At 65.3% G+C, this 57,128-nt stretch carries 52 protein-coding genes and 1 riboswitch (1 of these 53 cut by a window edge); of the genes, 22 read left to right on the forward strand and 30 right to left on the reverse strand.

Annotated elements, in window-relative coordinates; translation table 11 throughout:
- Positions 1-52: 52 nt before the first annotated feature.
- Positions 53-1,507, reverse strand: a complete 1,455-nt coding sequence (locus AC1C2Q_RS07435) for an aminotransferase-like domain-containing protein (protein WP_495449574.1) — start codon at positions 1,505-1,507, stop codon at positions 53-55.
- A 19-nt stretch (positions 1,508-1,526) separates the two neighbouring features.
- Between AC1C2Q_RS07435 and AC1C2Q_RS07440 the strand changes: the two genes are divergently transcribed.
- A complete protein-coding gene (locus AC1C2Q_RS07440; protein ID WP_495430441.1) occupies positions 1,527-1,913 on the forward strand; it encodes a hypothetical protein in 387 nt (128 codons plus the stop codon).
- On the opposite strand, the gene rlmN is transcribed toward AC1C2Q_RS07440, so the two are convergent.
- From rlmN to AC1C2Q_RS07460, 4 genes are all read right to left on the reverse strand, one after another.
- The gene (gene rlmN / locus AC1C2Q_RS07445) at positions 1,865-3,106 is read right to left on the reverse strand and encodes a dual-specificity RNA methyltransferase RlmN (RefSeq protein ID WP_495449575.1); all 1,242 of its coding nucleotides are present in this window, start codon (positions 3,104-3,106) and stop codon (positions 1,865-1,867) included. The two genes, AC1C2Q_RS07440 and rlmN, sit on opposite strands and share 49 nt — an antisense overlap.
- Before the next feature lie 64 nt (positions 3,107-3,170).
- Positions 3,171-5,498 (reverse strand): glycosyl hydrolase family 95 catalytic domain-containing protein, encoded by a 2,328-nt coding sequence (locus AC1C2Q_RS07450; RefSeq protein ID WP_495449576.1) that lies wholly within the window; start codon positions 5,496-5,498, stop codon positions 3,171-3,173.
- A complete protein-coding gene (locus tag AC1C2Q_RS07455) occupies positions 5,495-6,391 on the reverse strand; it encodes a nucleoside hydrolase (protein WP_495449577.1) in 897 nt (298 codons plus the stop codon). The genes AC1C2Q_RS07450 and AC1C2Q_RS07455 overlap by 4 nt, the downstream gene beginning before the upstream one ends.
- A gap of 4 nt (positions 6,392-6,395) precedes the next feature.
- A complete protein-coding gene (locus AC1C2Q_RS07460; protein ID WP_495430445.1) occupies positions 6,396-7,397 on the reverse strand; it encodes a LacI family DNA-binding transcriptional regulator in 1,002 nt (333 codons plus the stop codon).
- Positions 7,398-7,672: 275 nt separating this feature from the next.
- Between AC1C2Q_RS07460 and AC1C2Q_RS07465 the strand changes: the two genes are divergently transcribed.
- The 3 genes from AC1C2Q_RS07465 (at position 7,673) to AC1C2Q_RS07475 (ending at position 10,884) form a co-directional block, all read left to right on the forward strand.
- Positions 7,673-8,950 carry an ABC transporter substrate-binding protein gene (locus AC1C2Q_RS07465; RefSeq protein ID WP_495449578.1) on the forward strand — a complete coding sequence of 426 codons (1,278 nt, stop codon included), beginning with the start codon at positions 7,673-7,675 and terminating at the stop codon, positions 8,948-8,950.
- Positions 8,951-9,013: 63 nt separating this feature from the next.
- Positions 9,014-9,976 (forward strand): carbohydrate ABC transporter permease, encoded by a 963-nt coding sequence (locus AC1C2Q_RS07470; RefSeq protein ID WP_495430447.1) that lies wholly within the window; start codon positions 9,014-9,016, stop codon positions 9,974-9,976.
- Entirely contained in the window at positions 9,976-10,884 is a 909-nt protein-coding gene (locus AC1C2Q_RS07475) for a carbohydrate ABC transporter permease (RefSeq protein ID WP_495430448.1), read from the forward strand. Before AC1C2Q_RS07470 ends, AC1C2Q_RS07475 begins: the two co-directional genes overlap by 1 nt.
- Before the next feature lie 31 nt (positions 10,885-10,915).
- On the opposite strand, the gene AC1C2Q_RS07480 is transcribed toward AC1C2Q_RS07475, so the two are convergent.
- A complete protein-coding gene (locus AC1C2Q_RS07480) occupies positions 10,916-13,102 on the reverse strand; it encodes an alpha-galactosidase (RefSeq protein ID WP_495449579.1) in 2,187 nt (728 codons plus the stop codon).
- Between the two features lie 50 nt (positions 13,103-13,152).
- Positions 13,153-14,184, reverse strand: coding sequence for a LacI family DNA-binding transcriptional regulator (locus AC1C2Q_RS07485; protein ID WP_495430450.1), 1,032 nt, complete (start codon positions 14,182-14,184; stop codon positions 13,153-13,155).
- 98 nt (positions 14,185-14,282) lie between these two features.
- Here AC1C2Q_RS07485 and AC1C2Q_RS07490 point away from each other — a divergent pair, with 98 nt between their 5' ends.
- The 4 genes from AC1C2Q_RS07490 to AC1C2Q_RS07505 are packed head-to-tail and all read left to right on the forward strand — an operon-like array spanning position 14,283 to position 18,746.
- Positions 14,283-15,467: a Gfo/Idh/MocA family protein gene (locus AC1C2Q_RS07490; RefSeq protein ID WP_495430451.1), complete on the forward strand. Its 1,185-nt coding sequence runs from the start codon at positions 14,283-14,285 to the stop codon at positions 15,465-15,467.
- Positions 15,464-16,171: a ThuA domain-containing protein gene (locus tag AC1C2Q_RS07495; protein ID WP_495430452.1), complete on the forward strand. Its 708-nt coding sequence runs from the start codon at positions 15,464-15,466 to the stop codon at positions 16,169-16,171. The genes AC1C2Q_RS07490 and AC1C2Q_RS07495 overlap by 4 nt, the downstream gene beginning before the upstream one ends.
- Positions 16,144-17,232, forward strand: coding sequence for a Gfo/Idh/MocA family protein (locus tag AC1C2Q_RS07500; RefSeq protein ID WP_495449580.1), 1,089 nt, complete (start codon positions 16,144-16,146; stop codon positions 17,230-17,232). The genes AC1C2Q_RS07495 and AC1C2Q_RS07500 overlap by 28 nt, the downstream gene beginning before the upstream one ends.
- The gene (locus AC1C2Q_RS07505; protein WP_495449581.1) at positions 17,229-18,746 is read left to right on the forward strand and encodes an alpha-N-arabinofuranosidase; all 1,518 of its coding nucleotides are present in this window, start codon (positions 17,229-17,231) and stop codon (positions 18,744-18,746) included. The genes AC1C2Q_RS07500 and AC1C2Q_RS07505 overlap by 4 nt, the downstream gene beginning before the upstream one ends.
- A gap of 45 nt (positions 18,747-18,791) precedes the next feature.
- On the opposite strand, the gene AC1C2Q_RS07510 is transcribed toward AC1C2Q_RS07505, so the two are convergent.
- From AC1C2Q_RS07510 to AC1C2Q_RS07520, 3 genes are read right to left on the reverse strand one after another with little or no spacing between them, the layout of a single operon-like run.
- Positions 18,792-20,618: a beta-L-arabinofuranosidase domain-containing protein gene (locus AC1C2Q_RS07510; RefSeq protein ID WP_495449582.1), complete on the reverse strand. Its 1,827-nt coding sequence runs from the start codon at positions 20,616-20,618 to the stop codon at positions 18,792-18,794.
- Positions 20,615-21,733 (reverse strand): Gfo/Idh/MocA family protein, encoded by a 1,119-nt coding sequence (locus AC1C2Q_RS07515; RefSeq protein ID WP_495449583.1) that lies wholly within the window; start codon positions 21,731-21,733, stop codon positions 20,615-20,617. Before AC1C2Q_RS07515 ends, AC1C2Q_RS07510 begins: the two co-directional genes overlap by 4 nt.
- Positions 21,730-22,494 carry a ThuA domain-containing protein gene (locus AC1C2Q_RS07520; RefSeq protein ID WP_495449584.1) on the reverse strand — a complete coding sequence of 255 codons (765 nt, stop codon included), beginning with the start codon at positions 22,492-22,494 and terminating at the stop codon, positions 21,730-21,732. Before AC1C2Q_RS07520 ends, AC1C2Q_RS07515 begins: the two co-directional genes overlap by 4 nt.
- Before the next feature lie 272 nt (positions 22,495-22,766).
- Between AC1C2Q_RS07520 and AC1C2Q_RS07525 the strand changes: the two genes are divergently transcribed.
- Positions 22,767-23,405, forward strand: a complete 639-nt coding sequence (locus AC1C2Q_RS07525) for a bifunctional 4-hydroxy-2-oxoglutarate aldolase/2-dehydro-3-deoxy-phosphogluconate aldolase (protein WP_495449585.1) — start codon at positions 22,767-22,769, stop codon at positions 23,403-23,405.
- A gap of 10 nt (positions 23,406-23,415) precedes the next feature.
- On the forward strand, positions 23,416-24,165 hold the full coding sequence (locus AC1C2Q_RS07530) for a sulfite exporter TauE/SafE family protein (RefSeq protein ID WP_495449586.1): 750 nt from the start codon (positions 23,416-23,418) through the stop codon (positions 24,163-24,165).
- Positions 24,166-24,186: 21 nt separating this feature from the next.
- Here AC1C2Q_RS07530 and AC1C2Q_RS07535 read toward each other — a convergent pair whose 3' ends face one another.
- Both AC1C2Q_RS07535 and AC1C2Q_RS07540 read right to left on the reverse strand, forming a co-directional pair.
- Positions 24,187-25,020, reverse strand: coding sequence for an SDR family oxidoreductase (locus tag AC1C2Q_RS07535; protein ID WP_495430468.1), 834 nt, complete (start codon positions 25,018-25,020; stop codon positions 24,187-24,189).
- Positions 25,021-25,108: 88 nt separating this feature from the next.
- Positions 25,109-25,870, reverse strand: coding sequence for an SDR family NAD(P)-dependent oxidoreductase (locus AC1C2Q_RS07540; RefSeq protein ID WP_495449587.1), 762 nt, complete (start codon positions 25,868-25,870; stop codon positions 25,109-25,111).
- A gap of 96 nt (positions 25,871-25,966) precedes the next feature.
- On the opposite strand from AC1C2Q_RS07540, the gene AC1C2Q_RS07545 reads away from it, so the two are divergent.
- From AC1C2Q_RS07545 to cls, 3 genes are all read left to right on the forward strand, one after another.
- Positions 25,967-26,326 carry a DUF488 domain-containing protein gene (locus tag AC1C2Q_RS07545; RefSeq protein ID WP_495430470.1) on the forward strand — a complete coding sequence of 120 codons (360 nt, stop codon included), beginning with the start codon at positions 25,967-25,969 and terminating at the stop codon, positions 26,324-26,326.
- 29 nt (positions 26,327-26,355) lie between these two features.
- Complete coding sequence (locus AC1C2Q_RS07550; RefSeq protein WP_495449588.1) at positions 26,356-27,081, forward strand: phosphotransferase; 726 nt, start codon at positions 26,356-26,358, stop codon at positions 27,079-27,081.
- A 64-nt stretch (positions 27,082-27,145) separates the two neighbouring features.
- Positions 27,146-28,642 (forward strand): cardiolipin synthase, encoded by a 1,497-nt coding sequence (cls, locus tag AC1C2Q_RS07555; RefSeq protein ID WP_495449589.1) that lies wholly within the window; start codon positions 27,146-27,148, stop codon positions 28,640-28,642.
- Positions 28,643-28,667: 25 nt separating this feature from the next.
- Here cls and AC1C2Q_RS07560 read toward each other — a convergent pair whose 3' ends face one another.
- Entirely contained in the window at positions 28,668-29,615 is a 948-nt protein-coding gene (locus AC1C2Q_RS07560; protein ID WP_495449590.1) for a cation efflux transmembrane domain-containing protein, read from the reverse strand.
- Between the two features lie 161 nt (positions 29,616-29,776).
- On the opposite strand from AC1C2Q_RS07560, the gene AC1C2Q_RS07565 reads away from it, so the two are divergent.
- The 3 genes from AC1C2Q_RS07565 to AC1C2Q_RS07575 are packed head-to-tail and all read left to right on the forward strand — an operon-like array spanning position 29,777 to position 33,058.
- A complete protein-coding gene (locus AC1C2Q_RS07565) occupies positions 29,777-31,549 on the forward strand; it encodes a threonine/serine exporter family protein (protein WP_495449591.1) in 1,773 nt (590 codons plus the stop codon).
- Between the two features lie 23 nt (positions 31,550-31,572).
- Positions 31,573-32,646, forward strand: coding sequence for a DUF998 domain-containing protein (locus AC1C2Q_RS07570; RefSeq protein WP_495449592.1), 1,074 nt, complete (start codon positions 31,573-31,575; stop codon positions 32,644-32,646).
- Between the two features lie 13 nt (positions 32,647-32,659).
- Positions 32,660-33,058 (forward strand): MmcQ/YjbR family DNA-binding protein, encoded by a 399-nt coding sequence (locus AC1C2Q_RS07575; protein ID WP_495449593.1) that lies wholly within the window; start codon positions 32,660-32,662, stop codon positions 33,056-33,058.
- A gap of 166 nt (positions 33,059-33,224) precedes the next feature.
- Here AC1C2Q_RS07575 and AC1C2Q_RS07580 read toward each other — a convergent pair whose 3' ends face one another.
- From AC1C2Q_RS07580 to AC1C2Q_RS07590, 3 genes are all read right to left on the reverse strand, one after another.
- Positions 33,225-34,016: an energy-coupling factor transporter transmembrane component T family protein gene (locus tag AC1C2Q_RS07580; RefSeq protein ID WP_495449594.1), complete on the reverse strand. Its 792-nt coding sequence runs from the start codon at positions 34,014-34,016 to the stop codon at positions 33,225-33,227.
- Positions 34,013-35,470, reverse strand: a complete 1,458-nt coding sequence (locus tag AC1C2Q_RS07585; RefSeq protein WP_495449595.1) for an ABC transporter ATP-binding protein — start codon at positions 35,468-35,470, stop codon at positions 34,013-34,015. Before AC1C2Q_RS07585 ends, AC1C2Q_RS07580 begins: the two co-directional genes overlap by 4 nt.
- 1 nt (position 35,471) lies before the next feature.
- On the reverse strand, positions 35,472-36,110 hold the full coding sequence (locus AC1C2Q_RS07590) for an ECF transporter S component (protein WP_495449596.1): 639 nt from the start codon (positions 36,108-36,110) through the stop codon (positions 35,472-35,474).
- Positions 36,101-36,212, reverse strand: a riboswitch (TPP riboswitch). (Overlaps the previous gene by 10 nt.)
- Before the next feature lie 71 nt (positions 36,213-36,283).
- On the opposite strand from AC1C2Q_RS07590, the gene AC1C2Q_RS07595 reads away from it, so the two are divergent.
- On the forward strand, positions 36,284-37,924 hold the full coding sequence (locus AC1C2Q_RS07595) for a D-alanyl-D-alanine carboxypeptidase family protein (RefSeq protein WP_495449597.1): 1,641 nt from the start codon (positions 36,284-36,286) through the stop codon (positions 37,922-37,924).
- A 67-nt stretch (positions 37,925-37,991) separates the two neighbouring features.
- Here AC1C2Q_RS07595 and AC1C2Q_RS07600 read toward each other — a convergent pair whose 3' ends face one another.
- From AC1C2Q_RS07600 to AC1C2Q_RS07610, 3 genes are all read right to left on the reverse strand, one after another.
- Positions 37,992-40,070, reverse strand: a complete 2,079-nt coding sequence (locus AC1C2Q_RS07600) for an ABC transporter ATP-binding protein (RefSeq protein WP_495449598.1) — start codon at positions 40,068-40,070, stop codon at positions 37,992-37,994.
- Positions 40,067-41,794, reverse strand: a complete 1,728-nt coding sequence (locus AC1C2Q_RS07605; protein WP_495449599.1) for an ABC transporter ATP-binding protein — start codon at positions 41,792-41,794, stop codon at positions 40,067-40,069. The genes AC1C2Q_RS07600 and AC1C2Q_RS07605 overlap by 4 nt, the downstream gene beginning before the upstream one ends.
- Positions 41,795-41,952: 158 nt before the next feature.
- Positions 41,953-43,014, reverse strand: coding sequence for an enoyl-CoA hydratase/isomerase family protein (locus AC1C2Q_RS07610; RefSeq protein ID WP_495430483.1), 1,062 nt, complete (start codon positions 43,012-43,014; stop codon positions 41,953-41,955).
- Positions 43,015-43,105: 91 nt separating this feature from the next.
- Here AC1C2Q_RS07610 and AC1C2Q_RS07615 point away from each other — a divergent pair, with 91 nt between their 5' ends.
- Positions 43,106-44,527 (forward strand): ABC transporter ATP-binding protein, encoded by a 1,422-nt coding sequence (locus AC1C2Q_RS07615; protein WP_495449600.1) that lies wholly within the window; start codon positions 43,106-43,108, stop codon positions 44,525-44,527.
- 2 nt (positions 44,528-44,529) lie between these two features.
- Here AC1C2Q_RS07615 and AC1C2Q_RS07620 read toward each other — a convergent pair whose 3' ends face one another.
- The 11 genes from AC1C2Q_RS07620 to hemE form a co-directional block, all read right to left on the reverse strand.
- The gene (locus tag AC1C2Q_RS07620; protein ID WP_495430485.1) at positions 44,530-44,979 is read right to left on the reverse strand and encodes a hypothetical protein; all 450 of its coding nucleotides are present in this window, start codon (positions 44,977-44,979) and stop codon (positions 44,530-44,532) included.
- Between the two features lie 173 nt (positions 44,980-45,152).
- The gene (locus AC1C2Q_RS07625; protein WP_495449601.1) at positions 45,153-46,475 is read right to left on the reverse strand and encodes a glutamate-1-semialdehyde 2,1-aminomutase; all 1,323 of its coding nucleotides are present in this window, start codon (positions 46,473-46,475) and stop codon (positions 45,153-45,155) included.
- Between the two features lie 46 nt (positions 46,476-46,521).
- Complete coding sequence (gene hemB, locus AC1C2Q_RS07630) at positions 46,522-47,499, reverse strand: porphobilinogen synthase (RefSeq protein WP_495449602.1); 978 nt, start codon at positions 47,497-47,499, stop codon at positions 46,522-46,524.
- Positions 47,496-48,296 carry a uroporphyrinogen-III synthase gene (locus AC1C2Q_RS07635; protein ID WP_495430488.1) on the reverse strand — a complete coding sequence of 267 codons (801 nt, stop codon included), beginning with the start codon at positions 48,294-48,296 and terminating at the stop codon, positions 47,496-47,498. The genes hemB and AC1C2Q_RS07635 overlap by 4 nt, the downstream gene beginning before the upstream one ends.
- Positions 48,296-49,303 (reverse strand): hydroxymethylbilane synthase, encoded by a 1,008-nt coding sequence (gene hemC, locus AC1C2Q_RS07640; RefSeq protein WP_495449603.1) that lies wholly within the window; start codon positions 49,301-49,303, stop codon positions 48,296-48,298. Before hemC ends, AC1C2Q_RS07635 begins: the two co-directional genes overlap by 1 nt.
- Positions 49,304-49,309: 6 nt before the next feature.
- Positions 49,310-49,987: a hydrogen peroxide-dependent heme synthase gene (gene hemQ / locus AC1C2Q_RS07645; RefSeq protein ID WP_495430490.1), complete on the reverse strand. Its 678-nt coding sequence runs from the start codon at positions 49,985-49,987 to the stop codon at positions 49,310-49,312.
- A 77-nt stretch (positions 49,988-50,064) separates the two neighbouring features.
- Positions 50,065-50,340, reverse strand: coding sequence for a hypothetical protein (locus AC1C2Q_RS07650; RefSeq protein ID WP_495449604.1), 276 nt, complete (start codon positions 50,338-50,340; stop codon positions 50,065-50,067).
- Positions 50,327-50,734, reverse strand: a complete 408-nt coding sequence (locus tag AC1C2Q_RS07655; RefSeq protein ID WP_495430492.1) for a phage holin family protein — start codon at positions 50,732-50,734, stop codon at positions 50,327-50,329. The genes AC1C2Q_RS07650 and AC1C2Q_RS07655 overlap by 14 nt, the downstream gene beginning before the upstream one ends.
- 1 nt (position 50,735) lies before the next feature.
- Positions 50,736-51,149 (reverse strand): hypothetical protein, encoded by a 414-nt coding sequence (locus AC1C2Q_RS07660; protein ID WP_495449605.1) that lies wholly within the window; start codon positions 51,147-51,149, stop codon positions 50,736-50,738.
- 124 nt (positions 51,150-51,273) lie between these two features.
- Complete coding sequence (gene hemG, locus AC1C2Q_RS07665; protein WP_495449606.1) at positions 51,274-52,770, reverse strand: protoporphyrinogen oxidase; 1,497 nt, start codon at positions 52,768-52,770, stop codon at positions 51,274-51,276.
- The gene (hemE, locus tag AC1C2Q_RS07670) at positions 52,767-53,807 is read right to left on the reverse strand and encodes a uroporphyrinogen decarboxylase (RefSeq protein WP_495449607.1); all 1,041 of its coding nucleotides are present in this window, start codon (positions 53,805-53,807) and stop codon (positions 52,767-52,769) included. Before hemE ends, hemG begins: the two co-directional genes overlap by 4 nt.
- A gap of 74 nt (positions 53,808-53,881) precedes the next feature.
- Here hemE and AC1C2Q_RS07675 point away from each other — a divergent pair, with 74 nt between their 5' ends.
- From AC1C2Q_RS07675 to AC1C2Q_RS07690, 4 genes are all read left to right on the forward strand, one after another.
- Positions 53,882-55,177, forward strand: a complete 1,296-nt coding sequence (locus AC1C2Q_RS07675) for a glutamyl-tRNA reductase (protein ID WP_495449608.1) — start codon at positions 53,882-53,884, stop codon at positions 55,175-55,177.
- A gap of 215 nt (positions 55,178-55,392) precedes the next feature.
- On the forward strand, positions 55,393-55,965 hold the full coding sequence (locus AC1C2Q_RS07680; protein ID WP_495430499.1) for an HhH-GPD-type base excision DNA repair protein: 573 nt from the start codon (positions 55,393-55,395) through the stop codon (positions 55,963-55,965).
- Between the two features lie 106 nt (positions 55,966-56,071).
- The gene (locus AC1C2Q_RS07685) at positions 56,072-56,539 is read left to right on the forward strand and encodes an SRPBCC family protein (protein ID WP_495449609.1); all 468 of its coding nucleotides are present in this window, start codon (positions 56,072-56,074) and stop codon (positions 56,537-56,539) included.
- A protein-coding gene (locus tag AC1C2Q_RS07690; RefSeq protein WP_495449610.1) for a phytoene desaturase family protein crosses the window boundary here: on the forward strand, positions 56,536-57,128 show its 5' portion. It continues 889 nt past the right edge of the window; 593 of the gene's 1,482 nt are visible here — the first part of the coding sequence; it begins with the start codon at positions 56,536-56,538; the stop codon falls past the right edge of the window. Before AC1C2Q_RS07685 ends, AC1C2Q_RS07690 begins: the two co-directional genes overlap by 4 nt.

A 57,128-nucleotide genomic window follows, 5' to 3' on the forward strand; every position in this document is an offset into this window, starting at 1 on the left:
CCCCCCCCCCCCCCCCCCCCCCCCCCCCCCCCCCCCCCCCCCCCCGCGACCGTCACAACAGCTCTCGAAATTCCCGCCACGCTTCGCCGAGACGGCGGATGCCCTCTGCCAGCTCCTCCTCCGGCGCGGTGAACGGGATGCGGATGTGGTCGTCGGGCGAAGTGCCAGCCGCGAACTCCGCACTGCCTGCGACCGCGACTCCGTGTACGGCCGCGGTGCGGATGAACGCCTCGGCCGATCCGCCGGGGAGTTCCACCCACAGCGACAGGCCCCCGCGCGGCGGGGTGTAACGCCACTCCGGCAATTCCTCGGCCAGCTGTGTCTGCAAACGCTGCAGTGCCAGCGCGTGCGCGGCACTCACTTGTCGGCGCAGCAGCGGAGCCTGCTCGAGCAGGTCCAGCGCGAGCAGTTGCGCGGGAACACTGGTGGATTGGTCGGCGAGCTGGCGCGTGGCGCGCAGCCGGCGTATCAGCACCGGATCCGCACGCATCCACCCGACGCGCAGCCCGCCCCACGCCCACTTCGACAGCGACTCCACGACGATGATCGGCGCGTCTGGACGCAGCGCCGCGATCGATGGCGGCACGATCCCGTCGAAGGACACCGAGGCGAGAACGCGATCCTCGAGAACGAGCACGCCGTACTCAGCGGCAAGCTCGGCCACCCGCTGTCGTGTGGTCGCCGGCATCCGCGTTCCCGTCGGGTTGTGATGGTGCGGGTTCAACGCGACAAGCACCGGTCGCATCCGAACGATCGCCGCCTCGAGGGCGACGACGTCAATGCCGTCTGGGCCCAGAGGGATCCCATAGACGTGGCCACCCTGTCGGCGAACGGTGTCGGACATGCCGGGCCAGGTGATTTCTTCGGCGAGCACGACATCACCCGCAGCGATGATCTCACTCACGAGCAGATGGATCGCCTGCTGTGCTCCGTGGGTGACGAGGATCTGCTCGGGCGTCGTCGGCGTGCCCTCGACGGTGAGCAGGTCAGCAATTCGCTGCCGGAGGACGGGGAGACCGGCTGGGTCTGCCTCAGTGAGGGTCGCCAAATCGAGCGACGGGGCGTGGGCGCGAATGATGTCGACTCCGGCATCCGGAATCTGCGGTACGCCGCGCAGCAGATCGATAGCAGACGGCAGTGCGGAGAACAGCGCCTCACCTCGGCCGGAGCGCGCCGTGCTCGGCAGCGACCCCGCGCTCCCGGCGATGCTCGTGCCGCTGCCCTGACGCCGGTCGACGACGCCGCGCTCGGCGAGTTCCGCATACGCCGCGACGACCGTACCGCGAGACACCGATGTCACGCCCGCGAGGGTCCGTTCGGCCGGCAGCCGGTCACCGGGCCTGAGTTCGCCGCTTTCGACGAGGACCGCGATCGCGCGGGCGAGCCGACCGGCGAGCGTCCCGTCGCCGTGCGACCAGCGCCCCAGTCGGGCGGCGAGCCGCTCGGAGTCCGCTGTGGCCGATCGATGGTCCACCAGCCGGAGATTGGCACTGTGATCGATGCTCATATCAAAGCATTCTGGTCCAATGAACGAGCCATCGAACCCTCAAATCGCGTTTCCTGCGCCAATCTCCCTTGATTGGACCATTGAACGTCTTCTGGAATGGTTCGCCGAGGACGATTCTCGTTTGAGTGATGGGTCTATCCGCGTTCCCCTGCGGGCGCTGGAGGAGGCCCTGACGGGAAGCCGTTGGACGCGCGATCTCGATGCGTCGCTGTCCGGAACTCGCATCACCCGCGAGCCGGCCATCATCAGTTTGGTGCGATCGATGGCGCTACACGCTCGCGCCCACCCCGCGCAGCGCGCGAGAACCCTCGCAGCGGTGGTGTCCCTCGCCGCATCATCCGCGGATGCGCCGAGCGCTCACATGGCTGCGGCCGCGGCCTCATCCTCGGTCGTGGCGACGAGCTGACCGCACGCCCCGTCGATCTCCTTGCCGCGGGTGTCGCGGAGAGTGGTCGGGATGCCGGCGTCGTTGAGCCTGCGTACGAACTCGTGCTGCACCGCGCGGGTAGATGAGGTCCACACCGAACCAGGAGTCGGGTTCAGCGGGATCGGGTTCACGTGCACCCAGCCGCGGCCACGCTCATTGAGCTTCGTGGCGAGCAGGTCGGCGCGCCATGCGTGGTCGTTCATGTCTTTGATGAGCGCGTACTCGATCGACACGCGACGGCCGGTCTTCTCGTAGTACTCGCGCGCAGCATCCAGTGCTTCGTCGACCTTCCACTTCGAGTTCACCGGAATGAGCTCGTCGCGCAGGTGGTCATCCGGAGCATGCAACGACAGTGCGAACGTCACCGGGATGCCCTCGTTCGAGAGCTTGCGGATGGCGGGAACCAGCCCGACGGTCGAAATGGTGATGCCGCGGGCGCTCATGCCCAGGCCGTTCGGCTGCGGCTCGACCATGGTGCGCACCGCATCCATCACTCGCTTGTAGTTCGCGAGTGGCTCTCCCATACCCATGAAGACGATGTTGGAGACACGCTCCATGCTGTGATCATCAGACTTCTTGCCGCCCAGACCACCTTCGGCGATCAGACGGTTCGCGCGGACGATCTGCTCGATGATCTCCGCAGACGACATGTTGCGGGTCAGTCCCGCCTGGCCAGTGGCACAGAACGGGCAGTTCATGCCGCACCCGGCCTGGCTCGACACGCACAGCGTGATCCGGCCCGGGTAGCGCATCAGCACCGACTCGACGAGGGCGCCGTCATGCAGGCGCCAGAGGAACTTGATGGTGTCGCCCTTGTCTGTCTCCAGACGCCGCACCTCGGTGAGCAGCGGGGGCAGCATGCCGGTGACCAGCTGCTGCCTGGTATCGGCCGGAAGGTCAGTCATCGCAGCCGGATCGGAGGTGTAGTGCGTGAAGTAATGGGTGGACAGCTGCTTGGCGCGGAAGCCGGGAAGCCCCAGCTCCTTGACCTTCTCGACGCGCTCGTCGGGCGTGAGGTCAGCGAGGTGCACGGGCGGCTTGCCACGCTTCGGGCTCGCGAACTGCAGCAGTGGACGCCCGCTCTCGTCCTTCTTCTGGGTCCAGCCCTCTGTCCGCGGACGCACCTGCGGTTTGGCGGGACCCGTCGAGCGGATGGCGGAGGACTCAGTCATGTGTCCAGGGTACGCGGTGGCAGGTGGGAAGGGGCTGGGGTGGCACGGCGAGCACGCGGCGCCGTCAAGCCACAGACGTCCATCGCAGGCGAAGCGTGGTGGATTGCCCCGGATACAGCACCACGTCACGACCCTCCTGACCGTCGATACCGAAGGCGCGGCCGGATCGCAGCTCGAGCCGGCCTTCGGGGTTGAGCCACCTGGCCTCCGGAAGCCGTCGCAGATCGATCAGGCATCCATCCAGATCCCACTCCAACCGGTCCACGACCACACCGCCCCGCGCTCGCAATCCTGTGATGACGCCGCTTTCCCACTCCTCCGGGATCGCGGGGAGCACTGTGAGCGTGTCGGCAGTCGACGAGAACAGCATCGCGGCAACGACCGCCGGAAGGCCACCGCTTGCATCGAGGTTGAAGATCTTTCCGGCGTCGTGCGTCGTGGTGAGGCTGGGACGCCAGTGGTCAATGGCCAGCCATTCTGCGCACCTCAGTGCTGACGCGGCATCGCCGAGCGCCGCGGCCGCGATGCCGAGCTGCACCAGTCCGAAAGCCATCTCCATTCGTCCGGGTGGAGGCGTGGGATCAGCAGCACGCCAGGCGATCTTGCTGTGAATTGTTGCCAGTGCGGCCGCACGGAGCGCCGGAGCATGCTCGCCTTCGAACGCGGCATCCGCCTCGTACCAGAGCGGGTAGAGCTGGGATACGTGCCGGTGCGCGAGGTTCTCCTGCCACGGACCGCTGCTCCATTCGGCGAGGGTGCCATCGTCGGCGATCCGATAATCGGGCAGACTCCCGCTGAGCGCGGCCCACCGCGCGTTCAGGGAGTCATCGTCACGGGCGCGGCCGAGTATCTCGGCGGATCGTGCGGCATCACGGAAGATGGCGACATCGATCGTGCTGTCCTCTGCCAACGGCGAGCGCTGATCCGTCGGAGTGTTTTCCGGCGAATAGCTCGGTACGAAATGACGCGTATCGTCACGCAGTTCCGTGGCCGTCTCCCCGAACCGCAGCACCCCCTCCACCAGCGCCCACAACCGGTCATCGACCACGGTCCGATCCCCGGTGGTCGACACGATATCGGCGGCGAATCGCAACACCCAGCCACCGCATCCCACCCAGAACAGGTGGGGGAACTGTGCGTTGAAGTGATCGGCCTTGCCATGGGTCGACATCCGGGATGGCAGCAACATCCCTTCTGCGCCGAAGATTCGGGCGGCATTTTCTCGGTAGTCATCGAGGAACGGCAGAATCAGGTCGAGCAGCGAACGGGCAAGCTCCGGCGTACCGGTCGGGATGACGCCCGCGAGCGCACCGTTCTGCACGTTGCCATTGAGCGTGTAGTCCGCCGACCAGGCCGGCTTCCACGTCCCCTGCCACACGCCCTGAAGGGTTGGCGGCAGTTCTCCGGTCGCGGCGATGATGTGGGACCGCCCTGACGCGTAGGCGATTTCCACTGCGCGTCGGCGGGCCGCTGGATCACCGGAGCGGGCGGCGTCCCACACCTCCTCCACGGTTGTGTCGCCCTCGCCGTTCAGGTCGAGCATCGAGGAGCGTACGAGCGCTTCATGGCCGGCGGTCTGCGTCTCCAGGATGCTCTCCCAGTCCGCGTCTGGAGCGGGGAGAGCGGGACGGCCCACGACCGAGATGTCGAAGCGCAGCAGTTGCATCCACCCGGGGGAGGCTTCGAGGTGGGCGCTCAGCTCTTTTGGCCCTTGCCCCTGCATCCAGGTGGCGGCGGCAGTCGCCTGCACCGAGGCCAGCCGGGTGCCATCGCTGTCGAGAACGTCCAGTAGTCCCGGACCTCCGGCATGAACGGCCGCAGACACGGTGCCCGAGTAGTCGGGAGCGAAGGATGCCGCTGGGTCGGCGTCTGCGGCATCAAGCATCAGGCACGCCACGATCTCGGACGGGCGGTCGGATTCGATCGCGATCCAGACCGTATCGAATCCTCGCGGTGCGACGAGGTGTACCCGATGAGATCCGCCATGATCATCAGCCCACGACACGGAGACAGTTCCGCGCGCCAGATCGATCGTGCGAGAGAAGCTCGCGACTCCTCCCTGCATCGTCAGCGACAGGGTCGCGCACATGCCGAGCGGATCTGTCCACACCAGCCCGTCATATCCGGCTGCTCTCGCGGCGTCGCCCATGAGGTCGGATGCACCAGCGCTGTCGCCAGAGAGCAGGCGCTCACGCAGTTCGGGGAGCACAGGGCTGAGGTCGGGTGCGGCAGGTCGCGCATTCGCGGGGAGGAAGAACCGCTCGTGAGCGAAGGACACGAGCAATTGGTGTGGGCTGCCATGGACCAGGGCGCCCACCCGGCCGCTGCCCACGATGAGCCCGTCTTCCCACGTCGGCGCTGGCGTTCGGGTCTCGAACCGGAGGTCTGTCATGTTGAAGCGGCAGCGCGGGTGCCAGCACCGAACGCGCGGATCTTGGCGAACATGTCTTCAATCAGCCACCGTGTATCGAATGCTTCGCACACCCGAATGCGACGCCCCTCATCATGCGTGCCGTCCATTTCTCCAGTGGCCGTGAACCGTGGCGGCGGACGCAGACTCCATCGCGCAGCAAGCGGATTCATCAGCGCACCAATCGCCGGGCTGTCACCGAGCGATCGAAAATCCATGGGTCCGTATTCGACGGTGCTGTTGAATTCCACGAGCTGGTCGACGAGGTAGTCCCCGAGCGGGCTCGTCCCGCGCAGTCGTTCCTCCAGTTCGGCATGCCCGACCCCGATCATCGTGTAGGTCGACATCGGAACCTGCCAGACCTCGACGCCGGATGCCATCACCACGTTCGCGGCATGGACATCGTTGATCAGGTTGAATTCGGGTGAATAGCCGACGACACCTTCATAGGGCGGTCCGCCCACCCAGACCACCAGAGGAGCGTGCTGTTGGAATTCCGGATACTCGAGAAGAGCGGATGCCACGTCGGTGAGCGGTCCAAGCACGGCGATGCACAGACGTCGATCGTCCGCGGCTGCTTCCTCCGCGAGGAACCGCGATGCCGCCGAAGGGGCCGAGGTGCCGGCATCTGGTAGTGCTGCCTCGGCACCATCATGGACGGAGGCCGGCTGCCGTGCACTTCCGAGAAGTTGCTGGAGCAGGTCGACCTCTTGGCGAGAGGCTGCGAGACTCCCCTGCCTGCCGAAGTGCGCAGGAAGCACACCGCGCACATCGAGAGTCCGGGTGAGCAGCGCGTGCACGATGGCGAACTGATCGTCCGCCTCGTTCTTCGCATCGGTGCTGACGACCACCTTGCGTCTACGGGCCGCGGTCATGGGCCTACAGCGACTCTCTGCGGACCAGCGTCGTCGGAAGAATCTGCTCCTTCTCGGCCACGCGTCCGTAGACGGTCGCGATCAGCGCCTCGGCCGCTGCCCGCCCCATCTCCTCGAGCGGTTGACGCACAGTGGTCAGCGGCGGCTCTGAGGTAGTGGCGATGAGCACGTCGTCGAATCCGACGAGCGACACATCCAGCGGGACACGACGTCCCGCCGCCTGCAGCACGCGCATCGCGCCAGCTGCCATCAAATCGGATGACGCGAAGACGCCGTCGAGATCAGGTGCACGCTGCAGAAGCCTGGTCATCGCCGCCATGCCGCTGTCGACGGTGAAATCGCCGTGGACCATCGGTCCTGGAGCGATGCCGGAGCGCGTCAATTCCTCTGTCCAGCCTCGTGTGCGCTGGTTCGCCTGCTCCATGTCCGGTGGGCCGGTGATGATGCCGATCTTTCGCCGTCCGGCCTCTACGAGCGCACGCGCGGCGAGGATGCCACCCCCGAAGTTGTCGGAGTCGACGACGATGGAGTCGGGGCCGATGTCGCCGTGCGGTCTCCCCACCCAGGCGATCGGCACGGGAGAATCGGCCAGCGCATCGACCAGGTGCGTGATCTCGTGCTGGAGGATGACGATCACGCCATCAACGGCGCCCGATCGGAGAAACTTGGGGATCCTGTCGCGGTCCTCGTCGTCTGCAGGCAGCAACACCGGCTGTACGTCGCCCGCGGAGAGGCCCTTCGCAGCGCCCTTCAGTGCGGAGGCGAAGAACGTGCCGTTGATACTGCCGAGCTGGTTGAACGCGATCACCAGACCGATCGCTCCGGCGCGGCCTCCGCGTAGCATCCGCGCGGCGAAGTTCGTCTCGTAGCCCAGGCTCGCTGCCTCGCGAGCGACGGCAGACGTCATGGCCGGATCGACGTTGGTGGCGCCAGCCAGCACGCGCGCTGCAGTGGCGCGAGAGACGCCGGCGGCTTTGGCGACGTCGATGATCGTGGGTCTAGCCATTACTCCCTCTCCCAGGTGATCTGCGAATTGTGATAGATCGATCTCTCACGTTGCTGATCATTGCATACTTGCACATCCGCCCGGACGGGTTCCAGTCCATTGAACGCTGGACGTGGTCCTCCCCCGCGCAGAGAGCCCGGTTCGTCGAACTGGGGGTTGCCTTTCCATGGACACGCGGGTTATCGTGTGCCCCTGAGAGATCGTTCTCTCCCGATCATCATGTCCCGTAATCACATGGCCCCTGATCACATGTCCCCGAAGAAGAGGAGCAGTTTGTGAACCGTCGCAAAATCGCATTACCCGTCGCACTGGTGGGCGCGCTCGCGCTCGCAATGTCCGGATGCTCGTCTGGAGGAACCGGCGCTGGATCCGACGACCCGAATGCCGAGTTCGAGTTCTGGTCGTTCACTGGAATCGGACAGAAGGACTCCGTCGACCGCTATCTGGAAGAGAACCCAGACGCCAAGGTGAAGCTCTCCGAGGTCGGTAGCACAACCGAGACCGCGACTGCACTGACCGCAGCACTCGCGGGAGGCAAGGTTCCGGATCTGGTCATGATCCAGACCGACGATCTGCCCAAGTTCGTCGAGAACGCCGGCAACTTCCTCGACCTGCGCACCCTGGGCGGTGACGACCTCGGCGATAGCTATCTCGACTGGGCCGTTGACGCTGCGACCGCCGAGGACGGCTCGCTCATCGGCATCCCGACCGACGTGGGCGGACTGAGCTTCGCATACCGCGCCGACCTCTTCGAGGCAGCGGGCCTGCCGACTGACCCGGCGGAGGTCGCGGAGATGTGGTCGACCTGGGACGGCTTCATCGAGATGGGTGAGAAATACACCGAAGCGACCGGCAAGCCGTTCGTCGATAACGTCGAGACCTCCGTGTTCTTCTCGGCCGTCAACCAGGTCTCCGAGAAGTACTACTCTCCCGACGGTGAGCTGGTCTACGACACCAACCCTGAGGTCGAGGAAGCGTTCGACATCGCCGTCCGCGCGTACGACGCTGGCATCAGCGCCGGAATCGCAGCGTGGTCATCCGGTTCGGCGCCCGGCAGGGCGAACGGCGCGTTCGCCGTCACAACCGCTCCTTCATGGATCCTCTCCGGTATCGAGAATGATGCGCCAGACACCAAGGGCCTCTGGCGCATTGCTTCGATCCCGGGCGTCGGCGGCAACTGGGGCGGTAGTGTCATCGCGATCCCGGCCCGAGCGAAGAACCCCGAGGCTGCCTGGAAGTACATCGAAACGATGCTGTCACCGGAAGGACAGACCGAGCACTTCGCTACGACAGGCACGTTCCCTGCCGCCAAAGATGCGCTGGAGAGCCCTGAGGTCCTCGAGTACACGAATCCGTTCTATGGGGATTCCGCGGTCGGTGCGGTCATCAGCGACTCCGTGTTGCAGTTCAACTCGTTCTACAACGGGCCGGACACCAGCGCCATCGGTGGAGCACTGCTCAACGTTCTCGTCGACATGGAGGTGGGAAACGTCAAACCTGACGACGCCTGGCAGGCCGCCTTGGACAGCGCCAAGGCATCACTCGGTGGTTGACCCCCATTCCCGTTGGTGGTGGCTCGTCGAACGTCGAGCCACCACCCTGACCGAGGTACGAAGATGACCGAGACAGCAACCGCCATCCCCGTCCAAAAAATCCGCAAGCGCGACCACCCACCGGCACGACGAATCCGCCAGTCCCGAGCCGAGCGTGCGGCGCCATACCTGTACATCGCGCCGTTCTTCGTGATCTTCGCGGTCTTCGGGCTGTTCCCCCTGGTCTTCACGTTCTACGTCGCACTGTTCGATTGGAACCCGATCGGGGAACAGACGTTCGTGGGGCTTGCCAACTTCGAGCGCCTTTTCCAGGATCCGCGATTCTGGAACGCCTTCGTGAACACGTTTGGCATTTTCCTGATCTCGACGATCCCGCAGCTACTCCTGGCTCTGGGACTCGCACACCTCCTCAACCACGCCGCACTGAAGATGGCGAACTTCTTCCGGATGGCGCTGCTGATTCCGTACATCACCTCGGTGGCGGCGACGGCGCTCGTGTTCGCGCAGATATTCGACAAGAACTTCGGTCTCATCAACTGGGTGCTGGACCTGTTCGGGATTGATCCAGTCAACTTCCTCTCGACGCAGGTCGGGTCGTGGATCGTCATTTCATCGATGGTGATGTGGCGCTGGTTCGGCTACAACACGCTCCTTTACCTCGCCGGGCTTCAGGCCATGCCTCGAGAGATGTATGAAGCAGCATCTGTGGATGGTGCTTCGGGCTGGCAGCAGTTCATCCATCTGACGATCCCCTCCCTGCGCCCGATGATCATCTTCACCGTCATCATGTCTACGATCGGCGGGCTGCAGATCTTCACAGAACCACTGCTCGTTGCTCCGGAATCGGGACTCACCTGCGGAGGCGGACGACAGTGTCAGACGCTGGCGCTGTTCCTGTACGAACAGGGCTTCGGACAGTTTGAGTTCGGCTACGGCTCGGCGATCGGCGTCGCGCTCTTCGTCATCGTGGTCATCGTGTCGCTCATCAACTTCTTCCTTACCACCCGCACACGGAAGGCCAGCTGATGTCCGACGTCGTCGATCAGGCAATCCCTCAGTCCCCACAGGAAGCGTTCGCCGCGCCGGTCAAACGTCCGCGCAAGCGCGGAGGACGGGTCGGGAAGGTCTCCTGGCTCGTCTATGCGATGCTCATCATCGCTGTGCTGGCGAGCGTCTTCCCGCTGTATTACATGTTCGTCATCGCTTCAGTTGGTGCGTCCGCGGTGACATCCATCCCGCCGCGACTGTACCCCGGGTTCAATTTCTTCGACATCGCGCAAAAAGTCTTCGAGACGGTCCCGTTCTTCCAATCTCTGCTCAACAGCGTCATCGTGTCCCTCTCGATCGCGGTGATCGCCTCGCTCCTGTGCGCACTGGCCGGGTTCGCATTCGCGAAGCTCGAGTTCCGCGGACGCAACGCGCTGTTCGTCATCGTGCTGCTGACGATGACGGTGCCGGCGCAGCTGAGCGTGATCCCGCAGTACCTGATCATCTCGTGGCTAGATTGGGTCGACACGCTGCAGGCGATCATCGTGCCAGGGCTCGCGAGCGCCTTCGGAATCTTCTGGATGCGTCAGCACATGGCAACGACTCTGAGCGACGAGCTGATGCACGCCGCGCGCATCGACGGTTGCAACAGCTGGCAGGTCTTCTGGCGGATCGGGTTCCCGGTCGTTCGCCCGGCCGTGTTCGTACTCGGACTCATCACCTTCACCGGGGTATGGAACGACTTCATGTGGCCGTTCATCGTATTGAAGTCGCCAGAGCTGTTCACCGTGCAGATCGCGCTGAAGCAGCTGCAGGCCAACCGCACGATCGACCTGGCGCTGACAATGGGCGGGTCGTTCCTTGCCACGCTCCCGCTGCTGATCGTGTTCTTCTTCGTTGGCCGCCGAATGGTCGCGGGAATCATGGACGGCGCTTTCAAGGGCTGAGCGCGCGCCTCACGCACCGCGATCGTCCACCTCAGCTGGCTGCGCTGAGGTGGACGATCGCCGCACGTTCGGGATGGAACGTCGGGAACTCCAGACCGACCAGACGCAGCATCGCGCCGGAGAGCGGCCGCGGGTCATCCTCGGCGCCGAGGGCGGGTGCGTCACGGAGCCAGTCCGACACTTGCCATGGGGGGCCGAGCGTCTCCGAGGCGCTGACGGCCACCCGGTAACTGCGGTCGTCGTCGAGTCCCGCGAATCGCACGCGAGTCCGGGTCTCCGCGGTCGCAGCGGGGGTCACGATCGTGAACAGACCTTCTGATCGATCCGCAGCTACGACGCCGCGCATTGCGGGGCCTGATGAGTCGAGCTCTCCGCCACCGACCTGACGGCCAGTCTGAATGAGCCCGCGGAACCGACGGTGAAGTGCAATCCAATGCCGAATTTCGTCACGCTCATGCCCAGACAATTCTCGGACATCCCACTCGATTCCGAAATGCCCGAGGAATGCCACGGCGCAACGGAAGTGCAGGCTGTGCGAGCGTCCTGTCACGCTTGATACCGCAGAGGCGACATGCGAGCCGAGCATCTCCGGCGGGACGAGCAGCCCAGTCCATCGCAGGATGTGGAACCGATCGACGGGGTCGTGACTATCCGAGGGGTGCACCCGATCTGTGCGCTCGAGGATGCCGAGGTCGACCCGACCGCCACCCGACGCGCAGCTCTCGATCTCGAGCGCAGGATGACGTTCGCGGAGCTCGTCCAGCATCCGGTACACCGCGAGCGTCTGCGCATGAACGGCGGCGCCTCCGGTCTCGGGATGGCCCGCCTCGATCAGGTCTCGGTTGTGGTCCCACTTCAGATAGGCAACGCCGATCTCGGAGACAAGGCCGTCCAAGACACCAAGGATGTGCGCGTAAGCATCGGGGTTCGTGAGGTCCAGCACCTGCTGGAATCGGAAGAGCGCGGGGAGCTCGGGCCGCGCGCGAAGAATCCAGTCCGGGTGAGCCCGAGCGAGATCGGAATCTTCGTTGATCATCTCCGGCTCGACCCACAGCCCGAACTCCATTCCGAGCTCTCGAACTCGGTCGGCGAGCGGGCGCAGCCCATCCGGCCACACAGAGGGGTCGGCGGACCAGTCTCCCAGGCCCGCGCGGTCGTCCCGGCGACCCTGGAACCACCCGTCGTCCAACACGAAACGTTCGATGCCCAGATCTGCCGCTTGCTCAGCCAGCTCGACGATAGTGTCCCAGTCTTGGTCGAAGTACACCGCCTCCCACACATTGAGCGTGACGGGGCGAGGGCGGGTCGAGGATCGGGACATCGATCGCAGATACGCATGGAAGCGTGCGGCGGCCTCGTCGAGTCCGACGCCGTAGCTGCCGAAGACCCACGGGGTCGCATATTCCTCGCCACTGGCCAGCCTCACCTCACCGGGCAGGAGAAGCTCGCCGCCACGGAACGCAAGCGCAGCGTCGCCGCGTTCGAGACCGTGCTCGTGGTTTCCGCTGAACCCGACATGTGCGAGCCATACTTCGCCGGCATCAGACGAGAAGCCAGGAACACCGGCAGCGACGACCATCGTTGCGTCAAGCCCCGTTCTCCCCCGCCGCGATTCCCGCAAGTGCGTGCCGCGCACGACCGGATGCCGCTGCGGGATGCGCTCGTGCGCCCATCTTCCGGTGAAGTCGAGCGCCTCGCTCGCCCACACCGGAATCGGAAGAGACACCGATACCGACTGCACATGCAGTGTCTCCGACCCCTCGGCGGTGTTGCGCACGTGTGCTCGCGTTCGCAGCAGACCTGCCGGGATGAGATCGATCTCCACTTTCAGTGCAATCTGCGCCCACTCATCGACTGCTACAACAGACAAGGACCCCGCGCCGCTCTGCGCGACGCCGCCACTCAGCGGCACACCGTCTACTTCGATCGACTGAACCGAGAAGCGTGGAGCCCACGCGGCCCCGTCCCGATGCAGCTCAAGCCCCGGGCGACCAAACCAGCCGGAGGAGTGCTCGGGCAAGATCGATGGACGGTATGGAACGTCAGATATTCCGCTCATTCCCGGGCGTTCCTCGGCGAGAACGAAGGCGCGCAGCTCTTCGTCGGTAGCGATGATTCGCACTCCCCAGTGCACGATTATCGGTAGACGATCTTCGAGTTGAGCAACGATGATGGAGACATTCTCGGCGGTGAGATGGATGATCTTTGCGGCGCGCATGATTCCATTCTGCTCAATCAGCAGGGTGAAAGATAGCCTAGAGATCGATCTCAGACCGAGGGAATGAACGTCGCCCTTGTCGATCCACGGGCGACGAGCTCTGTGGGAAGGCTGATCACCTCGTCGTCGATTTCGTCGCCTGCTACGGCCCTGGCAAGAGTGTGCACTGCCGCAGCCGCCATCTCCCTGATCGGTTGCCGGATCGTCGTCAGCGATGGATGCAACCACCGGGCGCCGCGCACGTCGTCGAACCCGATGACCAGCACATCTCGGGGGATCATCAGACCGGCCTCAGCAATCGCGCGGTAGGCCCCGGCAGCCATCTCGTCAGAACACGCGAAGAGCCCGATCGGCCCTGCACCGCCGAGCTCGGTGAGCGCACGGGCGCAGGAGCGCCATGCCTCCATCGCGCTCCAGTCAGCGTCCGTGCGCACATAAGGCGCACCGGGGACGGCCTTGGCGAGGGTCTCGAGGAACCCTTCCACCCGACCGCGGCCATACCGGTAGGAGGGCGCACCTCCGATGACGATGAACCGTCGAACTCCTCGGTCGATCAGGTGTTCCGCGGCCGCCGCCCCACCCGCGTGATCGGTGGTGCGAATGCTCGGCAGCTTCATCGGCGCTTCCGAAGGCGGTTCAAGAAGTACGACGGGAATTCCCGCACGACGCATCAAAGCCATCTGCGGTGCGGTGGGCGCGATAAGCCCGAGAATCACACCGGCAGTGCCCCGCGATCGGATTCGCTGGGGCCAATCGTCACTGGGGTCGTCGCGCTCGGCAGTGAGCACCAGATCGTACCGCAACTGTGCCGCGGCAGTACGCGCGCCAGCCGTCACCTCATCGGTGTAGGGATCGTGGAAGTGCCCCAGTACGAGGTCGAAGACGAGGGATGTACCGCCACGCGGGCGTCCGCGTGATTCACCCGCGACGGTGTAGCCCAGCGCGCGTGCCGCCTGCAGGACGCGGGACCTCGTATCAGGTGCCATGTCACCGCGCCCTCGCAACGCGCGTGACGCCGTCGACACACTGACACCGGCGACGTCCGCCACGCGGGCGAGCGTGATTCGAAGCGGGCGGGGCATTTGCCTATTTTGCGCAATTTCTGAGACTTCCGCCACCGAAACTGGCAATGTTTCTCGCGATCCACTTACGCACCCATCAATGGCGAAGGAACAGTTCAATGACGACGACGCTGCGGGTAGCCATCATCGGAACCGGATTCATGGGGCGCATGCACGCCCATGCCTGGCGAACGGCTCCCCGGTTCTTCGATCTTTCGTCTGCACCGGAGGTCGCGCTCCTGGTCGGCAGCGACGGTGCTCGCGCTGCCGCCGCAGCCACCGAGTTCGGTGTGCCAGAGTCCTCCGACGACTGGGCAGCGGCAGTCGCCCGCGACGACATCGACATCGTCGACATCTGCACGCCGGGGCACACGCACGCCGAAATCGCTCTGGCCGCTCTCGCCGCGGGAAAGCACGTGCTGTGCGAGAAGCCACTCGCCAATGACACCATCGACGCCGACCGCATGTCGGATGCCGCAGCGCTCGCCGCCGCCCGTGGGGTCGTCAGCATGTGTGGATTCAGCTATCGACGCACGCCTGCCCTGGCGTTCGCCAAACGCCTCATCGAGGAAGGGCGGATCGGGCAGATTCGACACGTCCGCGCGCAGTACTTGCAGGACTGGTTGAGTGACCCCGATGCTTCGTTCACGTGGCGCCTGGACCGGCAGCGCGCGGGCTCTGGTGCGCTCGGAGACATCGGCGCTCACAGCATCGACACCGCCCAGTGGCTGACCGGATCATCGATCACTGGGGTCTCCGCGATGCTCCGGACGTTCGTTCCCACGCGGCCTCGCCTGGATGAACGCGTCGGTCTCGGCGGACACGGAGGTGCGGATGCGCCGCGCGAAGCCGTCACAGTAGACGACGCCACCGCATTCACCGCCACCTTCGCGGACGGCGCGTTGGGCGTCTTCGAGGCGACCCGGATGGCCACCGGCCATCGCAATGCCAATCGCATCGAGATCAATGGCGACCGAGGATCTGTTGCCTTCGACTTCTCGTTCATGAACGAGTTGCAGTTCTACGATGCGCTTCTGCCCGCCGGCGAGCAGGGCTTCCGCCGCATAGATGTCACGGAACCAGAGCACCCGTATGCCGGCGCATGGTGGCCGGCCGGACACGGCTTGGGCTACGAACACCTCTTCACCCATCAGATCGTTGATTTCGTCCGCGCGATCACAGACCAGCACACACCAAATCCGAGCTTCCAGGAGGCAGCCCACGTGCAGCGCGTGCTGGATGCCGTTGAGCGCAGCGCCTCCTCAGAGAGCAGATATACCGCAGTGGAAGGAGCACTCTTATGACCGCTCGAAAGGCCCTGGTCGTCCGGGGCGGCTGGGAAGGCCACCGTCCGGTGGAATCCACCGACATGTTCCTTCCGTTTCTCGAACAGAACGGCTTCGAGGTACGCGTCGAGGACTCAAACGAGGTTTACGCCGATGAGAACGTGATGACGGAGATCGACCTCATCGTCCAGTCGGTCACGATGTCCAGCATCTCCGCCGACGCTTTCAAGGGTCTACGCCGGGCGGTCGAGCGTGGGACAGGTCTTGCCGGTTGGCACGGCGGCATCGCTGATTCGTACCGCAACAACTCGGACTACCTCCAGCTCATCGGCGGACAATTCGCGACGCATCCGTCGAAGCATCCCGACTCCTGCGCGGGCGACGAGACGGACAACTACCTCTGCTACACGGTGGATCTCACCGATCTCGGCCGCGATCACGAGATCATGGCCGGCCTCGAAGACTTCACCCTGCGCACAGAGCAGTACTGGGTGCTCACTGACGATCTCAACGATGTGCTGGCGACGACCACGCACCCTGTGCAGCCGTACCATCCGTGGCATCGCCCCATCGTTTCTCCCGCCGTCTGGACACGCGAGTGGGGCCAGGGCCGGATCTTCGTTGCCACACCGGGGCACAGCCCCGTCATATTGCGTGACGTCAACGTCCGCACAATCATCGAGAGAGGAATGCTGTGGGCGAGCCGCACGGTATCGGAATAGTCGGTCTAGGAGTCATCTCCGGCCAGTATCTGGAGACGTTGGGAGCACACCCCGGTGTGCGGATCGCTGCAACAGCGGATCTTGACGCGGGAAGGGCTGCCGCGGTCGCCGCTCAGTTCCCAGGTTGTCGCGCACTGACGGTCGACGAACTCGTCGCCGACCCGAACGTGCAGACGGTCCTGAATCTGACGATTCCCGCGGCCCACGCAGAGGTCGCGCTGGCTGCACTGCAGCACGGCAAAAACGTGTACGGCGAAAAGCCCTTGGCGCCCGCCATGCCGGAGGCCCGCGGCATCATCGACGCTGCAGGCTCGGCGTGGGTGGGCTCTGCGCCCGACACTGTGCTCGGTACCGGCATCCAGACCGCCCGCGCCGTCGTGGATGATGGCGAGATCGGCCGCCCGGTCGCGGCCGTGGCCACCTGGGTCTCGGCGGGACATGAGGCATGGCATCCGAATCCCGACTTCTACTACCGGCCTGGCGGTGGTCCCATGCTCGACATGGGCCCGTACTACCTCACGTCTCTGTTCCACCTCCTCGGCCCGGTCGCGCGGGTATCCGGTGCGTCTTCACGGCCGAAGAGCGTGCGACGCATCGCGTCTGGGCCTCGCGCGGGGGAAGACATCCCTGTCGAGATCGACACCCACGTCACCGGGATTCTCGAGCACGTCGGCGGTGCCGTCTCGACGGTCACCTTCAGCTTCGACGGCGCAGCGACGGATGCCGCGCCGATCGAGGTGCACGGTGAGACCGGCACTCTCTCCCTGCCGGATCCGAATAACTTCAACGGCCAGGTGCGTCTGCGCCGCCCCCGTGAAGGTCAGTGGACGGCAGTGACGCCCCGCGCCGGCTATGAGAATGCCGGGCGCGGCATCGGCCTGCTCGACTTCACCTCAGGAGGCGGTGGCCGCGCCGACGGCACCATCGCTCTCCACGTGCTTGAGATCATGACCTCACTGATGGAGTCGGCACGTTCCGGTCGACGAATCGATCTCACGACCACCGCGGAGCGTCCGTCGCTCGTCCCCCTCACCACCGAAAATCATTGGAGAACGCGTTGACTTCTTCCGCGCGCGCGATCATCGACCTAGATGTGACCGGTCATCAGATCAGCCGCCACGTGTACGGGCATTTCGCCGAGCATCTCGGCCGCTGCATCTACGACGGCTTCTGGGTGGGCGAAGACTCCGCCATCCCGAACGAGCGTGGCATCCGCCTCGACATCGTGGAGGCGCTGCGCGATCTCAACATCCCCAACCTCCGCTGGCCTGGAGGATGCTTCGCCGATACGTACCACTGGCGCGACGGCATCGGCCCGCGTGAGGATCGTCCGAAGATCGCCAATACGAACTGGGGCGACGTGGTGGAGAACAACCACTTCGGGACGCACGAGTTCATGGACCTGTGCGACCTGCTCGGCACCGACGCATACGTCAACGGCAACGTCGGCAGCGGCACGGTTCAGGAGATGTCCGAATGGGTCGAGTACCTGACTCGCGGCGATGACAGCCCGATGGCACGACTGCGCCGTGAGAATGGTCGCGATGAGCCGTGGCTTGTGCCGTTCTGGGGACTCGGCAACGAGGCGTGGGGATGCGGCGGCAACATGTCCGCGGAATACTACGCAGAGGAAGCGCGTCGCTACGCGACGTTCTGCCACAACCACGGCAAGAACAAGCTGGTTCGCATCGCGGCCGGCGCCAACGAGGATGACCTCGACTGGACACGCGTCCTCATGAAGACGCTCACCGAATGCCACGGCTGCACCCTGTACGGGAACCTTCCCTATCAGGCGATCTCGTTCCACTACTACACGCACTCCGGATCCGGGATCAACACGGAGGACGCGAGTGGGTTCAGCGACACGCAGTTCTACGAGACGATGGCATACGCCGCCGACATGGAACGCGTCATCAGCGGGCATATCGCCGTCATGGACTCATACGATCCCCTCAACCGGGTCAGCCTCGTCTGCGATGAGTGGGGTACCTGGTGGAATGCGGAGGAGGGGACCAACCCTGGATTCCTGTTCCAGCAAAACACCGTCAGGGACGCCCTCGTCGCGGGTCTGCATTTCGACATCTTCCACCGTCACGCCCGACGGCTGTCGATGGCGAACATCGCGCAGACCGTGAACGTGCTGCAGGCGATGATCCTCACCGACGGGGAGGCGATGGTCCTCACCCCGACGTATCACGTGTTCGAGATGAACAAGGGCCATCAGGATGCGCAGCAGCTCACCACGCATCTGCTCGAGGCGCCGTCCCAGAAAGTGCGCGGCCAGGAACTCCCGCTCGTTTCGATGTCGGCATCGACCAAGGACGGCAACGCGCTGCTCTCCCTCACCCACATGTCGACCGATGACGACTGCACGGTGAATATCGACCTGCGCGGGCGCAACGCCACTGTTGCGCGTGCGCGGGTGCTGACCGGCGAGAGCACCTCGGACTTCAACGACGCCGATGCCCCTGGGCGCGTGGCGCCGAAGCCGCTCGATGTGCGACTGGAGGGTGGAGCCTTGACCGTGACTCTTCCGCCGCACTCCTTCGCGACGATCGAGCTGCAGCTCGACTGAACTGGTACAGAAGGCGGGCGACAGCGGTGCTGTCGCCCGCCTTCTTCACGCGTGCGTCGTGATCGGGAAGTACACCGAGAACTGTTCGTCGACGACCTCGTGCAGAGGCAAGAAGCGAATGCCGGCCGTCTGCCCGGCCGTGCGATAGCGCGTGCGCCACTGCGTCCAATGTCGCTCGTCATCGGGTCTGAGCAGCGCTGCCGGCGCATCCAGGTCTCCACGAAGCGAGATCTCACGGTCGACGAGCCCCGCGAGGACGACCGGCCCCTCCATGAAGGCGACTGTCTCGGGTTCGTCGGGAATCGCCACCGTTCGCAGCGAGAACGGGAAAGCGATGTCGACGCTGCTTCGTCCACCAGGGTGGTTGAGCACGAGCACCCCGTCGACGGTCTCGAACAGCGCATCGTTCGAGGTCAACGGCACACCTTCGATCCACTCCGGGATACGTAGCCGCACGCGCAGCGGTGCTTCGGGCCCATCGATCTCCACTCTGATCCGCAGAGCAGACGGACGATGAAGATCTCCGGCCGCCCCGGCGTTCGAGTCCGGGCCAACGTATTCCGCGTTGTCGAGCAGCTTGACGCGTACTTCTGCCACTCCACCATCGACCGCCACCCGGGCGTGCGCGGCGATGAACTGCGCGATCGTGAGGGTGCCATCATCTGCCGTGTAGAAGACCAGCTCCGCGTGGCGGGTGTGCGCCTGCACTAGCGTGCCATGACAGCACCAGAAGTCTTCGGTTGGGCTCCCCCACGCCTTCCGCGCTCCGCCCTCCAACGGGAGGAAATAGGCCACCATACCGGTTCGCGGATTCTGTTGGGCGAGGATGCCGTTATAGAGGTTGCGTTCGATGTAGTCGGCGTAGGAGAGGTCGCCTGTCCATCGCATCAGGACGTCGGCGAGACGAATCATGTTGTACACGCCGCAGTGCTCTTGCGTCTTGTCCCCACGACGAGCAGCGAATGCGAATGGCGGTGTCCAGATCTCGCCAGAGGTCTGTCCGCCGGTGCAGAACGTGCCTCGGCGAACGACCGCCCAGTCCCAATACGCTTCCACGATGCGGCGCCAGACTTCAGCACCGGTGACCTCGTATGCACGGGCCGCACCGAGAATCTCGGGGATGGTCGTGTTGGCATGCATGTTCGTCAGCATGTCGCGTCCGTCCAGCAGCCCATCGAAGAGCGACTTGCGGTAGTACCGCTCCAGCAGTTCGCGGTAGACCGGGTCGTCGGTGGCCTCCAACAGGTCGGCCCAGACCTCCAGCATCCCTCCTGTTTCGACTTCGAGAATGCGCTGGAATGCGTCATCATCCAGGCTGCGCACCCAACGCAGCAAGGGCTGCGTCGCGCGCTTCGCCATCGCGAGAGCCCGCTCGTCGCCGAGGTCGCGGTATACGTCGACGAGCCCCATGAGCGTCTTGTGCATGTTGTACTGCGGCGCCCAGACCGAACGCTCCTTCTCCAGGTGGCTGAGGAAGCTCGGCGGAATCGCCCACACCCATTCACCGTCGCTGTCGCGCTGACAGCGCTCGAGCCCGTCCAGCACAGTGTCGAGCTTGGCGCGCAGCGCTGCGTCGCCGGTCACCGCGACTTCGCGGGCGACCGCCGACAGCCAGTGTCCGAGAAAATGCCCTCGTAGGAGGGCTCCCGGAGTCTCCCAACCCCAATGCCGATCGAGACCGCGCGCGTCCGCGGAGTCGCGCGAAGGCTGCAGATGCCAGAGCTGGCTGCCGATACCTGCTTCGATGTAGTGGTTCTGAAGCAGCGCAGATTCGCGCAGTGTCGCCAGGTAGTCACGATTGAGCCGGCGACGGTCGTCGAAGACGCCGCGTTCGAGTTGCGCGTCACCAATGGCCACATGAGTGAGTGTCATTGCTGCACCCGGTGCATCGCGGATCGATCGTCCGTCCATGTCTTCCCCCATTGCGTGAGCGCATCCAGGTCGTCGATATCGGATGCCGTGCGACGTGCCTCGGCGAGTGCCGCCGCGAAGATGTCGTCGAGGACGACGCGCTGCCCGCTCTCGGCCGAGGCGATTGCCGCCTCCACCATCGCGAGGCTCCATATGTTGCGCTGAATCTCGCCTGAGGGCGTCGGTCCGCCGTCCAGGGCCGCGAGAAACTCCTCGAGCGCGGCATCCAGGCCCTCGGGCCCGCCGGCAAGTACCGAGTTCGTCGGTTCTTCCTCGTCGCGCCCCTGCGTTCGCACTTCGGTCTCGCCGTCCCAGGTGGCGGTGCCGCCCTCGGCGGAAGCCCGCCACGCACCGTTCCAGGAGGTCTGCAGACCGTCGGCGCACCAGCTGCCGGCATAGGAGAAGCGTGCGCCGCCGTCGAATTCGAAGACGGCCTCGGCTGCAGCTGCCCCGTCGTACCAGCTCCAGGAAGGATTGAACTCTTCGCAGTACACCGAGACCGGTTCGACGCCGAGCAGATAGCGCGCCTGATCGAAGGTGTGGATTGCCATGTCGATCAGCAGCGGGTGCGCCATCCGATCCCGGAAGCCACCGAAACGTGGGTTCTGAAAGAACTGCGCGTTGAGCTGCTCCGCGCCACCACGCAGATTCAGCGCGCCCCGGAAAGCCGTGATGCCACGGGAGTAGCGCCGCGATTGGCTCGTCGCGACAAGCACGCCTTGTGACCGGCTGAGCGCTGCCAGCCGGATCGCCTCGGCGACGGTGGGCGTGACTGGCTTCTCGCTGAGCACGGGCACCCCGGCGTGAACAGAAGCCGCGCTGACCTCGAGGTGCGCCTCCGGGATGGTCACGTTGAGGAGAAGGTCTGCGTGAACCTCGGCGAGCGCCTGCTGCACGGACGTGAAGCCGGGCGCATCCCACTCGCGTTCATCGATCGCCGCGCGGGCGGCACCCTCCATGACGTCGACGACGGCGCTGACCCGGAGATCCGCGCGCCTCTCGATCGTGTCGAGCCAGGCTCTGCCCATCCCTCCCGCTCCGACGACGACGACGTCGCGGATCTGGTCAGCGCTCACAGGGGTGTCCCGTCCCACTCGCGAGGAGTGTCGAAGTCGTTGGTCTGGTGCATCGCAATGCGCGGTGCGATGCGGGGGCGCGTCTGATGCGCCCATTGGACGGCGTTGGCGAGCACCCTCTGAATGTTCGGCTCGTGGTAGACGGGATAGTCCTGATCTCCCGGCGAGAAGTAGAAGATCCGTCCGTGGCCCCGGCTGAACGTCATGCCGGAACGGAACACTTCTCCGCCGGTGAATCCCGAGACGAAGACGAGGTCATCCGGCGTCGGCACGTCGAAGAACTCGCCGTACATCTCCTGTGCGGGCAGCACGATCGGCTGCGCGACACCTTCGGCGATCCGATGCGTCGGCGCGACCGTCCAGACGAGCTCCCGGTCCGTGCCCTGCCGCCAGCGAAGAGTGCAGGTGGTGCCCATCAGAGCGATGAAAATCTTGGAGAAATGCGCCGAGTGCAGCGCGAGGAGACCCATGCCGCCGAGGACGTGCCTATGCACTCGCGCGACCACCTCGTCGGAGACGACATCGTGACGTATGTGTCCCCACCACAGCAGCACATCGGTGCGCGCGAGCCGTTCGTCCGTAAGACCGTGCTCGACGTCATCGAGGGTTGCCGTCTCGACCACGACCTGCGCGCCGAGACTGCGGCGAAGTCCAGCGGCGATCGTGCCGTGCATCGTTTCGGGATAGATCCGCTGCGGGATCTCATCGTGTTTCTCGTGGTGGTTCTCACCCCACACCAGGACGCGAATCGGGGCAGTCATACCGCCCTCACCACTCGCATTTTCGCCGTACGACCAACCGCCATGAGCACCTCCGTGTGTTCTTGGTTCGACCTCATGTCACATGCGAGAGATCGATCTCTCGGCGAGACTAGCATCGAATAGATCACAGATGACCCGATCGCGAAAAGTGAGCTGGCGACACTCTCGCACCTTCAGCTCCAATCGCTTGGCGCCGATCCGACCCAGCTACGCCTGTACTGACAGGTTGCATTCTGCGACACAATGGAAGCATCACCGACCGAGGAGCCCCCATGACTGACCGTCTCGCCCGCGCCCGCGCCACCGGCGTTCTTGCCGTGCTGCGCGCACCGTCCCCTGAGCTCGCGCTCGAGGCGGCTGACGCAATCATCCGCGGCGGGGTTGCCGGAATCGAAGTCACGTACTCCACGCCTGACGCCCCCGCGGTCATCCGTGAGTTGATCGCCAGGCACGGCAACGCCGCCTACATCGGTGCGGGCACCGTGACCACAGTGGAACAGGCCACCGCGGCCGCAGACGCAGGGGCCGAATTCCTCGTCAGCCCCGGTACCCTGCCCGCCCTCACACGCGCGATGCTCGACACCGGCCGAGTGGTGATGACCGGGGCGATGACCCCGACCGAGGTCATGAGCGCACTCGCGCTCGGAGTCGATGTCGTGAAGATCTTCCCGGCATCCCTCGGCGGCCCCTCCTATCTCGGGGCGCTACGCGGACCGTTCCCGGACGCTCCGCTTATGCCCACCGGTGGCGTCTCTCCTGAGAATCTCGCGGACTGGTTTGCCGCAGGAGCGGTGGCAGTGGGTGCCGGTGGCGACCTGGCGAACTCCGCATCCATCAAGGCCTCGAACTGGGCCGATCTCACCGAACGCGCCGAGCGCTTCGCTGCCGCGTTCGCCGCCGTCCGCGGCTGAGTCGATCGTCTTGCCCGAACTGCTGCCGTGGGCCTGGGTCGTTCTGGGTCTCGCTGCGCTGACGATCGGCCTCGCGAAGACGGCGATCCCTGGCGGCGGCATCCTGCCCGTCGCGCTGTTCGCGACCGTGCTTCCGGCGCGCACATCGACCGCCGCCCTGCTGCTCCTGTTGATCGTCGGCGACATGTTCGCATTGGTCGCGTACCGCAGGCATGCGCACTGGCCGACGCTGCTGCGCCTGGCACCGGCCGTCGTAGTGGGGTTGCTGGCGGGCTTCGCATTCCTCGCACTCGGTGATGACGCCATCGTGCGTCGTGCGATCGGTGTCATCCTGCTTGCGATGATCGCCGTCACGCTGTGGCGTCGCTGGCGACAGAGCAGAGCGGATGCTGCTCCGGCCTCCGGTGGCTCCATCGTCACCGCATCCGCCTATGGCGCACTGGCCGGATTCACAACGATGGTCGCAAATGCCGCGGGCCCCGTCATGTCGATGTACTTTCTCGCGATGCGCACGCCGGTGCAGGTGTTCCTCGGCACGTCGGCCTGGTTCTTCGCGATCGTGAACCTGTTCAAGGTGCCGTTTCTGGCCGGAATCGGGCTCTTCGAAGGCCCCGTATTGCTCATGGATGCCGCCCTGGTGCCCCTCGTCGTGATCGGAGCCCTGGCCGGGATCCGGCTCGCACGACGAATGAAGCAGCACGTGTTCGACAAGATCGTGATCGGTCTCACGATCGTCGGCGCCGTGTATCTGCTGTTCTAGTTCATCTCGCCGAATTCGGACTCAGTCCAGGAAGATGTCCGGGAACAGGCGGTTGTCCGGGGTGCCGGGAATTGCGGCATAGCCGGAGAAGTCTGTCACGCCGTCGGCCTCCAGCACGTCTTCCACGATCAGGCTCTGTCCGGTGTACCCGGCTGCCGTCTTGATCAGCACAGCGTAGGCGGCATCCGCATAGATGTCCGGCGTGCGGCTCGCAGCCATCACTTTGTCGCCACCGAGCAGGTTCTGCACCGCGGCGGTCGCAATGGTCGTGCGCGGCCACAGGGTGTTGGCTGCAATGCCGTCCTCAGCGAACTCAGCAGCGAGTCCGAGAGTGACCATGGTCATGCCGAACTTCGCCAGCGAGTAACCGGTGTGCGCTCCGAGCCACTTCGGGGTCGGGTTGAGCGGCGGTGACAGCGAGAGGATGTGCGGGTTCGAAGACTCTCGCAGTTGCGGAATCGCCGCACGCGACAGCATGAAGGTGCCGCGCACGTTGACGTCCTGCATGAGGTCGTACTTCTTCGCGCCGAGATCGAGCGAGCGTGACAGATCGATCACGCTGGCGTTGTTGATGACGATGTCGATGCCGCCGAACTCGCCCTGCGTCTTCATGACGGCCTCGGTGATGTCGTCATCCTCGCGGACGTCGCCGACAATCGGCAGCGCGTTCCCGCCGGCCGCGCGAATCTGCTCGGCAGCAGTGTGGATCGTGCCCTCGAGCTTCGGATGCGGCGTGTCGGTCTTCGCCAGCATCGCGATGTTCGCGCCATCTGCTGCAGCGCGCAGCGCGATGGCCAGGCCGATGCCGCGGCTGCCGCCCGACATCAGGATTGTCTTGCCTGCCAGGTTGGTCATGCTGCTCCTTCGTTGGATTCCAGTCGCAATTTCTGTCGCCTCCGAACGCTCGAAGCGACAGAAATCGCGACGGGAACGTTGGTGCCGGTCACTTCGGGGCCATGCGGATGGCGCCGTCGAGGCGGATGGTCTCGCCGTTCAGATAGTCGTTGCTGACGATGTGTTCGACCAGCCCGGCATATTCGGCGGGCCTACCCAAGCGTGCGGGGTACGGAACCTGCTCACCGAGCGATGCCTGCGCAGCCTCCGGAAGACCGGCGAGCATCGGGGTCTCCATGATGCCGGGGGCGATCGTGCAGACCCGGATGCCGTAACGGGCGAGCTCCCGGGCGATCGGGAGGGTCATGGCGTGCACGCCGCCCTTCGATGCCGAGTACGCGGGCTGACCGATCTGCCCGTCGAACGCCGCGACGGATGCCGTGTTGACGATGACGCCGCGTCCACCGCCTTCGAGTGTCTGGTTCTTCGCGATGACGGCGGATGCCTGCGACGTCACGTTGAATGTGCCGACGAGGTTGATACGGATGACGCGCTCGAAGTCGGCGAGCACTGCGGGGTTGCCCTCACGGTCGAGCACCTTGGCTGGCGGTGCGATGCCAGCGCAGTTGACGACGATGCGCAGCGGCGCAGCGGCCTGAGCGGTGGCTGCCGCGGCTGCGGCATCCTCCGGATTGGTCACATCTCCCGGAGCGAAAATCCCGCCGAGTTCCGCAGCCATCTCGGCCCCTGCGGACGAGGGCAGGTCGAGAAGCGTGACGTGCGCGCCGGCAGCGGCGAGTGCGCGCGCTGTCGCGAGGCCCAACCCCGAAGCGCCGCCCGTGATCAGTGCCCCGGATCCTTGGATCTGCATGTGTTCTCCTTCGAACCGTTTGCAACTCAGTCCCAGCATACGCAGTTCTCAGTACCACCCCTGGCTTCTGTGACGGCGGAGGTGTTGGCTGGGGTCATGGAACTGCGTCGCAAGCGAGCCTACGACACCGCCGAATCCTCTGATGGGTTCCGCGTCCTCGTCGATCGACTGTGGCCACGCGGAGTCTCGAAGGAGCGTGCCGCGATCGATCTATGGGCGAAGGATGCCGCGCCGAGCCCCGATCTGCGTCGCGACTGGCATGCCGCACCCGACTCGGAGTGGGGCGTCTATGCCGACCGATACCGCGCAGAGCTGTCGCACGAAACGGCGGCCGGGCTGGAGTCGTTGGCGATCGAGCTGCGCCAGCATCCGGTCGTCACGCTCGTGTACGCCGCACACGACGAGCAGCACAATCACGCCGTCGTGCTGGAGGAGTGCCTTCGTCCGCTGCTGTGAACCAGCGAGAAACACGCAAGGATGGGGCGGTGAGCATTCCGTCCGGACATATCGAGATCCCTGCGCGCGTGCGGGCACTCGCACACGCCGCCACTCTCGAACCGGTGTGGCAGAACAACAATGGCGGGCTGACGTTCCGCACGGACGACCGCCGCTACATCAAATGGGGCCCCCGCGACCCTGAGGCGAACATGCGCGACGAGGCCGAGCGCATGCGATGGGCGTCGCAGTGGATCAACGTGCCCGAAGTGATCGAGCAGGGCGAAGATGCCACACACGAGTGGCTCGTGACCGTCGCGCTCGACGGACTCAGCGCCGTCAACGGACGCTGGATCGCAGAACCGGCCGTCGCTGTGCGCGCCGTCGGTGAGGGTTTGCGGATGCTGCACGACGCACTCCCGGTCGACGAGTGCCGCTGGGAGTGGAGCGTGGCATCCCGGATCGCGAACGCTCAGACTCGCAGCATCCGCATTCCCGAAGAACTCCGCGACGCGCCACCGATCGATCGGCTTGTGGTGTGCCACGGGGATGCCTGCATGCCGAACACCCTCTTGGACGCCGACGGCAACCCATTCGCCCACGTCGATCTCGCCGTTCTCGGCACCGCCGACCGCTGGGCGGACATCGCCGTGGCCTCGATGAGCACCGAGTGGAATTGCGGCCCCGGCTGGGAGGACGCGCTCATCGACGCGTACGGCCTCGAGCCTGACCGTGAACGTCTCGCTTACTACCGGGCACTGTGGAATGCGAGCTGATGACTGGAGCAAGGATGCATAAGACGACCGACCAGGGGATGACGGTCACGGAAGCCCTCGCATCGTGAGCACTGCGGACGTCGTGGGGATCATCCTGCTGAGTGTTCACGTCATCGTGGGGTTCGTAGCGGCGGTGGCGATCTCGCTGCACAGAAAGCCCGCCACGGCGATTGCCTGGATCCTGACGATCATCTTCATCCCCCTTCTCGGGGCAATCGCCTTCTTCCTCATCGGCTTTGGCCGACTCCCTCGGCGGCGGCGCGAGAAGCAAAAAGAGGTCAATGCGCTGATGCTCGATCGTTCGGGCGTCACCGCACACCGGGCGCCGCCATCGACCCCCGACTGGCTGGACACGGCCGTGATACTCAACGAGACACTCGGTGCGCTCCCCATCGTCGCGGGCAACAGAACGACGTTGATCCAGGACTACCAGGGATCATTCGATGCGATGATCGTCGACATTGACGCCGCCCGCGAGTATGTGCACGTCGAGTTCTACATTCTGGTGAGAGACACGACCACGCAGCCGTTCTTCGACGCACTCGCGCGCGCGGTCGCCCGGGGAGTCGTCGTACGGGTGCTCTCCGACCACGTCTCGGGGTTGATGTTCCCGCACCGGAAAGCAACACAAGAAGCACTCGCGCAGATGGGGGCGCAGTGGAGGCCGATGCTTCCGTTGCGTCCCCATCTCGGGCAATGGCAGCGCCCAGACCTCCGTAACCACCGCAAGCTGGTCGTCATCGACGGGTACGTCGGATACACCGGTTCGCAGAACCTCATCGATGCGACGTACCTGAAGCCGAAGAATGTTCGCCGCGGATTGCACTGGATCGAACTCATGGTGCGGCTCGAGGGCCCCGTGGTCGGCGAGCTCGATGCGGTGTTCATCACAGACTGGTTCAGCGAAACAGACGAGCTCCTCCCCGTTCACACCTATCCGGCTCGGGCCGCCGCCATCGCGGCATCCGATTCAAGGAACGACAAACCACTCAGCGATACGCCACTCGACAATATCGACGCGCAGGTGATTCCGAGCGGCCCCAGCTTCGAGAACGACAACAATCTCAAGCTGTTCGTCATGCTCATCCAGAACGCACGCGCACGAGTGAGCATCACCAGCCCGTACTTCGTTCCGGACGAGTCGACGATGCTGGCCATCCTCACCGCGGCCGCACGCGGCCTGGATGTCGAGCTCTTCGTGTCGGAGGTCGCAGACCAGGTCCTCGTCCATCACGCGCAACGCTCGTACTACGCAGCACTTTTGGATGCGGGGGTCGCCATCTACCTGTACCGATCGCCGACCGTACTGCACTCCAAGCACTTCTCCATCGACGACGAGGTTGCCGTCATCGGATCGAGCAACATGGACATCCGTTCATTCAGCCTCAACATGGAGGTCTCCGTGCTGGTTCGCGGGCGAAAGTTCGTCGATCAGTTGAAACTCGTCGAGGACGATTACCGTCGCAACAGCATCAGGCTGCACCCCGAAGCATGGGCGAGGCGGCCGTTGCGCGAGAAGGTGATCGACGGGTTGGCGCGGCTGACATCCGCATTGCAGTGACCCGACCCATCCGCTGCAGCGGGAGTCATTCGAAAAGTTCGCGGTCTGCGGTGAGCGCAACGTACGCCCACACGTCGAAACCGAGCGCACTGAGGCCACGATCCACCGCTCGGCGGATGTCGTCTTCGGCCGTGATGTCCCACTCGGATCCGACGACGATGAAGTCGATCTCGACGTAGATCTTCCGCCCGACCTTGCCCGATCTGACGATCGGCTCCCCGAGGCCGAATTCCTGCCGAACCTGCTCGACGATGGCATCGATCCGTGCGGACAGCTCTGGGGACGGAGCGCCCTCCAACAGCTCGTTGAGACCGGAAGAGATCAGCCGGATCGGGATATAAGCGAGCAGGACGCACGAGACCAGAACGAGAATGGGATCGAGGTAGTCCGCGATCATCTGCATCTCGAAGGCGATCAGCAACGCAGCCCCGACCGCACCGATCAGCATGACCGTGCTCAGCACCGCGCCTGCGCGCCACTGTGCTGATTCTGCCGCCACCAGATCGGAATCGGGCGAACGGCGCCGCAACCAGGCGGCCATCACGAATCCGATGACTGCAGTGATGGCGCCATAGCCAGCGATGACCACGGGGTCGACAGGCGACCCGCCATCGCGAATGAGGACGATGGCGTCACCGGCTGCATAGATCAGCGTGCCAGCGATCGCGAGCCCCTGGACCATCACCATGAACGGTGTGATCGCGTCTCGTCCGAAGGGAAACCTGATGCTTGGTCCCGCACTGGCGGCAGCTGCCGCACGCACCGAAGCGATGGAGAGGATGAGACCGATTCCCATGTACGCGCCGTCGAACACGATGATCCTGGTACCCGTCGCGACGCCCAGCGTGAGGGCGCCGATCGCGAGAGCCAGTGACACCCATACAGACACCCAGAGCGCTCTCCGCTCTACGGTCGCACGGCTCATGCTCGCGTCGACGACAGCACCGCGGCCGTTCTCGTCCGGTTCAGCCATAAGGGACTCCTTGCCCGCGCCGTCTGTATCGACGTGCGCCACACTAGCGGGTTGTCTCATTTCTCCGCAGGTGATGCCCCTAAAACCAGGGGTGTCGGGTCGTGGGTGGTGGCCTTAGTGTCGGATAGGACAGCGAACACCGAACAACCGAGAGAGTGGGCATGCGCACACCGATCCCGCTCCTCGTGGCGCTGATTGCCGCAGGGTTCTTCGCGATTGTTCCGGCAGGCGCGGCGACTGCAGAGGTGGACTCTCCGAACGTCACGGCGACCGAGAATGCCACAGACCCCACGCCCGCCACAGACGAGCCTGCGGACACAGCGACGGACGAAACCACAGAAGAGCCTGCGGACAGAGCGACGGACGAACCTCAGCCACCGGCAACCGAAGAACCCAAGACACCCAAACCCTCGGCGCCAGCCGAGGAAGTGACGGCGCCTCCGACGGAGCCAGCATCGGAGGTTCCGCCCGAGGACGACACGCAGGACGAGCAGGATGCTCCGGACGAGGACACCGATGTCGACGCTCCGATACTGGAGTACGTGCCCCCTGCGGCGAGCGCCACTATTCCGATGGTCAGCTGGGTTGCCGCGGTGGTCATCATCATCGCGAGCATTCTCCTGCTGATCGGCTTGCAGGCACAGTTGCGCCACCGCACAGCCACAGCCCCCATCCCTCTCCCCATCCGACGCCGAGCACAACGGACGGAGGACGAGTGGTCGATGCAGCCGTCAGGCGAGGCCTTCTCCGCCCTGGAGACAGTGGGCGAAACGATGCTCGATGCCGGCTATTCCGTCGTGTCAGTGCAACAAGCGCTGACAGACATCGCCACTGTCAACGGACACCCGTCCACTGAACTGATCGTGTTTCCCACCGCACTGATCGTCTCCTCCCGTGTAGGAGGGCACGTGCGAACCGGTGCGGTCGGCACGGCGGGCTCGCAGTTGCTGCTGCATCAGGTAGACGCGCTCGATCACATTGTGGAGGATGCGCGTGCCGGCCGCATTGGGCCCGCAGAGGCGCGGCGCGCGGTGGCAGCCGTGCGCCGCCTTCCTCCATCGACGGGACGCGGGGTCCGGGTGGCTGCATACGCAGGAGTGTGCGCTGCTCTTGCCGCACTCCTCGGTGGGTCCTGGATTGGACTGGCGTTCGCTGCAGCTTTGGGCACGCTGGTCGGAATCGTGCTCCTGCTGGCGGAGGTCGTTCCACGTCGCTTCACACCTCTCGTCACGGTCGGGCTCGCTTTTGGCGTCTCCGCCACGGTCTTCCTTGTCACCGGTGCCGGGTGGGACCCCGGCATCCTTCCCTCCCTGATTGCCCCGCTCGTGCTTCTCTTGCCGGGAGGCCTGCTCACGACCGGAATGATCGAGCTGGCATCCGGGCAGATGATGTCGGGTGCTGGCCGACTGGCGGCCGGATCCATGCAACTGGTACTGCTAGCGCTTGGGATCGTGTCGGGCGCGATGCTCGTTGGTGTACCGCAGATCGACATGACCGAGGCGAGCGCACCACTTGGACCAATCGCCCCCTGGGTCGCCGTTGCCGTCTTCGGCGTCGGGATCGTGATCAACCAAGGGGGACGGATGGCGTCCATACCCTGGATCCTGCTCGTGCTCTACGTCGCATACGGCGCACAGGTCATCGGAAGCATCTTCTTCGGAGGAGTGCTGTCGGCCCTGATCGGTGCGCTCGCCATGACGCCGGTCGCGATCCTCGCCTCGCGGCATCCGTCCGGCCCCGCAGCCAAGGTCAGTTTCCTCCCCGCGTTTTGGCTGCTCGTGCCGGGGGCGCTCGGGCTCGTCGGAGTCGCCGCGCTCCTGAGCGGCGACAGCGCGGGAACGACCACCCTCGTGACCACGATCACTACAATGGTCGCGATCGCTCTCGGAATCCTCGCGGGCACTGCACTCACCGACCGCACCTTTAAACTCTGACGCCTGGAACGAGACCCTCCATCATGTCCGCAGCCGATGTAGCCACCACACGCGTGGTGGCAGAGCCAGCGCACTCCCTTCGTGTGGAGTCGTACGCCATCTATGCCGCCCTCGCCGCTGGCGTCCTAGGAGCATTCCTCGGCATCGTCATCGGCGTCGCTCTGCCCCCGCTCAGCCTGTTCGGCGACTGGTCATTCGGGAGCATCGTCGCCATCGCCGCGGGAGCGGTCGCGGCGATCACCAGCGGCATCGGATACTGGCGTGTGCGAGAAATGCCTGGGCAGGAATGGCGACACTCGCTCTCCGCCGCGACCTTCACCGTCAACACGATCGCGGTGGTGCTTGTGCACCTCGTGCTTGCCGTGTTGGCGGCGCTTGCGTCCTTCCTCATCCTCAGCCTCGGGTTCGTCGGGTTGAAGGTCGAGCCGTTCTGGACGGTCGTTTTGATGGCGGTGAGCCTCGGGCTCAGCGCATATCTCACCTACCTGTCGGTGTCGCGCATGACGACGCGGCGGATGTCTTCACTGCTGATGTGTTTCGTCGGCATCGGCACTTTCGCGGCGATGCTCACGACCCCGGATCCGCTCTGGTGGGACACGCACTTCAGCCACCTCGGCACCTTCTGGAGCGTGTCGAGTCTGGTGTTCAACGGCACCCTGGTCATCGGCGGCCTCCTCGTCACCGCTTTCGCCGTCTATCTCACGAACGATATGAACGCGCTCCTCGAGCGGCGGATCCTTGCGCGCGAAGACGGTCCCAAGATCATCGCAAGGATGTTCATCATCTTGGGCATCATGCTGGCTGGGGTCGGCCTCGTCCCGGTGAACGTGAGCCTGCTGGTCCACAACCTCTGCGCGGGCGGGATGGCCGTCATGTATATCGGGATGCTCGCAAGCGGACACCGAATACTTCGAGGGATGCCACGCGCATACTTCATCGCATCCTGGGTGTTCCTTGCCGCAGTACTGGTGTCCACGCTGCTCTTCGCCGTCGGATTCTTCGGGCTGACCGCGTTTGAGATCGTCGTTTTCGCGCTCATCTTCGGATGGATCTCGGTCTTCATCCGATTCCTCGGCGTCGCAGGTCAAGGCGACTGAAGAACGCGCGCTGATGTCTCATCCCCTCATGTTCGTGGAAGACGATCCACTGCTGGCGCGAGTGCGGACCATTGCGCTCGCGTTGCCCGAGGCCGACGAGAAGGTCAGCCACGGCCGCCCCGCGTTTTTCACACAGAAGGTGTTCTGCTACTTCGGCGGCTCCCAACGCATAGACGACGAGTGGATCGCGCACGACGCAGCAATCATGGTGCGACCCGATCCCGGTGACGATCCGGCACTGCGACAAGACACGCGATTCTGGGTGCCCGCATACCTCGGCCCGTCCGGATGGCTCGGCATAGACCTCGACCAAGCGACGGACTGGCGTGAGATCGGCGAACTCATCGATGCGTCGTATCGGGTGACCGCTCCGAAACGGCTGGTTCGGACGCTCGACGAGCGATGCGCGTAGGCCACCGAGACACCATCGGCAACAGTTTGCATCATCGGCTGCATGAGACACCATCGGTGGATTGGTGTCTCATGCAGAGGATGTTGCGGAGCATCGCTGATGGTGTCTCGCGCAGCACCCGGCAGCAGAGAGCCACAACTGGCCACTCGCAGCCTCGAGAGCAGCGTCAGGAACTAGGGCCGAGGATGAAGTTCCATGACCCGGTGAGCACTGCGGCTGTCACGGCTGTCGCTGAGATCAGGGCGCCGATTAGCAACAGCATCCATTCCCGCGCACCGAATGTGGACTCGCGCGCCCAGGTGCGCCGACCCGGCGCCCCGAACCCGCGCGCTTCCATCGCCGTCGCCAGCTTCGCACCCCGACGGATCGAGAGCACCAGCAGCGCGAATACCATCCCAAGCAGCCGTTTTATCCGACCACGGTCGGCGACGCCGCGCGCTCGGCGGGCCAGCTCCAACGCCCGCCAGTCGTCGAGGAACAGTCCCACCATGCGCAGGCCCGCGAGCGCTCCGAGCACGAACCGGGCAGGCAACCGCAGGACCTGTGCCATTCCGTCAGCGAGATCAGTCGGATCGACCGTGAGGAAGAGCACCACTGACGGCAGAGCGATCGCAAGCACGCGGAACATCGTCGCCAACGCCAGCGCGAGCGACCCCTCGCTGATACGCACGACGAACCACTCCGCATAGATCGTCCCGCTCGTCTCGCCGTACAACGCGATCGTGACACCTGTCAGGGGCGCGGCCAGCCAGACCGGCCAGGTGCGGATCCAGAACTCCCGCCAGCCGACACCGGCGAAGAGGAACAGCACGCACTCGAGCGCGAGGGCGACCGCGGCAGAGACGACGTCCAGCGTGAGGATCAGCGGGATCGCGATCAGCGCGCTAACGCCCAGCTTCGCCACCGGGTTGATCTGTGCGACGACACCTGAACGAGCGCGAGTGTCGAGCAACGTCATCGGATGCCGCCCAGTTCGAAGCGTTCTGCGCGCAGCGCGCGCACCACATCGAGGTCATGGGTGATCGTGACGATCGCAGCGCCCTCGTCACGCAGCACGGCCAACATCGCCATGAGTTCGGCCCAGGTGCGCGCATCCTGACCGAACGTCGGTTCGTCGAGCACGAGCATCCGCGGCCTGGTCGCGAGCGCCGCCGCGACGGTCAGTCGACGCTTCTCGCCGCCCGACAGCGTGTACGGATTCGCCAGCGCGAGATGCGACAGACGGAGCCTCGCAAGCAACTCGTCCGTACGCGCGGCGATCTCGTCCGCGCTCAGCCCCAGTGCTCGCGGGCCAACTGCGAGTTCGTCTCGTACGGTCTTCGCAAGCAGCTGATGCTCCGGCTCCTGGAAAACCATCCCGATACGCGTCAGCAACTGCCTCGACGACCAGCGTATGGGCGCGGAACCTGCACCATCCGCGAGCGCGCCGGATGCTTCCACGCGACCACCGGCAGGGGGAAGAAGACCGGCAAGCGCGAGGCCCAAAGTGGATTTTCCCGCGCCATTCGGCCCGGTGATTGCCAGAGCCTGTCCCGCACGCACTTCCAGGTCGACGCCGGATGCCACGGTCGTGCCCTTCACCCGAGCAACGGCGAGGTCGTGCGCAGTGAGCAGGGTCGCTCCCGGCTCATCACGTGGCGGCGGGGGCAGGGCTGGCGGATGACCCGGCACCCACACCCCTGCGGCGGCGAGTTCCGCGCCGTTGCTGCCGAGCACCTCGCCAGGGGATCCGTCGGCAATCACTCCACCGTCACCGACGACGATCACCCGCGTGATGAGCGGAAGCCACGCATCCAGCCGGTGCTCGACGACGATCAGCGTGGCGGGATGCGCCGCCAGCATTCGCTGCACGGCGTCGCGCACCTCAATGACACCGTCAGGATCGAGATTCGCTGTCGGCTCGTCAAGCAACACCAGGCCCGGCTGCATCGCGAGAATACCCGCGAGCGCGAGTCGCTGCTTCTGTCCGCCGGACAGCGCTTTGGTGGGCCGGTCCAGCGGCACGTCAAGGCCGACAGCGTCGAGAGCTGCGCGCACCCGCGGCCAGATCTCCTCCCGCGGGATGCCAATGTTCTCGCATCCGAACGCCACATCGTCGCCTACCCGCGCGAGGATGACCTGCGAGTCCGGATCTTGGAGCACGAGCCCGGAACGGCCACGAGTCGCCGCGGCAGATTCCGCATCGACCAACAGCTCGCCGGTACTCTCGCCCTCCTCATCACCGCCGAGAACTCCGGCCAGCCCATGCAGCAGCGTCGACTTCCCCGCGCCGGATGCCCCGAGGATGAGCACCCGCTCGCCGGGTTCGATGCTGAATGTGACGTCGTGCAGCGCCCACGCACGTCTGCTCGCGTGCCGCCAACCCCAGCCGCGCGCGTTGACCGCTGCTGGCCCCATGTTGCCGACTGGCATGTCAGACGCGGTTCCGCACCTCACGGCCGGAACCGAATCGGTCAAGTGCTCCGGTCGCCGCGAGCCCGCGCGACAGCACCCAGCCGAGCGCGCCGGCAAGGACCGCCCCTGAAACCACCGTGCTGATGAGGTAGACGATGGTGAAGGTCGCTCCCGATCCTGCGTACCAAAGGATCAGGTTGTTAACACCGCCGGCGAGCGCGGCACCAGCGCCGGCCAGAAGAGCCACCGGCAGGGACCAGTAGCGATAGGCAAAGAGCAGGAAGACGATCTCGGCACCAAGCCCCTGTACGAGCCCTGCCTCGATAGTGAGAAAGCCGCCCCATTGAGCGCCCGCGAGCGCAGAGACCACCGCGGCGATCACCTCGGTGTAGATCGCGGCCCCCGCCTTGCGTATGACGAGGCCCCCGAGAACACCGGCGATGAGCCACGGGCCGTCGAGAAGCCCCTGAACACCGGGCAGTAGTGGTTCGAGCAGCGCCTTCGGCCCGAGATATCCTACGTTCCAGGCCAGAAACAGGAACCCGCAGGCGACGCCGAGAACGCTGGCGACGACGATGTCGACGATGCGCCAACGCCAGATCTCCGGGCGCAGAAGCCCGGTGCGAGCGGCAGTGGGCGTGCGTGTAGACGTGTTCATCTGAACTCCTCCCTGCGCTGGCATGACCCAGATCAGGTTCGACGGTCGAAGCGCGTGTCGCTCCCTCTCAGCCCGACTTACCGGACTCCCGTGGTTGTGTTGACGATCATACCGAACAGGGGAGTTCCTGGCGCACTGCGCACACCGGGAGCGAGATTCGGTAGCGTAGGTGGGTGACCCCTGACGATGCGACGCCCGATACGGGCACGCTCAGCCGGCGTGCGCTTCGCGCGCGTACGGGAGCGGTCGATACCGCGCGCCCCTCAGCCCTGCCGTTCACCGATGCCGCGGAGGCGAAATCGGATGCCCCGGAGGCGGTGCCGAACACCTCAGAACCGCTACCGGATGCCCCGGAAACACGGGATACGTCCACCACTGCCGAGACAATCTTCGACTTCGACGCCGACGCCGACCTGAACGTGCTCGAGCGCGCGGTGGACGAGACCGCCTCAGACGCGCAGTGGGCTGATTCCGCGCGCCCGGTCACTGCTCTCACCTGGATCGATGTCGACGATGTCAGCGAAGGCACCCGCCCGGCCGATCTCAATGCGGTAACGATGTACGAGGCGGGACCCGACCTGCTGGGGGATGCCTCGCTGCGCTCCGGCGCGCGCACGTTGCTCGCGCCGCTGGGCACCGTCGCTGCTCTTGCCGTCGCCTATTCCGCGACGATGCTGCTGTGGCCACTGAACGCAGTGCCGCCGACCGTCCAGGCCGCCCCGCTCCAGGCGGTGGCGTCCGAGGCGGCGACGGTCACCTGGCCCACCATCGGAAGCGCGGGTGTGAGCATCGGCGGGGTCTCCTCGATGGCATCCTCCCTAGATGCGGCATCCATCGCCAGTCTGACGAAGGTCGTCACCAGCCTGATGGTGCTGGACAAGATGCCGCTGCAGCTCGGCGAGACGGGACCGGAATTCGCGTTCACGTATGGTGACACGCTCGACTACTGGAACTACCGCAGCGCGAATCAATCAGCGCTGGATGTACCGGTTGGCGGCGTGCTGACGGAGTACCAGATGCTGCAGGGCACCCTGCTCGGATCCGCGAACAACTATGTCGATCGGCTGGCGCGCGACATCTGGGGCTCGAACCGACAGTTCGCCGAGGCCGCGGAGATATGGCTCGCCGACCGTGGCCTCTCCGCAATCACCGTGGTGACCCCATCCGGTTTCGACGAGGACAACATCGCCACACCGGAGGCGCTGCTGCAGCTCGCCGAGCGGGCGATGCAGAATCCCGTGTTCGCCGAGATCGTCGGCACCGCAAGTGTGGAGATCCCGGGTGCCGGCCTGGTGACCAACACCAACGGAATGCTCGCAGATCCGGGCGTCGTCGGCATCAAAACCGGAACCCTCGTGGGGTGGAGCCTGCTCACCGCGAAGGACGTCACGATCGGTGACACGACAGTGCACCTGTATACGTCGGTGTTGAACCAGGACGATGACGACCAGCGGCTCGAAGTGACGCGCTCGCTGTTCGCCGAAGTGGAGGCCGCACTGGCGGCAACACCTCCGGCAGTGCAGGCCGGCACGGTTGTTGGCACGGTCAGCACTCCGTGGGGCACGAGCGTGGATGTGGTGACCGACAGCGACGCGAACGTCGTGCTGTGGAACGGCGCATCGGCGGACACAACGGTAACCTTCGACCTGCGCGATCAGCGCGCCGATGGCGAAGAGATCGGCACGCTCACGGTGAACGGGCCCGTGGATGCCACAGACTCCAGCGTCTCCCTCGCCGAAGAACTCAACGGACCGAGCCCGCTGTGGCGCCTGACGCATCCCCTTGAGATCCTCGGGCTCGCTGCGGACGACTGACAAACGACAACAACAAAAACTGTGGCCGGCTGCGATTGCAGCCGGCCACAGTTGATTACCTCAGATCTCAGACCTCCGCCTGCACCTCGGCCTCAGCCTCAGCCTCTCCGGTGACAACGACCGGGACGGAGCCGGTGAGGGCCTCCTCCGCGTCGATGTCGGTCGCTGCCTGCTCGAACTGCGACTGGTACAGCCGCCAGTACGCGCCCTGCGCCGTGATGAGCTCGTCATGCGAACCCTTCTCGACGATGTCGCCGTGCTCCATCACGAGGATGAGGTCGGCGTCGCGGATGGTCGACAGACGGTGCGCGATCACGAACGAGGTACGCCCCTGCCGCAGCGCCGCCATTGCGTGCTGCAGCAGCAACTCGGTGCGGGTGTCAACGGCGCTCGTCGCCTCATCGAGGATGAGAATCGACGGCTTCGCGACGAACGCGCGCGCGATTGTGATGAGCTGACGCTCACCGGCCGAGACGTTCGCCGCGTCTTCTTCAAGAACCGTCTCGTACCCGTCGGGAAGCGCGTGCACGAAGCGGTCGACATACGTCGCCCTCGCTGCGGCCAATACCTCTTCGTCGGTCGCCGAGGCCCGGCCGTACCGGATGTTCTCCAGGATGGAACCTGCGAACAGCCACGGATCCTGCAGCACCATGCCCGTGCGCGAGCGCAGCTCGGACCGGGTCACCTCAGAGATGTCCTGCCCGTCGAGCAGGATGCGGCCGCCGCTGAGTTCGTAGAAGCGCATGATGAGGTTCACCAGCGTCGTCTTGCCCGCGCCGGTCGGTCCCACGATCGCGACCGTCTGACCCGGCTCTACCCGGAACGAGAGGTCGTTGATCAGCGGACGCTCCGGTGTGTAAGAGAACGACACGTTCTCGAACTCGATGACGCCCTCGCCGTCGGCAAGAGTCGGAGCATCTGCCGCATCCGGTTCCTGCTCGTCGGCGTCGAGGAAGTCGAACACCCGCTCGGCCGAAGCCGTACCGGACTGCACGACTGCCGCCATGCCACCCAGCTCCGACAGCGGCTGCGTGAACTGCTGCGAGTACTGGATGAACGCCTGCACGTCACCGAGGCGCAGCTGGCCGCTCGCGACCATCAGACCACCGAGGACGGCGATGCCGACGTAGGTCAGGCTGCCGATGAAGGTCATGCCCGGCATGATGATGCCAGAGAGGAACTGTGCCTTGAAGCTCGCCTGGAACAGCTCTTCGTTCTCGGCCTGGAACTTGTCGAGCGCATCCTTCTCACGGCCGTACACCTTGACGAGCGCGTGTCCGGAGAACGCCTCCTCGACGCGGGCGTTGAGCCGGCCGACCTTGCGCCACTGTGATCCGAAGGCCTTCTGCGATCGCGGACCGATGACGCCGAAGATGACGCCCATGAGCGGCAGAGCGACAAGAGCCACGAGAGCGAGCTGCCACGAGATGGAGAACATCATCACCAGCACACCGATGACGGTGAGCACCGAGGTCAGCGCACCAGAGAGGGACTGCTGCATCGCGGTGGTGATGTTGTCGATATCGTTCGTCACGCGAGAGATCAGCTCACCGCGCTGCACCTTGTCGAAGTACGACAGCGGCAGCCGGTTGATCTTCGCCTCAACGGACTCACGAAGACGCCACATCGTGCGCACCATGATGACGTTGATGACATAGCCCTGGATCCAGGTCAGCAGCGCAGCGCCCACGTAGATCGCGAGGACGGCGATGATGATCGTGCGAAGCCGCTCGAAGTCGATGCCGGCGCCGACCTGGAAGTCGGTGAAGGCCGCGACCATGTTCGCGAAGTCATCTTGGCCCTGCGACCGCAGCAGCTCGATGACCTGCTCCTGCGACGTACCTGCCGGAACGCCGCTGTCGCCCAGCGTCTTCGAGATGAAGCCCTCGTAGATGATGTTGGTCGCCTCGCCGAGCACCTTGGGCGCGGCGACGGTGAGTACGACGCCGATCGCGCCGAGGATCGACACGAAGACGAACCAGATGGCGGAGGGCTTCAGCAGCCCGATCATGCGGGCGAAGCTCTTGCCGAAGTGATCGGCCTTGCCAGGGGCGGGGGCATCCCAGCCTCCCGCCTCCAGGCGCGCCGCGTCGGCGAGCTCTGCTTCGTACTGCTCTTCTGCAGTGAGCTGTTCTGGCGTGCTCATGCGTCCACCCCCAGCTGCGATTCGACGATCTCACGATAGGTGTCATTGGTGGCAAGGAGCTCGTCGTGGGTGCCGATGCCGACCATCGCGCCGCCGTCGAGAACCACGATGCGATCGGCATCCATGATGCTCGACACACGCTGCGCGACAACGATCTTCGTCACCTCCGGCAACTCACGCCATAGCGCCTGTCTCAGCCTGGCGTCTGTCGTGAGATCGAGCGCCGAGAACGAGTCGTCGAAGATGAGAAGCTCGGGCTGATGCACGATCGCCCTCGCGATCGCGAGTCGCTGGCGCTGCCCGCCGGAGACGTTGGTTCCACCCTGGGCGATGCGCGATTCGAGCCCATCGGGCATCTCTTCGACAAAGTCGCGACCCTGCGCGATCTCGAGCGCGTGCCAGAGCTCTTCGTCAGTGGCCTCTTCTCGCCCATACCGCAGGTTCGACGCGACTGTTCCGGTGAACAGGAACGGCCGCTGCGGCACCAGGCCGATGCTCTTCCACAGAGCTTGGACGTCTGCCTCACGCACATCTGTGCCGTTGACACGTACGGCTCCGCCGGTGACATCGAACAGACGTGGGATCAACGAGACGAGCGTGGTCTTGCCCGCGCCGGTCGATCCGACGATCGCGACCGTCTCACCTTTGTTCGCACCGAAAGAGATGCCCGACAGCACCGGAGCCTCGGCCCCGGGGTAAGTGAACTCGACATCTTCGAGCATGACGGTGCCGGGGGTGCTGAAGTCGACGACTCCATTGTCCGGACGGTGCATGCTCGACTCGGCGTCGAGAACTTCGCCCACACGCTCGGCCGACACGGCCGCACGTGGGATCATCATCGCCATGAAGCTCGACATGATCACGCCCATCATGATCTGGCCGATGTACTGCATGAATGCGAACAGGGTGCCGACCTCAACATTGCCCGAGTTGATCTCCACACCACCGAACCAGATCACACCGACGACGGTGATGTTGAGGATCAGCATGAATGCCGGGAAGAGCAGCACGAACAACGAGCCGATCTTGCGCCCGAGAATCATGAGTTCCGTGTTCGTTTCGCGGAAGCGCTCTTCCTCGATGGGCTCACGGACGAATGCGCGGACGACCCGCACGCCCGTGAGCTGCTCGCGCATGACGCGGTTGATCGCATCGAGCTGCTTCTGGTTACGGCGGAACAGCGGAACCATTCGACCGATGATGAGAACGGCGACGATCAGAAGTGCGGGCACCGAGACGGCGATCAGCCAGCTCAGACCGACATCCTGCTGGACGGCCATGATGATGCCGCCGATCGCGAGCAGCGGCGCTGTCACGAACATCGTGGCACCCATCATCGCCAGCATCTGGATCTGCTGGACGTCGTTGGTGTTGCGCGTGATCAGCGAGCCGGCGCCGAACTGCGACACCTCGCGCTCGGAGAAGCCGCTCACGCGGGAGAACACGTCGGCGCGGATGTCACGGCCAATACTCATGGCCGCCTTGGCTGCGAAGTAGGTCGCGATGATCGACGCCACGATCTGGCCGAGTGACACCACGAGCATGAATGCACCGGTACGCCAGATGTAGTCGGTATCGGCCTGCGCGACACCCTTGTTGATGATGTCGGCGTTGAGTCGGGGGAGGTACAGCGTGGCGAGCGCGCTGGCGAACTGGAAGACCAGCACGCCGATGAGTAGCCATCGGTACTTTGAGAGATAGCGGACGAGGAGTTTTCCGAGCATGAAGGCGTCCTTGTAGGAGAGGGGCCGAAGCGGCCACAAGATAGCGTGTCACGGACCTCGGACATTGAGAATGGAAAGAGCGCAATGTCCGCTCAGGGCGAAACGATCTGCTGATCGCACCGGGTTTCCTCCACCCGGTGCAACGCGGACCGAAGTCGTCAGTCGAAGAGCGCCACCTCTGGCACGTACGCGCGCGCGGCCGCTGCGGCATCCGGAGCAAGTTCCGCAATCGTCGCCGGCTGCCATTTCGGCGAGCGGTCCTTGTCGACCAACTGCGCCCTGATCCCCTCAACGAGGTCGGGGTGGTGAGCGCCGAACCAAAGCACGCGGCGGTACTCGCCGATCAGAGCGTCGCGTAGATCACCCTCGCGGGCCTCTCGGACGGCCTCAAGCGTAACCGCGAGTCCGGTCGGTGACAGCTCCGCGAGTGTTGCTGAAGCAGCGGATGCCGCGGGCTCCGACCGTGCGGACAGGCGCTGCATGACCTCACCGATCGTGTCTGCAGAAAAAACCTCGTCGATCCACCTCCGCTCCTCCACCAGCTCCGAGGGCTCCGGTGTTTCGTCGAAGAGCAGCACAAGCTCGGCCGGGCTCGTCGGATCGGCGCGCTTGCCCAGTGCCTCACGCAGTTCTGGCAGGTGCTGCGACAGCACATAGTGATCGGCGAATCCGGCGTAGATGGCATCCGTGCCTGACATCGCGGCGCCGGTCAGCCCCAAATACTCACCCAATCGACCCGGCGCGCGACCCAGCAGGAGCGTTCCGCCGACATCAGGGGTGAACCCGATCCTCGTCTCCGGCATCGCCAGACGACTGCGCTCGGTAACGATGCGGATCGCAGCGTGGCCCGCGAGTCCGATGCCCCCTCCCATAGTGACCCCATCAGCGAATGCGACGACGGGTTTCGGATACTCGGCGATCATCAGGTTGAGCGCATACTCCGAGCGGAAGAAATCGATCGTGTGCTCTGGGTGGCCGGCAGTGATCTCGTCATACAGAACGCGCACGTCACCGCCCGCGCACAGGCCGCGCTCCCCCGCACCATCGATGAGGACAATGTCAATATCGGTGTCATGCCGCCAGGCCTCCAGCGCCGCGGAGAGCTGCCGGATCATGTCGATATTGAGCGCATTGATCGCCTTCGGGCGGTTCAGCGTCAGGCGCCCGAGCGATCCCTCGGTGCGGACAAGAACAGCGGATGCCTCATCGAAGTCAGTCACGCAAGCCACGTTACATCGACCAGTTCTGATCGGTCTGCACACTCCCAACGCGAGATTCTGCGTGTTTTCCGGCAGGATAGGGAGAACGCCCATGCAGGAAAGGCCCCGAATGCCCGACGGACAGTTGATCGAGTTCGACCACGTGACTAAACGCTTCGGCGCCGTCGCCGCCGTCTCGGACTTCTCCGCGCGCATTGCCCCCGGAGTCGTGACCGGGTTCCTCGGCCCGAATGGCGCAGGCAAGACCACTACATTGCGGGTGCTTCTTGGACTCGAGCGACCAACGTCCGGCAGCGCGACAATCGGCGGCACGCGGTACTCGGAACTTCGTAATCCTGCACGTGTCATCGGCGCCATGCTGGAAGACACTGGTTTCCGCCCCCGTCGCACGGTCGAGCGGCACCTCATCGTGGCGGCGAAAGCCAACGGCATCCCGCTGTCCCGGGTCGGCGAGCTCATCGCCTTCGTCGGTCTCGGCGGAGACGTCGAGACCCGCATCGCTGCGCTCTCGCTCGGCATGCGTCAGCGTTTGAGCGCAGCCACCGCGCTATTGGGGGACCCGGGTGTGCTCGTGCTGGACGAACCCGCGAACGGGCTCGACCCTGAAGGCATCCGGTGGATGCGCACTCTCATCCGCAGCCTCGCTGATGAAGGGCGCACAGTGTTGGTCTCGTCGCACGTGCTTTCGGAGATCGAGCAGACCGTCGACGAGATCCTCGTCATCGCACGCGGCAAGCTGAAGTTCGCCGACACCATGGAAAACCTCGCCGACCCGAGAACGGGGCCGGTTGTGGTGGATGCCGCTGACCGCTCCGCATTGTCCACCACGCTGCACGACGCAGGCTTCGAGTTCGAGGTGCTGCGTTCCGGCCTCACGGTGCGCGGCAGTGACGCTGCGACGATCGGTGGCATCACTGCTCGTGCCGGAGTCGCGCTCACCACACTGCAGCAGCGCGGCCCGACACTCGAGGACGTCTTCCTCGATCTGGTCAACGACCGCTATGTGCCGCCGGCTCCCGTCGTGGCGGATGCGACGACGGCTCTGCCCATCATCGATGCACCGGCCGTTGAACCCGAGCGGGCCGCCGAGCCTGTCGAAGCGACCGAGCCGACCGCTGCGCCTGTCGAAGCACCCGAGGCTGAGCCTGAAGCGACCGAGGCCGAGCCCGTCAAAGCCGATCGTCCCCTTCCCGGTATTGCCGGTCTCGCCGCCATGGCGAGCGTATTCTCCTCGCCGGCACCGGAATCTGCCCCCGAAGACGCAGCGTCCACCGCGCCTGAATCCGTCGAGGACGAAGCATCCAAGACAGACGAAGCACCCGAACCCGCCGAAGCATCCGAAGCATCCGAGGCAGATGACGACGCGACCCGTGCCATCAACATCGTTCCGGCGGCGAACGACGACTCCGCAGAGTCAGATGTCGCAGAGGAGTTCTTCGACGCGCTCTCCGGCGACCCTGCGTCCGATGACGACGCGGCAGACGATGACGTTACCGCAGGCGAGCAGCGCTGAGTTCACGCCGGACGCGGCCGGATGACCGGACGCTGACGACCCTTCACCACCGGGATCGGTGCGGTGCTGGCGATCGTCACGACATCGACCGGCTTGTCTGAGACGTCGAGCCGCAGCGCCTGGGTCAGGGAAAGCCCGTGACGTGTGGTGAAGATGAGCCGGTCAAAGTGCTCATCACCCTCAAGGTCAATGACGACACTCGCTCGACGGCCCCGGAGCATGACGAAGTCAGTGGTGGCAGCGGCCTTCCAAGTGCCGGCGGCGATCAGGCCGGGGATCCGCGTCCCAGGCCCTGGGACGCCGCGGAGCCAGGTCCACGCGTCGTCAGTCAGCTGCACCTTGGTGATCGTGTCGCGAGCGATCCGCACGTTCTCACGGTGAAATGTCGCCGCACGCTCGACCGGTGAGAGCACAACCTCCAGTTGTGTCTGATCCAGGAGCAGCGTCACCATTGTTCCAGTCTGCCAGCGCCGCCCCGTAAACGGTCTGCAACTTGCTCACAGAGCCACAACAATCATCTTGTGGCAGTGCGCCAAGCCGCACTTCGGTTCATAACTCCTCAGGAATAGGCACCAAATACCGTGCGCGTGCACAAGTCGGGCCGAACCGCCCTGATTCTGAGGAGTTAGGAACGAGCGGATGCCGCGGCAGCAGCAGCGGCAGGCAGAGCGCGCTCGATGAGCGTCAACGCTGCGTCATCGTGCGCTGCGGTGAGGAACCAGGCCTCGAACACGCTTGGAGGCAGGGCGACACCCTGCTCGCGCATCGCGTGGAAGAACGGCGGGTAGCGGAACGACTCCTGCGCCAGCGCCTCTGCATAGTTGCGGGGTGCTTCCGGGGCGAAGACGACACCGAAGAGGTTGCCCGCGCGGGGCACGGAGTGCACGACGCCGGCTTCAGTGAGCGCGGCATCGAGGGCGTTCGCGACACGTGCGGCGGCAGCATCCACCCTGGCGTAGACCGCGGGCGTCGCGAGGCGCAGCGTCGCAAGCCCGGCAGCAACCGAGAGCGGGTTGCCAGACAGGGTGCCTGCTTGATAGACCGGGCCGACCGGCGCGAGCTGGTCCATGACCTCGGCCCGACCGCCGAGGGCTGCCAGTGGCATGCCTCCGCCGACGACCTTGCCGAAGGTGATGATGTCGGGCAGGTATTCCTCGCCCAGCGATGCCTGCAGCGCCCAGTACCCGGCGTGGTGCACGCGGAATCCGGTGAGCACCTCGTCGAGGATCATCAGCGCACCGTGCGCGTGCGCGGTGTCGGCGATGAAGCGGTTGAAGCCGGGCTCGGGGGCGACCACGCCCATGTTGGCGGCGGCCGCCTCGACGATGACGGCCGCGATGCGGTCGCCATGCTCGGCGAAGACTGCTTCCAGCGCCGCGCGGTCGTTGTAGCCGATCACCAGGGTCTGGGCGGCGATCGGTGCGGGCACGCCTGCTGAGCCTGGCAGCGCCAGCGTCGCGACACCAGAGCCCGCTTCGACCAGGAGCCCGTCGGAGTGGCCGTGATAGTGACCGGCGAATTTCACCAGCAGGTCGCGTCCAGTCACGCCGCGGGCGAGACGGATCGCGGTCATGGTTGCCTCGGTGCCCGTGGAGACCAGGCGTACACGCTCGATGGGTGCGAGGTCGCCGAGTCGCACGCGCTCGGTGATGAGTCGGGCGAGTTCAACCTCACCCTCCGTCGGTGCGCCGAACGACAGACCTCGAGTGGCGGCATCCTGCACGGCGGCCACGACTTCCGGGTGCGCGTGCCCCAGCAGCGCCGGCCCCCACGAAGCCACCAGATCGACGTACTCGTTGCCGGAGGCATCCGTCACAGTGGCGCCCTTGGCGGATGCCAGGAACCGGGGCGTCCCGCCGACGGAGCCGTATGCCCGCACCGGCGAGTTCACGCCTCCTGGGGTCACGGCTTGCGCAGCAGCGAACAGGTCGTCGTTACGATCATTCATCGGGAGCTCCTCAGTCAGGAAAACCGGATCAGTCAGGAAAACCGGATCAGTCACGAAGCCACTGGGCGGCCTCGGTCGCCCAGTACGTCAGCACGGCGTCCGCGCCTGCCCGTCGGATGGAAAGCAGTGATTCCATTACGGAGGCGCGGCGGTCGATCCAGCCATTTGCCGCAGCGGCCTCGATCATCGCGTATTCGCCGGAGATCTGGTACGCCCATACCGGAATGTGCACGGCATCGCGCACCTCCCGCAGAACGTCGAGGAATCCCATCGCAGGCTTCACCATCACGATATCGGCGCCCTCGGCCTCGTCGATGAGCGCTTCGCGCAATCCCTCGCGGCGGTTGCCTGGGTCGAGCTGGTAGGTGCGCCGGTCGCCCTGCAGCTGCGAGTCCACAGCCTCGCGGAATGGTCCGTAGAACGCGCTGGCGTACTTCGCCGCATAACCCAGCAGGAGCGTGTCAGTGAAGCCTTCGCCGTCCAGCCCCTTGCGGATGGCCGCGACCTGGCCGTCCATCATTCCGGACAGACCGAGCAGGTGAGAACCAGCGCGTGCCTGCGCGAGCGCCATCGAGACGTAGCGTTCCAGGGTCGCGTCGTTGTCCACCGAGCCGTCGGCTGCCAGCACTCCGCAGTGACCATGGTCGGTGAACTCGTCCAGACACAGGTCGGTCTGCACGACGAGCGCATCACCGACTTCCTCGACGAGCGCCGTGGTCGCGAGGTTCAGGATGCCGCTGGGATCATCCGCGCCAGAGCCGATCGCATCGCGCACTGCGGGAACGCCGAAGAGCATCACACCGCCGACCCCGACCTCTGCCGCATCGGCTGCTGCGCGACGCAGCGAGTCCATCGAGTGCTGCACGACGCCAGGCATCGAGCCGATCGGCGCGGCGTCAGCAAGGCCCTCGCGCACGAACATCGGGAGCACCAGCTGACGCGCTTCGAGCGACGTCTCGCGCACCAGGTTCCGCACCGCCGGCGTCTGGCGAAGTCGACGCGGACGGATCTCGGGGAAGCTCACGGCGCGAATTCGTCGGCCGCGTGCGGAAGGGTGAAGTGCGAGACGGCATCGATGAGCGCATCGACGGTCTGCTTGTCGGCCACCACCGTGATCGGCAGCCCCGCCTTGCGTGCATCGTTCGCGGTGCGAGGACCGATGGCTGCGAGCAGGGTGTCATCAGGGATGTTAGGGAACTGCTCTCGCACTTGCTGTGCAACCGATCCACTGGTGATGAGGATCGCGTTGATGCGACCGCTGTCGACGTCGCGGCGAATACGGTCAGTGACCGGCACCCCGACCGTACGGTAGGCGACGATGCTCGATACGTGGTGCCCTGCGTCGATGAGCGAGCGCGTGAGCACTGGCTTTGCGATCTCGCTGCGGAGAGTCAGGATGCGGCGCGGTTCAGGCTCGAGACTGATCAGTTGCTCGGCCATGCCCTCGGCGGAGTTGTCCTCCTCCGGCACGAGCGCGACCTCATAGCCGACCGCCTGAAGGGCTGCCGCCGTGGTCTCGCCGACCGCGGCGATCTTGGTGGTTTTCGGCACGACAGCGCGATGCGCGAACAGCACGTCCACGGTCGTTGCACTGGTGATTGTCAGCCAGTCGAACTCTCCGGCGGCGAGCTTCTCCAGCGCATCATCGAGTGCTGCCTGATCGTTCGTCGGGCCGAAATTGATCAGGGGTGCGACAACGGGCACTGCGCCCTGAGCGCGAAGGCTCGCGGCGACGCCGTCGCCCCAGGGGCCTCCTCGCGGGACGAGGATGCGCCAGCCGGTCAACGGCTTCTCATGGTTCGTTTCGGGTGTGCTTGTCATCAGAGTTGCTCTCGGGAGACGAGTTCAGCCGCCCCTTGTTCGAGCAGCCGACGGGCGACAGAAAGTCCGATCTCGCGTGCTGCGAGATTCGGGTCCGCACCATCGGCAGTATCCGCTCCGTTGCCACTGCCGTTCAAACGAATATACCCCCGGTGCAGTGATTCAGTGACGTCGAGGCCGATCCGTCGCTCTCCTTCGGGTGCGTAAACGATTGTGCGGACGCGAACGGAGTCGCCGCTCACGACCGCGTGGGCCGCCATTGGCGCCTGGCACCCGGCATCCAGCCCCTCGAGGATGCCACGCTCCACGGTGATGGCGAGACGTGTGTCGGCATCGTCGAGTTCTGCGAGTGCCGCGAGCAGCTCAGCGGGAGCATCCGATGTCGTCTCGACGGCAAGAGAGCCCTGTCCCGGAGCTGTGGGCCATCCGGCCAGACCCAGATACTCCCTCGCGAGGGTCGTCTGCGATCCGAGACGGGAGAGCCCGGCAGCCGCGAGAATCACGGCATCCAACTCGCCAGACTCAACCCGCGCCAGGCGCGAGTCGACATTGCCTCGGATGTCGACAACCTCGGCTTGTGGCGCGTGGCGATGCACCTGCGCGATACGGCGCGGTGAGCCGGTTCCGACCTTCGCGCCGGCCGCCAGCTGGTGCAGCGGTGTGCCATCACGGGTGATGACGACATCACGGGCGTCTTCACGATCGGGGGTCGCCGCGATGAGTAACCCGTCCGGCACATTCGTTGGCAGGTCTTTGAGCGAGTGCACGAGGATGTCGCACTCACCCGCCAGCAGCGCTTCGCGCAGACGGGTGGCGAAGATACCGAGCCCACCGATCTCGGAGAGGGAGGCCCTGTTGGTATCGCCCTCGGAGACGATCGGGACGAGCTCGACCTTGCGACCGGAGATCTTCTCAAGGGCAGTGGCGACGTGTCCGGACTGGGCCACGGCGAGGGCGCTTCGACGGGTGCCCAGACGGATTGGGCGCTGACTGATCGGAGTACTCATGGCGGCCTACTGGAGAACGTCCGCGATCTCGTCGAAACGAAGGCGACGTCCCGTGTAGAACGGAACCTCCTCCTTCACGTATCGGCGAGCCTCTGTGTACCGCAGGTCGCGCATCAGGTCGACGAGCTCGGTGACGTCATCGGCCTCAAGCGGCAGGATCCACTCATAGTCGCCGAGTGCGAAAGCCGCGACCGTGTTCGCGATGACGCCCTTGAATGCAGCACCCTTGCGACCGTGATCGGCGAGCATCGCACGACGCTCCTCGTCCGGCGCGAGATACCACTCCGGGGTGCGCACGAACGGGTACAGGCACAGCCAGCCCTTGGGCTCGACGCCGCGGAGGAACCCCGGTACATGCGCACGGTTGAACTCGGCGTCGCGGTGAACTCCCATGACGTTCCAGACGGGGAGCAGCGTTCGCAGCAACTCAGTACGGCGAAGGCGCCGCAATGCCTTCTGCAAGTCTTCAGCGGTGTCGCCGTGCAGCCAGACCAGCAGGTCGGCATCAGCCTTAAGGCCCGAGACATCGTAGAAGCCGCGGATCGTGACGCCGGAATCTTCGATGTAGCCGGCAATCGTCTCAAGCTCCGTCGCATCCGTCTCGATCACGGGTGCATCCGGGTTGCGGCGCCATACCGCCCAGAGGGTGAAGCCGGAAGGATTCTCTTCTACTGCATCGGACATGCATCCAGTCTGCCTCTTTCTGAAGGCAGGAGCGAATGCGTGACGGCGCGAAGCGAACCGTTGTCAGCTGATCGGTGTCAGCGGGCGAGCGCGCGAGCGATCGCCCAGACGAGTCCACCAGCCGCGGCAGCGATTCCGATGGCAGCAGCGACCGCGCCGACCGGGTTGCGGTCGGCGAAGGCGCGGGCCCTGGCCGCGCCCCGGGTGGATGCCTTCTCGATGCGTCTGGGGAAGTTGCCCTTGACCTCGATCGCGGCGAGCGCCGCCTTCAGCTCAGCGCGAGCGGATGCCACCGGATCAGTGATCCCGGTAGGAACGGCGGTGCGGGGAAGGTTCTGGTCAGAGAGTGTCATCACCGGCCTCCTTCACAAGTCGAATATCGGTCGCCACAGCCTGGCCTGGATTTTCCCTACGCAGGACCTTGCGGAACTTCAGCAGGCCGATCAAGGCGCACACTGCCAGACAGAGCAGTAACAGGCCTATCACCGCCAGTGCTGACAGCCACACCGGCCACCAGGACGACAGTCCAGCAACCGCGAAGACGAGAATCATCGGGATGAGCCAGAACAGGAAGAACAGGGCGATGAGGAACCAGACGCTGCCGATTCCGGCATCCTTCGCGGTGCGCGAGATCCATGCCTTGGCCGAGTCGATCTCTGCCTTGACGAGCTTGCTGACGAGGTCAGGCAGATCGCCGAGCAGGGTCAGGAGGCTGTCGTCCGCACGGTCACGATATCCGCGGGCCATATCACTCGCCGTTCTTGGTGCTCGCTGAGCCTGTCGCGGGCTTCTTCGCGGCCGGCTGCTTCTTCGCGGCTGTTGCGTTCTTCTTCACTTCTTCTGCCGCGTCTTCCACAGCATCTTCAAGGTCGGATGCGACCTTCTTGCCTGTAGCGATCGCCGAGTCGAGCTTCTTGCCGGGGGTGTCTGCGTTGCCAGCTGCCTTGGCGATCTTGACCACGCCGTTCCAGACAGCACCGGGAACAGCTACGGCTTTGTCGCCCACGTAGCCCTTGACCCTGGTGACCTGGTCCTGCACAGGGTCGAGGTTCCAGACCTTCAACCACTGCGTCTTGATCTGTTCATAGCGCTCGCGTCCGGCGCGCGTGCCGAGTACGTAACCTACGCCGAGTCCGACGACGAGTCCGATCTTCCCCTTCATGGGGTCTCCTCACGTTGTTCCGGTCGAGCCGCTGGCATGAATGCCCTCGGCCAGGATTACCAGCGTAACGCCATATGCCGAAAATGGCATCTATACCTCGAGGGGCTTGACAACTGCGCTTCGCTCAGTCCCAGAGCAGACCGTGGCGAAGGCGGTCTGCCTCCTTCTTCGCGTCTGGGACGACCTGCGCTAGGCCGGTGCCGGCCAGCCACGCACCGACGACGGCAAGCCCGCCAACCTTCTGCACGGCAGCGCGCACCTCGCGTCGCCGGTCTGCTGCTCCGATGAGGGATGCTGGCTGCGACTGAGTGAACCGCGCCCGGTGCGAGGCGATCAGCGCTGACTCAGGCAGCGGCACCCCGAGCATGGTCGAGGCCTCGCTCAGGGCGAGGCGGGCGGCGGCATCATCGTCGAGCTGAGCTGTCGCGGCTGGCTCTCCCTGGGCCCCGAAGGAGACCCGAACGACGTGCCTGTTCCCCGCCGCTTCGCGCAGCCATCCCCACTTAGCGGTGGCATGCGTGAGCGCCTTGGCGATATGGCTCCCAGGGGCCGTGAGCACGCCGGTGCCACGCGGCGCAGCGTCCAGGGCTGGCGCGTCCAGCAGCAGGCTCACGATCTCAATCTCGGGGGCATCGCCAGCATCGCCGAGCCCGCTCACCTGGGCGGTCAGGAGCACGCGAGCGCTGGGCTCCGCGGTCGCGATGACGACAGCATCCGCAGTGAGGGCCTCAGTGATCTGTTCGGGTTCGGCAGCATCGACGCCTTCGACGGCCGCGTTCTCGGTCGGCACGGGAAATGAGACCACCCAGCCGTCGCCCTGACGCTCGAGCGCATTCACTTCCACGCCGGTGCGGATCACGGCGCCGAGCTCGATCAGGTCAGCTGCCAGCGCATCCACAAGAGTGCTCATACCGCCGGCCAGTGCTTCGACTGCGGACCCTGGCGCCTTCTTCGCCCCATCGGCACGCTCGGCGAGCAACTGGGCAACGCCGCCGGAGAGCGATCCGGCTCGGGTGAGAGCCGCGTTCAAGCCGGGGGCCGCGATTTCGACGTCGACATCATCAGGGTCTGCGGAGTAGACCCCGGCTGTCACTGGCGCGACCAGCAGGTCACGCACCTGGTCCCCCATCCGCTTCGCCACGAGCTTTCCGAGGCTGCGTTCGTTGCCGATCGTCAGCGGCGGACGCAGGCGATCCACGTATGCGCGCCATGCACCACGCCATCCGATGATGCGGCGGACATCGTCGGCGAAAGGGTTCGCCGGGATGCCGAGAACGCCACCCTTGGGCAGCGGTGCAGCGCCAACGCCCGGGGCGCCGACCAGCCAGGCACCCGCCGGATTCGGCGTCACGACAAGATCGCTCAAGCCGAGATCGGAGATCAGAGTGCGCACGTGTCCGCCGCGGGTCGCATAGCTTTCGGCGCCGGCATCCACCATGACGCCGTCGAGCTCCGCGCGACGGATCGCACCGCCGAGAACGGAAGAGGCTTCAAGCAGCGTCACCCGCATACCGACCTTGGCGCACTCACGCGCAGCGACCAGCCCGCCGATGCCACCGCCGACGACGACGATGTGACGCTGCGCGGCGCGGGAGGCGAGATCAGCAGCCTCTTCGGTCATGCCTGAGCCCCCTCCGAGCGCGCGTGCACCAGCTCGACGATGCGGGTCAGCTGGGCCGGGTCGGTCTCGGGCGGAACGCCATGGCCGAGGTTGACGATGTGGGCACGAGCGGCACGACCGCGCTCCAGCACGTCGAGAACGTGTGCTTCAAGCACTTCCCAGGGCGCGGACAGAAGGGCCGGGTCGATATTGCCCTGAACCGTGACATCGGGGCCGAGAATGCGGGCTGCCTCATCGAGCGGCTGACGCCAGTCGACACCGACAGCGGATGCGATGCCACCCAGGCGCATGTCATCGAGGAACGGACCCGTACCGACGCCGAAGTGGATCACGGGGACCCCGAGGTCGGCGACGGCAGCCTTCGAGTGCGGAGCGATGAAGGTGCGGTAGTCGCTGGGCTTGAGCGAACCTGCCCACGAGTCGAACAGCTGCAGGGCCGCAGCCCCCGCATCGCGCTGCGCTTCGAGGAACCGGCGCGAAACGCGCGAGAGCCAGCCTGCCAGGCGGTTCCATGCTTCGGGATCGGTATGCATCATTGCCCTGGCACGCAGATGCTCCTTGGACGGACCACCCTCGACCAGATAGGCGGCCAGGGTGAACGGCGCACCGGCGAAACCGATCAGCGGGGTGTCGCCCAGCTCGGCTGTGACGATGCGTACGGCCTCGGCAATGGCCGTGGTGTCGAGCGAGTCAGGGTCGATCGCGGTGATCCTGTCAACATCGGCGCGGGTGCGCACCGGTTCTGCGAACACCGGGCCGCGACCAGGTTCGATCACGACGTCGACACCGGCGAGCTTCAGCGGGATGACGATATCGCTGAAGAACACTGCCGCATCGACACCGTGACGGCGTACCGGCTGCAGCGTGATCTCCGCGGCGAGATCCGGGGTGAGGCAGGCATCCAGCATCCGAGTGCCGACGCGGAGCTCTCGGTATTCCGGAAGTGAGCGTCCGGCCTGACGCATGAACCAGACGGGTGTCTGCTCTGGACGATCTCCGGCGAGTGCGCGCAGCAGCGGGGCTGTGGATGAAGGCATGTCGCCATTGTCCCATTCAGGCCCGAGAACGGCCCTTTCAGCTGGTTCTTCGGCACTCAGCGTAGGATGGCGGGGTGTTGCTGTGTGTGACGGCGAGCCACAAGACCGCCTCCTTCGAAATGCTCGAACGACTGAGCCGCACCCCTGACGACGTTGCGCCGAACCTTCTTCGCCTCGCTCCGTGCGTGCAGGGGGCCGTTATCGTGTCGACGTGCAACCGTTTTGAGGCCTATGTCGAGGTCGATGAGCCCGTGACTGCAGCGGGAGCAGTGGGCGTCGAGGCGGTGCTTGAGGCGATCGAGCAGTCGGCCGGCATCCCCTCCAAGGAACTCGACGGCGCATACACCGTGCACTCAGGACGCCGCGTCGCCGAGCACCTGTTCGCCGTGGCATCCGGGCTGGAGTCCGTCGTCTCCGGCGAGGGCGAGATCGCCGGCCAGGTGCGCCGCGCGTTGAACTCGGCGCGCAAGGACGGCACCACCTCCCCCGAACTCGAACGACTGTTCCAGCGCGCCAGTCAGGCACAGCGCAAGGTCAAGAACGTCACCGCACTCGGCCGTGCTGGCCGTTCCCTCGTGCGTCTCTCGCTGGAACTGGCCGACAGCCGGATCGCGGACTGGTCCGCCGAGCGCGTGCTGCTGGTCGGCACCGGCGCCTACGCCGCAGTCACCCTTGCCACGCTGCGTGAGCGTGGCGCCACGAACATTTCCGTCTACTCACCCTCTGGTCGCGCAGAGCTTTTCGCGAAGAAGCACGACATCGCCGCAGTTGGCGAAGAGGACTACGCCCGCACGGCATCGCTTTCCAGCCTGCTGATCACCTGCACGACGGCGACCGAGCCGGTTCTCGGCCCGGAGCACTTGCAGGCACCGACCGGCCCCGTGCCAGCTGGTTGTCCGATGGGGCAGCACTCTCAGCTCGTGATCGACCTCGGGATGCCGCGCAACGTAGACCCTGCGGTCGCAGGGCTTGAGGGCGTCGCGCTGCTCGATCTCGAGACCATCCGACTGCACGCCCCGCTCGAAGAGCTGCAGGCGACGGATGCTGCGCGCTCCGTGGTTCGCGAAGCCGCCGACACATTCAACGTCGTCGGAGATCGCCAGAGTGTCACCGGCTCAGTCGTAGCGTTCCGCTCGCACATCTTCGCCCTCATGGAGGCCGAGATCGACCGTGCACGCGCCCGCGGCGATGAAGACGGCAAGGTCGAGCAGGCAATGCGACACCTCGCGGGCGTGCTCACGCACACTCCGACGACGCGCGCCCACGAGCTCGCTGCCGAGGGCCGTGGTGACGAGTTCACCGCCGCTCTCAACACGATCTACGGCATCGCGCCGGCAGCAGCTGCCCCGGCGGCATCCGCGATCGCCTGAGCCTCGTCGGGTGCGCCTGCGCGGTTCGCTCGGTTCGCCGCGCGGTTCGCTCGGTTCGCCGTGCGGTTCGCTCGGTTCGCCGTGCGGTTCGCTCGGAGATGTACGTCATGTTCGGAGAGATTCCCCGGATTCGTCCGAAGAAGCGGCACATCTCCGAGGCAACTGCCCGCAAAACAGCGCTGACGCCGCCGCCGTACGAGTGCCACACTGGAGGCATGGCCCTTCATATCACCGGAGACACCGCCGCTGACACGCTGCTCACCGACAACCCGCTCGCACTTCTGGTCGGAATGCTTCTCGATCAGCAGGTGCCGATGGAGACGGCTTTCGCGGGGCCGCTCAAGATCGAGCAGCGCACGGGGGCTGTGGATGCTGCAGCCATCGCCGACATGGATCCCGAGGCGTTCCTCGAGGCGTTCAAGCAGACTCCCGCTGTGCACCGGTTCCCCGGCTCCATGGCCACGCGGGTGCAGTCCCTCTGCCACGAACTCGTCGATTCGTGGGGTGGGGATGCCTCGGCACTGTGGACACAGGGTGAGCCCGACGGCGCTGAGGTGCTGCGGCGTCTGAAGAACCTTCCCGGCTTCGGGGAGCAGAAGGCGAAGATCTTCCTCGCTCTCCTCGGCAAGCAGTACGGCTTCACCGGCGAGGGATGGCGCGAAGCATCCGCTCCCTACGGTGAGGCTGGCGCGCTGCGCAGCGTCGCCGACATCGTCTCGCCCGAGTCGCTCGCGAAGGTCCGCGAGCACAAGAAGGCCATGAAGGCCGAGGCGAAGCTCGCCAAGTGAGGCCGGGCATCCGGTCGGGCGACAACGCCGAGGCCGTTGTCAAGGCCAGTGAGCTGATCGCCCTCGGCGCGCAGACTGAGTACCGATCGTGACACTGGAGGCGACGATGTCGAGAAACGTCCGAAAGATGCAGTGCCCGCCTGAGGCTGTGTTCCGCGTGCTGGCAGACGGCTGGGTCTATCCCGGTTGGGTCGTGGGAGCTTCGCGAATGCGGGACGTTGATGAATCGTGGCCGGAGCCCGGCGCGCGGCTGCACCACTCCGTCGGTGTCTGGCCTGCGCTTCTCGACGACTCGACGAGCAGCGTGACGTGGAATCCGCCGCGTCAGATGGTGATGACGGCACGCGGCTGGCCGATCGGCGAGGCACGAGTGACCATCGACATCAAACCCTTCGGTGACGGATGCCTCGTTCGCATCCAGGAGGAGGCCGTCAGGGGACCGGCGAAGGCGATACCGACCGCCCTGACGGACGTGCTGCTGCAGTGGCGCAATGCGGAGACCTTGCACCGGCTGGCGTACCTGGCCGAGGGACTCCACGCGAAGAGCCCTCTCACCTCGTCGGAAGCTCGATGACTGCCCGTCCGCACGAGGTCGACGCGACCGTCGTCGGTGCAGGTCCCAACGGTCTCGCTGCAGCGGTGACACTCGCACGCGCCGGCCTATCGGTGCGAGTGTTCGAGCGCGCGTCCACTGCGGGCGGCGGCGCGGCAACTGCCGAACTCACGCTGCCCGGCTTCCATCACGATGTGTGCTCGGCGGTGCATCCGCTCGCCTTCGAGTCGCGTTTCTTCCGCGAGTTCGGCCTCACCCGTCGCGTGTCCTTCGCGGTGCCAGAGATCTCGTTCGCGCATCCGCTCGATGGCGGCAGGGCCGGGGTCGCCTACCGCGATCTGGAGCGCACGGCAGAAGGACTCGGTGCGGACGGCAAGTCGTACGCCAACCTGCTGCGTCCTCTTGTCGAGCGAGCGACGAGAGTCGCCGATTTCACCGGCGACACCCTCCTGCGCATCCCCCGGGACATTCCGACCGCCCTAACTTTCGGCCTGGCGGCTTTGGAGCAGGGCAGCCCGCTGTGGAACGCGCGCTTCCGCGATGATGTGGCGCCGGCCATGCTCACCGGCGTCGCGTCGCACACGATTCTGCCGCTGCCTGGCCTAGCCAG

It is taken from the genome of Microbacterium sp. Y356 (assembly GCF_059445355.1).

Coding starts and splice junctions, on each gene's coding strand:
- AC1C2Q_RS07435 (WP_495449574.1), bottom strand. CDS start 1,507: ATGAGCATCGATCACAGTGCCAATCTCCGGCTGGTGGACCATCGATCG.
- AC1C2Q_RS07440 (WP_495430441.1), top strand. CDS start 1,527: ATGAACGAGCCATCGAACCCTCAAATCGCGTTTCCTGCGCCAATCTCC.
- rlmN (WP_495449575.1), bottom strand. CDS start 3,106: ATGACTGAGTCCTCCGCCATCCGCTCGACGGGTCCCGCCAAACCGCAG.
- AC1C2Q_RS07450 (WP_495449576.1), bottom strand. CDS start 5,498: ATGACAGACCTCCGGTTCGAGACCCGAACGCCAGCGCCGACGTGGGAA.
- AC1C2Q_RS07455 (WP_495449577.1), bottom strand. CDS start 6,391: ATGACCGCGGCCCGTAGACGCAAGGTGGTCGTCAGCACCGATGCGAAG.
- AC1C2Q_RS07460 (WP_495430445.1), bottom strand. CDS start 7,397: ATGGCTAGACCCACGATCATCGACGTCGCCAAAGCCGCCGGCGTCTCT.
- AC1C2Q_RS07470 (WP_495430447.1), top strand. CDS start 9,014: ATGACCGAGACAGCAACCGCCATCCCCGTCCAAAAAATCCGCAAGCGC.
- AC1C2Q_RS07475 (WP_495430448.1), top strand. CDS start 9,976: ATGTCCGACGTCGTCGATCAGGCAATCCCTCAGTCCCCACAGGAAGCG.
- AC1C2Q_RS07480 (WP_495449579.1), bottom strand. CDS start 13,102: ATGCGCGCCGCAAAGATCATCCATCTCACCGCCGAGAATGTCTCCATC.
- AC1C2Q_RS07485 (WP_495430450.1), bottom strand. CDS start 14,184: ATGCCCCGCCCGCTTCGAATCACGCTCGCCCGCGTGGCGGACGTCGCC.
- AC1C2Q_RS07490 (WP_495430451.1), top strand. CDS start 14,283: ATGACGACGACGCTGCGGGTAGCCATCATCGGAACCGGATTCATGGGG.
- AC1C2Q_RS07495 (WP_495430452.1), top strand. CDS start 15,464: ATGACCGCTCGAAAGGCCCTGGTCGTCCGGGGCGGCTGGGAAGGCCAC.
- AC1C2Q_RS07510 (WP_495449582.1), bottom strand. CDS start 20,618: ATGACACTCACTCATGTGGCCATTGGTGACGCGCAACTCGAACGCGGC.
- AC1C2Q_RS07520 (WP_495449584.1), bottom strand. CDS start 22,494: ATGACTGCCCCGATTCGCGTCCTGGTGTGGGGTGAGAACCACCACGAG.
- AC1C2Q_RS07525 (WP_495449585.1), top strand. CDS start 22,767: ATGACTGACCGTCTCGCCCGCGCCCGCGCCACCGGCGTTCTTGCCGTG.
- AC1C2Q_RS07535 (WP_495430468.1), bottom strand. CDS start 25,020: ATGACCAACCTGGCAGGCAAGACAATCCTGATGTCGGGCGGCAGCCGC.
- AC1C2Q_RS07540 (WP_495449587.1), bottom strand. CDS start 25,870: ATGCAGATCCAAGGATCCGGGGCACTGATCACGGGCGGCGCTTCGGGG.
- AC1C2Q_RS07545 (WP_495430470.1), top strand. CDS start 25,967: ATGGAACTGCGTCGCAAGCGAGCCTACGACACCGCCGAATCCTCTGAT.
- AC1C2Q_RS07560 (WP_495449590.1), bottom strand. CDS start 29,615: ATGGCTGAACCGGACGAGAACGGCCGCGGTGCTGTCGTCGACGCGAGC.
- AC1C2Q_RS07565 (WP_495449591.1), top strand. CDS start 29,777: ATGCGCACACCGATCCCGCTCCTCGTGGCGCTGATTGCCGCAGGGTTC.
- AC1C2Q_RS07570 (WP_495449592.1), top strand. CDS start 31,573: ATGTCCGCAGCCGATGTAGCCACCACACGCGTGGTGGCAGAGCCAGCG.
- AC1C2Q_RS07575 (WP_495449593.1), top strand. CDS start 32,660: ATGTCTCATCCCCTCATGTTCGTGGAAGACGATCCACTGCTGGCGCGA.
- AC1C2Q_RS07580 (WP_495449594.1), bottom strand. CDS start 34,016: ATGACGTTGCTCGACACTCGCGCTCGTTCAGGTGTCGTCGCACAGATC.
- AC1C2Q_RS07585 (WP_495449595.1), bottom strand. CDS start 35,470: ATGCCAGTCGGCAACATGGGGCCAGCAGCGGTCAACGCGCGCGGCTGG.
- AC1C2Q_RS07590 (WP_495449596.1), bottom strand. CDS start 36,110: ATGAACACGTCTACACGCACGCCCACTGCCGCTCGCACCGGGCTTCTG.
- AC1C2Q_RS07600 (WP_495449598.1), bottom strand. CDS start 40,070: ATGAGCACGCCAGAACAGCTCACTGCAGAAGAGCAGTACGAAGCAGAG.
- AC1C2Q_RS07605 (WP_495449599.1), bottom strand. CDS start 41,794: ATGCTCGGAAAACTCCTCGTCCGCTATCTCTCAAAGTACCGATGGCTA.
- AC1C2Q_RS07615 (WP_495449600.1), top strand. CDS start 43,106: ATGCAGGAAAGGCCCCGAATGCCCGACGGACAGTTGATCGAGTTCGAC.
- AC1C2Q_RS07620 (WP_495430485.1), bottom strand. CDS start 44,979: ATGGTGACGCTGCTCCTGGATCAGACACAACTGGAGGTTGTGCTCTCA.
- AC1C2Q_RS07625 (WP_495449601.1), bottom strand. CDS start 46,475: ATGAATGATCGTAACGACGACCTGTTCGCTGCTGCGCAAGCCGTGACC.
- AC1C2Q_RS07635 (WP_495430488.1), bottom strand. CDS start 48,296: ATGACAAGCACACCCGAAACGAACCATGAGAAGCCGTTGACCGGCTGG.
- hemC (WP_495449603.1), bottom strand. CDS start 49,303: ATGAGTACTCCGATCAGTCAGCGCCCAATCCGTCTGGGCACCCGTCGA.
- hemQ (WP_495430490.1), bottom strand. CDS start 49,987: ATGTCCGATGCAGTAGAAGAGAATCCTTCCGGCTTCACCCTCTGGGCG.
- AC1C2Q_RS07650 (WP_495449604.1), bottom strand. CDS start 50,340: ATGACACTCTCTGACCAGAACCTTCCCCGCACCGCCGTTCCTACCGGG.
- AC1C2Q_RS07655 (WP_495430492.1), bottom strand. CDS start 50,734: ATGGCCCGCGGATATCGTGACCGTGCGGACGACAGCCTCCTGACCCTG.
- AC1C2Q_RS07660 (WP_495449605.1), bottom strand. CDS start 51,149: ATGAAGGGGAAGATCGGACTCGTCGTCGGACTCGGCGTAGGTTACGTA.
- hemG (WP_495449606.1), bottom strand. CDS start 52,770: ATGACCGAAGAGGCTGCTGATCTCGCCTCCCGCGCCGCGCAGCGTCAC.
- hemE (WP_495449607.1), bottom strand. CDS start 53,807: ATGCCTTCATCCACAGCCCCGCTGCTGCGCGCACTCGCCGGAGATCGT.
- AC1C2Q_RS07680 (WP_495430499.1), top strand. CDS start 55,393: ATGGCCCTTCATATCACCGGAGACACCGCCGCTGACACGCTGCTCACC.
- AC1C2Q_RS07685 (WP_495449609.1), top strand. CDS start 56,072: ATGTCGAGAAACGTCCGAAAGATGCAGTGCCCGCCTGAGGCTGTGTTC.